General features: G+C 64.0%; 51 protein-coding genes and 2 pseudogenes (1 of these 53 cut by a window edge). 22 read left to right on the top strand and 31 right to left on the bottom strand.

Features of this window, described 5'->3' with window-relative positions:
- Positions 1-39, top strand: partial view of a siderophore-interacting protein gene (locus ACQKQA_RS12595; protein ID WP_427557491.1) — the 3' portion only. It extends 744 nt beyond the left edge of the window; only the last 39 of its 783 coding nucleotides appear in the window; the start codon falls outside the window, past its left edge; the stop codon is at positions 37-39.
- A gap of 101 nt (positions 40-140) precedes the next feature.
- Here ACQKQA_RS12595 and ACQKQA_RS12590 read toward each other — a convergent pair whose 3' ends face one another.
- Both ACQKQA_RS12590 and ACQKQA_RS12585 read right to left on the bottom strand, forming a co-directional pair.
- A complete protein-coding gene (locus ACQKQA_RS12590; protein ID WP_427557488.1) occupies positions 141-815 on the bottom strand; it encodes a Pr6Pr family membrane protein in 675 nt (224 codons plus the stop codon).
- Positions 816-824: 9 nt separating this feature from the next.
- The gene (locus ACQKQA_RS12585) at positions 825-1,055 is read right to left on the bottom strand and encodes a VF530 family DNA-binding protein (protein WP_053280713.1); all 231 of its coding nucleotides are present in this window, start codon (positions 1,053-1,055) and stop codon (positions 825-827) included.
- A gap of 368 nt (positions 1,056-1,423) precedes the next feature.
- On the opposite strand from ACQKQA_RS12585, the gene ACQKQA_RS12580 reads away from it, so the two are divergent.
- The 5 genes from ACQKQA_RS12580 to ACQKQA_RS12560 all read left to right on the top strand — a co-directional run bounded on the left by ACQKQA_RS12580 (position 1,424) and on the right by ACQKQA_RS12560 (position 9,160).
- A complete protein-coding gene (locus tag ACQKQA_RS12580) occupies positions 1,424-3,463 on the top strand; it encodes a TonB-dependent receptor (RefSeq protein WP_427557484.1) in 2,040 nt (679 codons plus the stop codon).
- A gap of 284 nt (positions 3,464-3,747) precedes the next feature.
- Positions 3,748-5,121, top strand: coding sequence for a carbohydrate porin (locus ACQKQA_RS12575; protein ID WP_427557481.1), 1,374 nt, complete (start codon positions 3,748-3,750; stop codon positions 5,119-5,121).
- Positions 5,122-5,249: 128 nt separating this feature from the next.
- Complete coding sequence (locus ACQKQA_RS12570; protein WP_427557478.1) at positions 5,250-7,670, top strand: glucose/quinate/shikimate family membrane-bound PQQ-dependent dehydrogenase; 2,421 nt, start codon at positions 5,250-5,252, stop codon at positions 7,668-7,670.
- 687 nt (positions 7,671-8,357) lie between these two features.
- Positions 8,358-8,654 carry a hypothetical protein gene (locus ACQKQA_RS12565; protein WP_427557475.1) on the top strand — a complete coding sequence of 99 codons (297 nt, stop codon included), beginning with the start codon at positions 8,358-8,360 and terminating at the stop codon, positions 8,652-8,654.
- Between the two features lie 212 nt (positions 8,655-8,866).
- On the top strand, positions 8,867-9,160 hold the full coding sequence (locus ACQKQA_RS12560) for a hypothetical protein (RefSeq protein WP_427557468.1): 294 nt from the start codon (positions 8,867-8,869) through the stop codon (positions 9,158-9,160).
- A gap of 105 nt (positions 9,161-9,265) precedes the next feature.
- On the opposite strand, the gene ACQKQA_RS12555 is transcribed toward ACQKQA_RS12560, so the two are convergent.
- Positions 9,266-11,608, bottom strand: coding sequence for a putative bifunctional diguanylate cyclase/phosphodiesterase (locus ACQKQA_RS12555; RefSeq protein WP_427557466.1), 2,343 nt, complete (start codon positions 11,606-11,608; stop codon positions 9,266-9,268).
- 404 nt (positions 11,609-12,012) lie between these two features.
- Here ACQKQA_RS12555 and ACQKQA_RS12550 point away from each other — a divergent pair.
- Positions 12,013-12,516, top strand: a pseudogene (locus tag ACQKQA_RS12550) (LON peptidase substrate-binding domain-containing protein); the annotation flags it as partial.
- A gap of 21 nt (positions 12,517-12,537) precedes the next feature.
- Here ACQKQA_RS12550 and ACQKQA_RS12545 read toward each other — a convergent pair.
- Positions 12,538-13,572 (bottom strand): annotated as a pseudogene (locus ACQKQA_RS12545) (glutamate synthase-related protein); the annotation flags it as partial.
- Between the two features lie 383 nt (positions 13,573-13,955).
- Between ACQKQA_RS12545 and ACQKQA_RS12540 the strand changes: the two are divergent.
- Genes ACQKQA_RS12540 through ACQKQA_RS12525 form a run of 4 tightly spaced genes read left to right on the top strand, consistent with a single transcriptional unit; the run spans position 13,956 to position 15,948 of the window.
- Complete coding sequence (locus ACQKQA_RS12540; protein WP_427557463.1) at positions 13,956-14,390, top strand: NUDIX hydrolase; 435 nt, start codon at positions 13,956-13,958, stop codon at positions 14,388-14,390.
- Positions 14,391-14,417: 27 nt separating this feature from the next.
- A complete protein-coding gene (locus ACQKQA_RS12535; RefSeq protein ID WP_427557460.1) occupies positions 14,418-15,056 on the top strand; it encodes a LysE family translocator in 639 nt (212 codons plus the stop codon).
- 14 nt (positions 15,057-15,070) lie between these two features.
- Positions 15,071-15,436, top strand: a complete 366-nt coding sequence (locus tag ACQKQA_RS12530) for a nuclear transport factor 2 family protein (protein ID WP_075121453.1) — start codon at positions 15,071-15,073, stop codon at positions 15,434-15,436.
- A gap of 2 nt (positions 15,437-15,438) precedes the next feature.
- Positions 15,439-15,948, top strand: coding sequence for an N-acetyltransferase family protein (locus ACQKQA_RS12525; protein ID WP_427557524.1), 510 nt, complete (start codon positions 15,439-15,441; stop codon positions 15,946-15,948).
- Positions 15,949-15,969: 21 nt separating this feature from the next.
- On the opposite strand, the gene metR is transcribed toward ACQKQA_RS12525, so the two are convergent.
- Positions 15,970-16,887: a transcriptional regulator MetR gene (gene metR / locus ACQKQA_RS12520; RefSeq protein WP_427557456.1), complete on the bottom strand. Its 918-nt coding sequence runs from the start codon at positions 16,885-16,887 to the stop codon at positions 15,970-15,972.
- A gap of 108 nt (positions 16,888-16,995) precedes the next feature.
- On the opposite strand from metR, the gene metE reads away from it, so the two are divergent.
- Both metE and ACQKQA_RS12510 read left to right on the top strand, forming a co-directional pair.
- Complete coding sequence (gene metE / locus ACQKQA_RS12515; protein WP_427557453.1) at positions 16,996-19,308, top strand: 5-methyltetrahydropteroyltriglutamate--homocysteine S-methyltransferase; 2,313 nt, start codon at positions 16,996-16,998, stop codon at positions 19,306-19,308.
- Positions 19,309-19,558: 250 nt separating this feature from the next.
- A complete protein-coding gene (locus tag ACQKQA_RS12510) occupies positions 19,559-20,593 on the top strand; it encodes an alpha/beta fold hydrolase (protein WP_427557450.1) in 1,035 nt (344 codons plus the stop codon).
- A 163-nt stretch (positions 20,594-20,756) separates the two neighbouring features.
- Here ACQKQA_RS12510 and ACQKQA_RS12505 read toward each other — a convergent pair whose 3' ends face one another.
- From ACQKQA_RS12505 to ACQKQA_RS12480, 6 genes are read right to left on the bottom strand one after another with little or no spacing between them, the layout of a single operon-like run.
- Positions 20,757-22,154: a sigma-54-dependent transcriptional regulator gene (locus ACQKQA_RS12505; RefSeq protein WP_427557447.1), complete on the bottom strand. Its 1,398-nt coding sequence runs from the start codon at positions 22,152-22,154 to the stop codon at positions 20,757-20,759.
- Positions 22,151-23,950 carry an ATP-binding protein gene (locus ACQKQA_RS12500; RefSeq protein WP_427557444.1) on the bottom strand — a complete coding sequence of 600 codons (1,800 nt, stop codon included), beginning with the start codon at positions 23,948-23,950 and terminating at the stop codon, positions 22,151-22,153. The genes ACQKQA_RS12505 and ACQKQA_RS12500 overlap by 4 nt, the downstream gene beginning before the upstream one ends.
- Positions 23,947-25,074: a GNAT family N-acetyltransferase gene (locus tag ACQKQA_RS12495; RefSeq protein WP_427557441.1), complete on the bottom strand. Its 1,128-nt coding sequence runs from the start codon at positions 25,072-25,074 to the stop codon at positions 23,947-23,949. Before ACQKQA_RS12495 ends, ACQKQA_RS12500 begins: the two co-directional genes overlap by 4 nt.
- A 14-nt stretch (positions 25,075-25,088) precedes the next feature.
- Positions 25,089-25,973: an alpha/beta hydrolase gene (locus ACQKQA_RS12490; RefSeq protein ID WP_427557438.1), complete on the bottom strand. Its 885-nt coding sequence runs from the start codon at positions 25,971-25,973 to the stop codon at positions 25,089-25,091.
- Complete coding sequence (locus ACQKQA_RS12485; protein WP_427557435.1) at positions 25,970-27,364, bottom strand: aspartate aminotransferase family protein; 1,395 nt, start codon at positions 27,362-27,364, stop codon at positions 25,970-25,972. The genes ACQKQA_RS12490 and ACQKQA_RS12485 overlap by 4 nt, the downstream gene beginning before the upstream one ends.
- On the bottom strand, positions 27,357-28,073 hold the full coding sequence (locus ACQKQA_RS12480) for an MtnX-like HAD-IB family phosphatase (RefSeq protein WP_427557432.1): 717 nt from the start codon (positions 28,071-28,073) through the stop codon (positions 27,357-27,359). Before ACQKQA_RS12480 ends, ACQKQA_RS12485 begins: the two co-directional genes overlap by 8 nt.
- A gap of 230 nt (positions 28,074-28,303) precedes the next feature.
- Between ACQKQA_RS12480 and ACQKQA_RS12475 the strand changes: the two genes are divergently transcribed.
- Both ACQKQA_RS12475 and ACQKQA_RS12470 read left to right on the top strand, forming a co-directional pair.
- Positions 28,304-29,098: a MipA/OmpV family protein gene (locus ACQKQA_RS12475; protein WP_427557429.1), complete on the top strand. Its 795-nt coding sequence runs from the start codon at positions 28,304-28,306 to the stop codon at positions 29,096-29,098.
- A gap of 133 nt (positions 29,099-29,231) precedes the next feature.
- On the top strand, positions 29,232-30,101 hold the full coding sequence (locus ACQKQA_RS12470; RefSeq protein WP_427557426.1) for a fatty acid desaturase family protein: 870 nt from the start codon (positions 29,232-29,234) through the stop codon (positions 30,099-30,101).
- A 98-nt stretch (positions 30,102-30,199) separates the two neighbouring features.
- Here the strand turns inward: ACQKQA_RS12470 and ACQKQA_RS12465 are convergent, their stop codons facing one another.
- From ACQKQA_RS12465 to ACQKQA_RS12400, 14 genes are all read right to left on the bottom strand, one after another.
- Complete coding sequence (locus tag ACQKQA_RS12465) at positions 30,200-30,598, bottom strand: EamA family transporter (protein ID WP_009050573.1); 399 nt, start codon at positions 30,596-30,598, stop codon at positions 30,200-30,202.
- A 31-nt stretch (positions 30,599-30,629) separates the two neighbouring features.
- On the bottom strand, positions 30,630-31,004 hold the full coding sequence (locus tag ACQKQA_RS12460) for an EamA family transporter (RefSeq protein ID WP_427557423.1): 375 nt from the start codon (positions 31,002-31,004) through the stop codon (positions 30,630-30,632).
- Complete coding sequence (locus ACQKQA_RS12455; protein WP_427557420.1) at positions 31,001-31,921, bottom strand: arginase; 921 nt, start codon at positions 31,919-31,921, stop codon at positions 31,001-31,003. Before ACQKQA_RS12455 ends, ACQKQA_RS12460 begins: the two co-directional genes overlap by 4 nt.
- Positions 31,922-32,172: 251 nt before the next feature.
- On the bottom strand, positions 32,173-32,502 hold the full coding sequence (locus tag ACQKQA_RS12450) for a GlpM family protein (protein WP_427557521.1): 330 nt from the start codon (positions 32,500-32,502) through the stop codon (positions 32,173-32,175).
- Between the two features lie 31 nt (positions 32,503-32,533).
- On the bottom strand, positions 32,534-33,859 hold the full coding sequence (locus ACQKQA_RS12445) for a sigma-54-dependent transcriptional regulator (RefSeq protein ID WP_427557417.1): 1,326 nt from the start codon (positions 33,857-33,859) through the stop codon (positions 32,534-32,536).
- Entirely contained in the window at positions 33,856-35,757 is a 1,902-nt protein-coding gene (locus ACQKQA_RS12440; protein ID WP_427557414.1) for a sensor histidine kinase, read from the bottom strand. Before ACQKQA_RS12440 ends, ACQKQA_RS12445 begins: the two co-directional genes overlap by 4 nt.
- Positions 35,758-35,902: 145 nt before the next feature.
- A complete protein-coding gene (locus ACQKQA_RS12435; protein WP_427557412.1) occupies positions 35,903-36,637 on the bottom strand; it encodes an amino acid ABC transporter ATP-binding protein in 735 nt (244 codons plus the stop codon).
- Positions 36,634-37,305, bottom strand: a complete 672-nt coding sequence (locus ACQKQA_RS12430; protein ID WP_427557409.1) for an amino acid ABC transporter permease — start codon at positions 37,303-37,305, stop codon at positions 36,634-36,636. The genes ACQKQA_RS12435 and ACQKQA_RS12430 overlap by 4 nt, the downstream gene beginning before the upstream one ends.
- Complete coding sequence (locus tag ACQKQA_RS12425; RefSeq protein WP_427557406.1) at positions 37,305-38,051, bottom strand: amino acid ABC transporter permease; 747 nt, start codon at positions 38,049-38,051, stop codon at positions 37,305-37,307. Before ACQKQA_RS12425 ends, ACQKQA_RS12430 begins: the two co-directional genes overlap by 1 nt.
- Positions 38,052-38,242: 191 nt before the next feature.
- Positions 38,243-39,157, bottom strand: a complete 915-nt coding sequence (locus ACQKQA_RS12420; protein WP_427557403.1) for a glutamate/aspartate ABC transporter substrate-binding protein — start codon at positions 39,155-39,157, stop codon at positions 38,243-38,245.
- A 451-nt stretch (positions 39,158-39,608) separates the two neighbouring features.
- Positions 39,609-41,147 (bottom strand): glycerol-3-phosphate dehydrogenase, encoded by a 1,539-nt coding sequence (gene glpD / locus ACQKQA_RS12415; RefSeq protein WP_427557401.1) that lies wholly within the window; start codon positions 41,145-41,147, stop codon positions 39,609-39,611.
- A gap of 337 nt (positions 41,148-41,484) precedes the next feature.
- On the bottom strand, positions 41,485-42,240 hold the full coding sequence (locus tag ACQKQA_RS12410; RefSeq protein ID WP_007922413.1) for a DeoR/GlpR family transcriptional regulator: 756 nt from the start codon (positions 42,238-42,240) through the stop codon (positions 41,485-41,487).
- A 95-nt stretch (positions 42,241-42,335) separates the two neighbouring features.
- A complete protein-coding gene (gene glpK, locus ACQKQA_RS12405) occupies positions 42,336-43,841 on the bottom strand; it encodes a glycerol kinase GlpK (RefSeq protein ID WP_427557398.1) in 1,506 nt (501 codons plus the stop codon).
- Between the two features lie 79 nt (positions 43,842-43,920).
- The gene (locus ACQKQA_RS12400) at positions 43,921-44,772 is read right to left on the bottom strand and encodes an MIP/aquaporin family protein (protein WP_427557395.1); all 852 of its coding nucleotides are present in this window, start codon (positions 44,770-44,772) and stop codon (positions 43,921-43,923) included.
- A gap of 383 nt (positions 44,773-45,155) precedes the next feature.
- Between ACQKQA_RS12400 and ybaK the strand changes: the two genes are divergently transcribed.
- Positions 45,156-45,626, top strand: coding sequence for a Cys-tRNA(Pro) deacylase (ybaK, locus tag ACQKQA_RS12395; protein ID WP_427557392.1), 471 nt, complete (start codon positions 45,156-45,158; stop codon positions 45,624-45,626).
- A gap of 108 nt (positions 45,627-45,734) precedes the next feature.
- Here the strand turns inward: ybaK and ACQKQA_RS12390 are convergent, their stop codons facing one another.
- Entirely contained in the window at positions 45,735-46,844 is a 1,110-nt protein-coding gene (locus ACQKQA_RS12390) for an ABC transporter ATP-binding protein (protein ID WP_427557390.1), read from the bottom strand.
- On the bottom strand, positions 46,841-47,761 hold the full coding sequence (gene argF, locus ACQKQA_RS12385; protein WP_427557387.1) for an ornithine carbamoyltransferase: 921 nt from the start codon (positions 47,759-47,761) through the stop codon (positions 46,841-46,843). The genes ACQKQA_RS12390 and argF overlap by 4 nt, the downstream gene beginning before the upstream one ends.
- 439 nt (positions 47,762-48,200) lie before the next feature.
- Here argF and ACQKQA_RS12380 point away from each other — a divergent pair, with 439 nt between their 5' ends.
- From ACQKQA_RS12380 to grxD, 3 genes are all read left to right on the top strand, one after another.
- Positions 48,201-48,494, top strand: coding sequence for a hypothetical protein (locus ACQKQA_RS12380; RefSeq protein WP_427557385.1), 294 nt, complete (start codon positions 48,201-48,203; stop codon positions 48,492-48,494).
- Positions 48,495-48,620: 126 nt separating this feature from the next.
- Positions 48,621-50,729: a molybdopterin oxidoreductase family protein gene (locus tag ACQKQA_RS12375; protein ID WP_427557382.1), complete on the top strand. Its 2,109-nt coding sequence runs from the start codon at positions 48,621-48,623 to the stop codon at positions 50,727-50,729.
- A 96-nt stretch (positions 50,730-50,825) separates the two neighbouring features.
- Positions 50,826-51,164, top strand: coding sequence for a Grx4 family monothiol glutaredoxin (gene grxD, locus ACQKQA_RS12370; RefSeq protein ID WP_007922425.1), 339 nt, complete (start codon positions 50,826-50,828; stop codon positions 51,162-51,164).
- Between the two features lie 120 nt (positions 51,165-51,284).
- Here the strand turns inward: grxD and bfr are convergent, their stop codons facing one another.
- Positions 51,285-51,758 (bottom strand): bacterioferritin, encoded by a 474-nt coding sequence (gene bfr / locus ACQKQA_RS12365; protein WP_009050554.1) that lies wholly within the window; start codon positions 51,756-51,758, stop codon positions 51,285-51,287.
- 201 nt (positions 51,759-51,959) lie between these two features.
- Positions 51,960-52,178, bottom strand: a complete 219-nt coding sequence (locus ACQKQA_RS12360; protein WP_007922430.1) for a bacterioferritin-associated ferredoxin — start codon at positions 52,176-52,178, stop codon at positions 51,960-51,962.
- 322 nt (positions 52,179-52,500) lie between these two features.
- Here ACQKQA_RS12360 and ACQKQA_RS12355 point away from each other — a divergent pair, with 322 nt between their 5' ends.
- Positions 52,501-53,103, top strand: a complete 603-nt coding sequence (locus tag ACQKQA_RS12355; RefSeq protein WP_007922432.1) for a peroxiredoxin — start codon at positions 52,501-52,503, stop codon at positions 53,101-53,103.
- Positions 53,104-53,174: 71 nt separating this feature from the next.
- Here the strand turns inward: ACQKQA_RS12355 and rnt are convergent, their stop codons facing one another.
- Positions 53,175-53,849: a ribonuclease T gene (rnt, locus tag ACQKQA_RS12350; protein WP_427557376.1), complete on the bottom strand. Its 675-nt coding sequence runs from the start codon at positions 53,847-53,849 to the stop codon at positions 53,175-53,177.
- Positions 53,846-54,892: a dihydroorotase gene (gene pyrC, locus ACQKQA_RS12345; protein WP_427557373.1), complete on the bottom strand. Its 1,047-nt coding sequence runs from the start codon at positions 54,890-54,892 to the stop codon at positions 53,846-53,848. Before pyrC ends, rnt begins: the two co-directional genes overlap by 4 nt.
- 157 nt (positions 54,893-55,049) lie before the next feature.
- On the opposite strand from pyrC, the gene ACQKQA_RS12340 reads away from it, so the two are divergent.
- The gene (locus tag ACQKQA_RS12340; protein ID WP_427557370.1) at positions 55,050-55,958 is read left to right on the top strand and encodes a flagellar protein MotY; all 909 of its coding nucleotides are present in this window, start codon (positions 55,050-55,052) and stop codon (positions 55,956-55,958) included.
- 129 nt (positions 55,959-56,087) lie between these two features.
- Positions 56,088-56,683: argininosuccinate synthase domain-containing protein (locus ACQKQA_RS12335; RefSeq protein WP_427557367.1), on the top strand; the 596-nt coding region annotated here is incomplete at its 3' end.

Raw genomic sequence — 56,683 nt, 5'->3', positions numbered from 1 at the left:
GTCGGTTACTGGCGCCTGGACAACAGCGAGGAAGAATAAGAGCGGCGGCTCTGCCGCCTATCGCGGGCAATCGAGCGTCGACCGGCCGCTCCTACAGGATTGCGTTTGTCTGTAGGAGCAAGGCTTGCCCGCGATGACGCTCAACCAGACGCCATCGAACCGGCAGCCCTCCCCCGCCACCGATCAACGCCCACCAGTACCAACGCCACCAGCACGAACCCCGCCAGAATCTCCAGCGCATTGATGAACGCCTGCCCATACCCCAGCTTGCCCACATCGATAAAGGGATAGGGGTACAGCCCCAGCCCATGCCCGCGCAGCAGGACATAGACGAAGTACAGCAGCGGGTAGAGCATCCACCCGGCCACATGCCGCAGCCCCAGGCGACCCTTGGGAACGCAGCACCACCAGTAGACGAGAAACAGCAGCGGCATCACGTCGTGCAGCAACTCGTCGGCGACGAACTGCCAGCCCTGGGGATGCCACAGATGACGCAGCAACAGGTTGTACGCCAGCCCCACCACCAGGATGCTGACGGCGACCCCGCTGCTGACCCAGGGTTGCAGGAAGAACCGCTGCCCGCGCGAGCTGCGCAGGTTCAGGGCACAGGTCAGCACCACCGCCACCAGGGTGTTGCTGAGCACGGTGAAAAAACTGAAGAAGTTGATCAGCCCGCCCAGCAGGCTGGCTTCCACCGTCCAGCGCAGATAAAGGATCAGGTACAGCTGGATCGTCAGCCCCGTCCAACCGAGCAACGCCGCCAGCGCGGTGAACAGCCGTTTGCCGCCTGTGGGAAAAACTGGCTCGACCGCCATCGACAGTCCTTAGAGCGGGCGTTTGGTGCGCTGCAGTTTCACATACAGCTGCTCGACCTTCTCCCGCGCCCAGGGCGTCTTGCGCAGGAAGGTCAGGCTCGACTTGATGCTCGGGTCGCTCTTGAAGCAACGGATATCGATGCGCTCGGCCAGGCCCCGCCATTCGTAGTGCTCCACCAGCGCCTTGAGGATCTGTTCCAGGGTGACGCCGTGCAGCGGGTCGTTGTTCGTTGCAGTCATGCCGGGCCTTCGAGCAAGAGGAAAAGGAAAGTCGCGCACCTTAGCCGAGGGTTCGGTCCGGTGGAAGGGCCGGTGCGGATCCTGAGTAACTGTAGGCGAGATCCCGGACGCCGGTGATTCCGTAGGAGCGCGGCTTGCCCGCGATGAGGGCAACGCGTAGTACCTGATGCACCGCGTCATCGTTCATCGCGGGCAAGCCTTGCTCCTACAGAAGAAGGGTGTCTGAAAAAGTTCCTTTCTTTTTGCACAAAAAGAGATGTTATATTGTATCAATACAAAACAAACCCCTGATCCAGACACCTCGCCGTGTCACGCCTGATCTCTTTTGACCCAAAGCGCGCCGCGCTACGCTCGCCAAGGAATGACCGATGTCCCGCTCCGTCCCCCGCCCTTCTCGCTCTTTACGCTGGCGCCTGACGCCACTGTCCGCCGCCTTGCTGTTCGCTTCCCAGGCCCACGCCCTGGAGCTGCAACCCCAGGTCATCACCGCCAACCCGCTGGGCAGCCAACAGACCGCCGCGCCGAGCACAGTCCTGGAAGGCGACGACCTGACCCTGCAACAGCAGGGCAGCCTCGGTGAAACCCTGAACAAACAGCCGGGCGTGTCGTCGTCCTACTTCGGCCCGGGCGCCAGCCGGCCGATCATTCGCGGCCTGGACGGCGATCGCATCCGCCTGCTGCGCAATGGCGTCGGCGCCCTGGATGCCTCGTCGCTGTCCTACGACCACGCCGTGCCGCTGGACCCGGTCAATGTCGAGCGCATCGAGATCGTCCGCGGCCCGGCCGCCCTGCTGTACGGCGGCAGCGCCATCGGCGGGGTGGTCAATACCTTCGACAACCGCATCCCCACCGCCGCCATCGAAGGCATCCACGGCGCCGGCGAACTGCGCTACGGCGGCGCCGACACCACCCGCAGCAGCGCCGGTAAACTGGAAGCCGGCAACGGCACCTTCGCCCTGCACCTGGACGCCAACTCGCGGCAGTTCAACGACCTGAAAATCCCCGGCTACGCCCGCAGCCGCCACGCCCCGGCCAGCGACGACGGCGACGGCAAGAAAGGCCGCCTGGGCAACAGCGACGGCCGTCAGGACGGCGGCGCCGTCGGCGGTTCCTACACCTGGGACGACGGTTACGCCGGGCTGTCCTACAGCAACTACGACTCCAATTACGGCTCGCCGGCTGAAGACGACGTGCGCATCCGCATGAAGCAGGATCACTACGCCTTCGCCTCGGAACTGCGCAACCTCGACGGCCCCTTCAGCTCGCTGAAATTCGACGCTGGCTACACCGATTACGAGCACCGGGAAATCGAAGGCGGCGAGACCGGCACTATCTTCAAGAACAAGGGTTACGAAGCCCGGGTCGAAGCCCGCCACCAGCCTCTGGGCCCACTCAATGGCGTGGTCGGCGCCCAAGTCACCCGCAGCGAATTTTCCGCCCTCGGCGAAGAAGCCTTCGTACCGCAGACCGACACCGACAGCGCCGCGCTGTTCGTCCTCGAAGAACTGCAGGCCAGCGAACGCCTGAAACTCAGCCTCGGCGGGCGCCTGGAACACACCCGCGTCGACCCGGACGGCAAAGGCAACGAACGCTTCAGCCGGGCCGATAGCTCCAGCAGTTTCACCGCCGGCAGCCTGTCGTCCGGCGCGGTCTACACCCTGACCCCGATCTGGTCCCTGGCCGCCACCCTGGGCTACACCGAACGCGCCCCGACCTTCTACGAGCTGTACGCCAACGGCGCCCACGTGGCCACCGGCACCTATGAAGTCGGCGACGCCAACCTGTCGAAGGAAAAGGCCGTATCCAGCGACCTGGCCCTGCGCTTCGACAACGGCACCCACAAAGGCAGCGTCGGGGTGTTCTATAGCCACTTCTCCAACTACATCGGGCTGCTCGGCAGCGGCCGTACCCTGAACGACGAAGGCGAGGAAGACGCCGGCGGCATGCCGGAATACCGCTACTCCGGAGTGCGCGCGCGCTTCGCCGGGATCGAGGCCCAGGACCGCTGGCAACTCGGCGAAGGCGCCTACGGCAAGTTCGCCCTGGAACTGTCCGGCGACTACACCCGCGCCAAGAACCTGGACAACGGCCAGGCCCTGCCGCGCATCGCCCCGCTGCGCCTGAACAGCGGCCTGCTATGGGAACTGGACCGCTGGCAGGCGCGCATCGATGTGGAACACGCTGCCAGCCAAGGTCGCGTGCCGGACAACGAAAGCGGCACCGACGGCTACACCACCCTGGGCGCCAGCGCCGGTTACCACTTCGATATCGGCAGCAGCCAGTGGCTGGCCTTCGTCAAGGGCGAGAACCTGACCAACCAGACCGTGCGTTACGCCAGCTCGATCCTGCGCGACATCGCCCCGGCCCAGGGACGCAGCATCGAGGTCGGCTTGCGCACCACCTTCTAAAGGCCACTCGCGCGGCGGCCTGCAAGGGGCCGTCGCGCGCCAAGGTTTTCCCGGTGCGCAACGTAGCGGGAGAGCGCACTGTTACCGAATCCGAAATGATCCATGTCAACAAAAGCCCTTTCTCTGGCCTAGCGGGCTGTTTTATCCTTCGCGCGGCTCAAGCTGAAACCTTTAATCCTGCCTTTTGCCTCAGCTGTATCAGCGTGCTCGCGCCATGGCGAACCGAGCCACGCGAGCCTTCGCTTGCCTGCCCATTTCCTTGAACAAGACCAAGATTTCACTGTATGCCTGACGTTAAAACCTATAAAGACAGCGCTGTCTCTTACCCTGCCATCCTGCCCAGGACCCTGACCCTGCTCGGCGCCCTGGGCCTGGCCACCTGCGCCCAGGCCGCTCCGGCCTTCGACAGCGAGTCGCCGTGGATGCTCGGCGACTGGAACGGCGCCCGCACCGAGCTGGCGAAAAAAGGCTACGACTTCAAGATCGACTTTGTCGGCGAAATGGGCTCCAACCTGCATGGCGGCTACGACCATGACCGCACCGCACGCTTCAGCGACCAGTTCGCCTTCGGCAGTCACCTGGACCTGGACAAGATCCTCGGCTGGAACGATGCCGAATTCCAACTGACGGTGACCAAGCGCGACGGCGACAACATCAGCAACGACCGCATCAACGACCCGCGGGTCGGCGGCTTCACCTCGGCCCAGGAAGTCTGGGGCCGCGGCCAGACCTGGCGCCTGACGCAGATGTGGTACCAGCAGAAATTCCTCGACCGGAAACTGGACATCAAGGTCGGCCGTTTCGGCGAGGGCGAAGACTTCAACAGCTTCCCCTGCGACTTCCAGAACCTGGCGTTCTGCGGCTCCCAGGTCGGCAACTGGGTCGGCGGCATCTGGTACAACTGGCCGGTCAGCCAGTGGGCGCTGCGGGTCAAGTATCACCTGACCCCGGAGCTCTACGCGCAGATCGGCGCCTTCGAGCAGAACCCGTCCAACCTCGAACGCGGCAACGGCTTCAAGCTGAGCGGCAGCGGCACCCAGGGCACCCTGTTGCCGGTGGAACTGGTGTGGACACCGAAACTTAACGACCTCCCAGGCGAATACCGCGCCGGCTACTACTACAGCAGCGCCAAGGCCACCGACGTCTACAAGGACAGCAACGGCCAGCCGGCCGCCCTGAGCGGCGAAGCCTATCGCAGCAGCTCGAGCAAGCACGGCCTGTGGCTGGGGGCGCAACAGCAGATCACCAGCCTGGCCAGCGACCACTCCCGGGGCTTGAGCCTGTTCGCCAACGCGACGATGCACGACAAGAAGACCAACGCCATCGACAACTACGTCCAGGCCGGCCTGGTCTACAAGGGCCTGTTCGACGCCCGCGCCAAGGACGACATCGGTTTCGCCATGGCCCGGGTCCACGTCAACCCGGCCTACCGCAAGAATGCCGAGGCGACCAACCAGGCCAACCTCATCCAGGACTACGACAACCCGGCCTACCTGCCGCCCCAGGACACCGAATACAGCGCCGAGCTGTACTACGGCGTGCACGTCACCAACTGGCTGACCGTGCGCCCGAACCTGCAATACATCCGCCACCCGGGTGGCGTGGACCGGGTCGACGACGCGCTGATCGGCGGGCTCAAGATCCAGAGCTCGTTCTGATCGCCCGGGGGCTGGCCCAATCTGAACAAAACTGTTTTCCCCCTATACCGCTGAACCATGCCCGCGCCTGATCGTCATCTACAGTGAACAAGCGCGGGACTACCTTAACCGTCACGGAGAACCACACTATGAGCACTCAAGGTGCTTCAAGTCCGAGCCGCCTGCTACCGAGCCTGCTCGGTATCCTGCTGCTGCTAATGGGCCTGGCCTTGCTGGCCGGGGGGATCAAGCTGAGCATGCTCGGCGGCTCGCTGTACTACCTGCTGGCCGGTATCGGCCTGGTCATCAGCGGCGTCCTGCTGCTGGCAGGCCGTAGCGCGGCCCTGCTGGTGTACGGCGTGGTGCTGTTCGCCAGTTCCGTCTGGGCATTGTGGGAAGTCGGCCTGGACTGGTGGCAACTGGTGCCGCGCCTGTCGCTGTTCTTCGCCCTGGGCGTGGTCCTGCTGCTGCCCTGGTTCCGTCGTCCGCTGCTGCGTAACGGCCCGGCGCCGCTGGGTACCGCGGTACTGGGCGTGGCCGTGGTCCTGGCCGGTGGCGCCGCGATCGGCAGCCAGTTCACCCACCCGGGCGAGATCTCGGGCGAACTGGGCCGTGAAACCGCCGACACCACCAGCGCTGCGCCAGCCATGCCCGAGGGCGACTGGCAGGCCTATGGCCGTACCGAGTTCGGCGACCGCTACTCGCCGCTGAAGCAGATCACCCCGGCCAACATCGGCAAGCTGCAGGAAGCCTGGCGCATCCGCACCGGCGACATGCCGACCGCCAAGGACCCGGTGGAAATCACCAACCAGAACACCCCGCTGAAGGTCAACGGCAAGCTCTATGCTTGCACCGCCCACAGCCAGGTGCTGGCGCTGGACCCGGACACCGGCAAGGAAATCTGGCGTTTCGACCCGAAAATCCAGGGCCCGAACGGCGATGACTTCCGTGGCTGGGCGCACATGACCTGCCGTGGCGTGTCGTACTACGACGAAGCCAACTTCACCAAGAGCGACGCCATCAGCACCCCGGCCAGCCTCTCGGCCGCCGGCCAGGCCATCGCCGCCAGCTGCCCGCGTCGCCTGTTCCTGCCGACCGCCGATGCCCGTCTGATCGCGATCAACGCCGACACCGGCAAGGTCTGCGAAGACTTCGGCAATAAAGGAGCAGTGGACCTCAAGGCCGGTATCGGCCCGTTCACGCCGGGCGGCTACTACTCGACGTCGCCGGCGGCCATCACCCGCAACCTGGTGATCATCGGCGGCCACGTGACCGACAACGAGTCGACCAACGAGCCGTCCGGCGTGATCCGCGCCTTCGACGTGCACGACGGGCACCTGGTGTGGAACTGGGACGCCGGCAACCCCGACGAAACCGCTCCGCTGGCGGAAGGCAAGACCTACACCCGCAACTCGCCGAACATGTGGTCCCTGGCCAGCGTCGACGAGAAACTGGGCCTGATCTACCTGCCGCTCGGCAACCAGATGCCTGACCAGTGGGGCGGCAACCGCACCGCGGGCGCCGAGAAATTCAGCGCCGGCACCGTGGCCCTAGACATCGATACCGGCAAGCTGCGCTGGAACTACCAGTTCACTCACCATGACCTGTGGGACATGGACGTGGGCAGCCAGCCGACCCTGCTGGACATGAAGACCGCGGACGGCATCAAGCCGGCGCTGATCCAGCCGACCAAGCAAGGCAGCCTGTATGTGCTGGACCGTCGCGACGGCACCCCGATCGTGCCGATCCGTGAAGTGCCGGCGCCGACCGGTGCGGTCGAAGGCGACCACACCGCGCCGACCCAGGCCCGTTCGGACCTGAACCTGCTGGCTCCGCCGCTGGAAGAAAAAGGCATGTGGGGCGCCACGCCGTTCGACCAGATGCTGTGCCGCATCCAGTTCAAGGAACTGCGCTACGAAGGCCAGTACACCCCGCCGTCGACCCAGGGCAGCCTGATCTACCCGGGTAACGTTGGTGTGTTCAACTGGGGCAGCGTATCGCTCGACCCGGTTCGCCACCTGCTGTTCACCAGCCCGAACTACATGGCCTTCGTGTCCAAGCTGGTGCCGCGCGCCGAAGTCGCCGCCGGCAGCAAGCGCGAAAGCGAAACCTCCGGCGTGCAGCCGAACACCGGCGCGCCTTACGCGGTGATCATGCATCCGTTCATGTCGCCGTTCGGCGTACCTTGCCAGGCACCGGCCTGGGGCTACGTGGCTGGTATCGACCTGACCACCAGCAAGGTGGTGTGGAAGCACAAGAACGGCACCAGCCGCGACAGCTCGCCGATCCCGATCGGCCTGCCCATCGGCGTGCCGAGCATGGGCGGCTCGATGGTCACCGCCGGCGGCGTGGGCTTTCTCAGCGGCACCCTGGACCAGTACATCCGCGGTTATGACGTGAACAACGGCAAGGAACTGTGGAAATCCCGCCTGCCAGCGGGCGGCCAGGCCACGCCAATGAGCTACACCGGCAAGGACGGCGAGCAGTACGTGCTGGTGGTCGTGGGCGGCCACGGCTCGCTGGGCACCAAGATGGGCGACTACATCATTGCCTATAAACTGTCGGAATAAGCGTTACCGGCGGTGAATGAAAAGGCGGCTACCCACAGGTAGCCGCCTTTTTTGTTGCCTGTGCCGACGCCATCGCGAGCAAGCTTCGCTCCTACCAAAGCCAACCGACTGCGCTCCCCTGTAGGAGCGAGGCTTGCCCGCGATAAGGCCCGCCCAACCACCACAAAGCCCGCAGGCGATAGAGAGCCATGTAGCCGCTGCCGAGCCCTGGCGAGGCTGCGAACGACCGGCACGGTCGCGGCGATCTGAAGAACGCCAGAGGTTCGGCGGGAGATCGGGAACCAAGGTCCTGCGGACCTTATCGCAGCCTCGCTAAAGCTCGGCAGCGGCTACAGTCCAATATTGATCCGGGAGCGGTGGTGGCGCGGGGGATAGCAGCGAAAATTCTTACAACACGCGTCGAATCCCATCACCTTGTCCCGCCGGGCCACGGACTCTATGGTTTGGCCTGTCACTGCCAATTCAGTGACAGGGCGTAGGAACCCTTTTGATAACCCTTGGCGCGTACGCGTCCCGACTGATTGCGGCACTTTTTAGGTGCCCGTAAGATCAGCCGCGGCGGCTGTGCGCGGGCACGTCTCGACGTGGCCGAGTCCCTGGGTATTCGGTTCCTACCCCGCGCACGGCTGCCACCCAAGCCCGTAGGAAGGCCGTTGGCGGCTCAGATCCCTACCCGGAGCCAGTTCAATGAAAAATATCGTGCCTGATCCACCCCGCCGCTACATGGCCCTCACCAGCAACGACTGCAGCATCCCCACCTTGCTGATCGACACCGAGGCGCCGCTGGATGTGCTGCACGAGGCCGCCGCCCACCGCATCCGCGCCGTGGCCCAGTTGCTGGAAAATATCGCCAGCGACGACAACCTGCTCGGCAACCCGGCGCTGCTCCAGGATTTCGCCCAACTCTGCGTCATCCCCCTGCGCGACGGCTGCGACCTGCTGGACGTCCTGGGCCGGCGCCTGCAGGCCCCCCTGCTGGGCTGAACCTCGAATCCGGACCGGCTGCGTTCAGCCGGTCCTGTCAGCGCAACAGCCCGTCATCGCAAAGGGACATTAGCCCATTTGTGCTAATCGACCCGCCCTCCACGGCGCCGCTATAGTGCCAACCGACCACCCGTTCCTCCCAACGCTGCCCTTGCGCGGTGTCGGGAGCGGCTGCGCCGTGGAAAACACAACAACGCCAAGGAAGAGTCATCATGAAGCTCCATTCCAGCCTCCGCCCCCTCACCCTGCTCAGCCTCCTGGCCCTCGCCCTGGGTGGTTGCGCCATCGCCAAACCCAGCAACGACGACCTCAAGAACCGCGCCCAGACCACCCTCGGCAAGCCCGTGAACACGGTCTCCAATGTGCGTAGCGACGCGTCCCAGACCTACTTCACCGCCAGCACCAGCAACGGCGAATACAATTGCATCTTGCCCAGTGGCGGCATGGTCGCCTTCGCCTCCATGGGCGGAGTCGTAGCGCTCCCCGCCGAGTGCACCAAGCAGTAAGCCAGCCCCTCCTGAACGAGGTTTACCGCGACAGGTGGCCTACCGTGAACAGCAGCGCCCGCGGATGGCCGGCCCGTAGTCCCCGGGCCGCCCCTCCCGCGCGGCTCAGCTCGATACCCGCGACTTGATCACCCACGCCTCGAACGCCGCGGCGCTCAGCGGGCGGCTGATCAGGTAACCCTGGGCCGTGTCGCAATGCCAGCGCTCCAGCAAACGCAGGCTACGCTCCTGCTCCACCCCTTCGGCCACCACCTTGAGCCCCAGGTTGTGGCTCATCTCGATGGTGGAGCGCACGATCACCGCGTCGCCGCTGGTTTCGTCGAGGTTGCGGATGAACGACTGGTCGATCTTCAGCTCCTGCACCGGCAGCCGCTGCAATTGCGCCAGCGACGAATAACCGGTGCCGAAGTCGTCCACCGACAGGCTGATGCCGCAGTCGCGCAGGCTCTGCAACACCTCCAGCGCCTGTTCCGGGTGACGCATGATGGCGCTTTCGGTGATCTCGAAAATCAGTTGCTCGGCCGACAGCCGATAACGCTGCAGCAGCACGCTGACCCGGGCCGCCAGGTCCTGGCCGTGCAAGTCATCCACCGAGATGTTCAGCGACAATTGCAGGCGCAGCCCGCGCATGTTCCATTCGGCCAGTTGTCGCATGCCCTCCTCGATCACCCACAGGGTCAGGCTGTTCATGCTGCCGGTGCGCTCGGCCAGGGGGATGAACTCTGCGGGAGAGACCATGCCGAACTCCGGGTGCTGCCAGCGCAACAAGGCTTCGGCCTGGTGCACATGGCCGTGGCGCAGGTCCAGCTTGGGCTGGTACAGCAAGAACAGCTCGCCTTCCGCCGCGGCCCGGCGCAGATCGCGGATCAGCCCGACCTGGCGCTGATGGGCCAGGTCGCGGTCCTGCTGGTAGATCTGCAGGTAGCCGGGCTGGGCCGCCGCGTCGTGGCGGGCGATGGCGGCGCGGCTGATCAACTCTTCCGCCGATTGGCCGTCGGTGGGGTAGACCGCCACGCCGATGCACACCTGGCGCTGCACTTCATCGCCATGGACAGCCTGCGGCCGGCTCAACAAGGTATGCAGCCGATCAGCCATGGCCACCGCGCCATCGATCTCGGTGTTCTCCAGCAGCAACAGGAACTCGTTGGCGGTGATGCGTGCCGCGGTGTCCCCGCTGGACACCGTCTCCGACAGCCGGCGGCTGACCTCCAGCATCATCTGCTCCACCCCTTCCGGGCCCAGGCCTTCATTGACCGCCCGGTAGTCCTCGATCCCCAGGTACAGCAGCACCACGTTGCGCCCGGCACCGATGGCATTGCTCAGGCGCTCCATGGCCAGGGCGCGGTTGGGCAGGCCGGTCAGGGGGTCATGCAGGGCGTTGTGGGCCAGTTGCTGCTCGCGGCTGGCGATGCCGCTCTGCATGGCGTTGAACGCCTCGGCCAGCAAGCCGAACTCGTCGCTGCGCTTGAGCACCACCGGCGTCTGGTAGTTACCCGCGCCGATGCGCTGGGCCGCCTCGGCCAGCACCCGCAGCGGCCGCGACACCCGGCGCGCCATGAACAAGGCGCCGACCAGGGAGATCGCCAACGCCGCCATGGCAATCGCCAGGAACTCCCGGTCCAGCGGTGCGAAAGCCTGCAACGCGTGATCCAGCGGGCTTTGCAGCAGCGCCAGGACCTTGGGGTCATGGGGGTCGCCGGTATTGGCCAACTGCAGGGCCTGGTTGAGGAAGCGCTTGCCGTGGGCATCGCTCAACTGCGGTCGCGAGCGCCATGACGCCTCGCGCAGGGTGCTGATGATGGTGGCCCAGAAAATGTCCGGCTGGGTGCTGAACAGCTCCCCGGCGCGCCGCTCCTGCAGGGTCAGGAACGACACCTCCAGGTTGCTCATGGAACGCAGCTCGCTGGCGAACAGATCGTCCATGCGAAATGCCATGACCACCCGGCGCATATGCTGCGGCGTCAGCACCTGGCCCTGGACCAGCAGGTAAGGCTGGCCCTTGAGCGCGACGATCAGCATGCTCTTGTTCTGCCGCAGGGCCGTGCGCAGCGCCTGGTCGTAGGGGAACTGCTCGCCCTCGGCAATCGCCGCCAGGGTGCTGGCGATCACCCTGCCTTCGCCGCCGAGCACGAACAGCTCGCTGCCGCGGGTACCGGTGCCATGCTGGCGCAGCGCCTCGAGAATCGCCACCGAATCACCGTCAATCACCGCCTGGCGAAACTCCGCGTCCACCACCAGCCAGTCCACGCCATAACGCAAGCGCCGGCCGCGCAGTTCGAGCAGGCGCTCGAACACCCGGGTGCCGGTCTGCAACTGCACCTGGGCCTGGTTCTCCACCGCATGGTTGGTCGCGGCCTTGACGGCGAAATACACCACCCCGATCACGATCAACAGCAACAGCGCCAGTACTCCGGTGATCCTTACCTGGAACGTATGGCGCCACTTCATGAGTCGGCTCTCGCCGCCACTCCCCCGTTGTCGTCGCCCCGGTCCCCCCACGGCGACACCCGCCGCTCTCCGCTGAAAAGTCCCTTGATCATTACGCGTCCCTCTGGGCAGCTAAAGATGCGTCAAATAAATGCCACTTCCCCAACGACATTTAATCGGTCCAGATTAGACCGCTCAGACAAGAAGATCACGCAATAAAATCAGGGGGTTTACAATGTCATTTTTCTGTCGCTGCCAATTTACCAGCATTCCAGCGCAGAAATGACAGCCTCGAAAACGCCATTTTGGAAACGGCACCGCGTGCCGCTGACAAGGACTGAAATAATTGATCCGCCCCGGGCGCCATTGAAACCGCTCGTCCGCTGCCCCATCTAACCCTGCATACCCCATTGCGCAGGTGCCCCATGAGCGACCAGCAAGAACTTCCCGACACCGTGAGTGAATACGCCGACCCGGAACACGCCGAACTTCATCCGTCTTCCGGCACGGGCCTGGCCCTGCCCGGGCAGAACCTGCCGGACAAGGTCTACATCATCCCGATCCACAATCGGCCGTTCTTCCCGGCGCAAGTGCTGCCAGTGATCGTCAACGAAGAGCCCTGGGCCGAAACCCTGGAACTGGTGAGCAAGTCCGAACACCATTCGCTGGCGCTGTTCTTCATGGACAACCCACCGGAAGATCCACGGCATTTCGACACCTCGTCCCTGCCGCAGTACGGCACCCTGGTCAAGGTGCACCACGCCAGCCGCGAGAACGGCAAGCTGCAGTTCGTGGCCCAGGGCCTGAGCCGCGTGCGCATCCGCACCTGGCTCAAGCACCATCGCCCGCCGTACCTGGTGGAAGTCGAATACCCGCACCAGCCGAGCGAGCCGACCGACGAGGTCAAGGCCTACGGCATAGAACTGCTCCGAATCAATCGATCAGCGGCTTCCTTCCTTGCCGTCGACCACGATGAAATCGGGGAGGATGCCGGTTTCCAGCATGGCCTTGGCGATGCCCATGAATTCCCACGGGTGACCGAGGCAGAGCTTGAAGCCGATGGGCTTGCCGCCGGACAGCTCACGCAGTTGCTGGATGAAGTGCATCATTTCCAGCGGTGTGGAAAAGGCGCTGTGGCTCGAGGGCGAAATGCAGTCCTCGCCCATGCGCACGCCACGGGTGTCGGCGATTTCCTGGGTCACCTTGTGCTTGGGCAGGATGCCGCCGTGGCCGGGCTTGGCGCCCTGGCTCATCTTGATCTCGATCATCCGCACCTGGGGATTCTGCGCCTGGGCCGCGAAACGCTCCGGGTCGAAGCGGCCGTCGGCGGTCCGGCAGCCGAAATAACCGCTGCCCAGTTCCCAGGTCAGGTCGCCGCCGTGTTCCCGGTGATAGGGGCTGATGCTGCCTTCGCCGGTGTCATGGGCGAAGTTGCCGAGCTTGGCGCCCTGGTTGAGGGCGCGGATGGCGTTGGCGCTGAGGGAACCGAAGCTCATGGCCGAGATGTTGAACACCGAGGCCGAGTAGGGTTGGGCGCACTGCGGGCCGCCGACCGTGACCCGGAAGCCGCTCGGGTCGCTCAAAGGCGCCGGGCGCATAGAGTGGCCGATGAACTCGAAACCCGACTGGTAGACGTCGATCAGGGTGCCGAACGGCTTGTCGGCGGTTTCGTTCTTGGCCCGGGAATAGACCAGCGAGCGCTGGGCCCGGGAGAAGGGCAGGGCGTCGCTATCGGACTCCAGCAGGTACTGGCGGATTTCCGGGCGAATGCCCTCCACCAGGTAGCGGATATTGCCCAGGATCGGGTAGTTGCGGCGCACCGCGTGGGGGCTCTGCAGCAGGTCGAAAATACCCAGCAGGCTCAGCAGGGCGGTGACCAGGGTGATTGGCCAGAGCCAGTCGTATTCGAGGAAGGGCAGGCTGGCGAGGGTGAAAATCACGCAGGCAGCAAAGAAGGCGTAGCGGCTCAGGAGGGACAGGCTCATACGGTTTCCTTGGTTCGGACTCTATAGATTTCGTTGTTTGCGACTCATTCTTCCAGGTTGGCCAACGATCTTGTTGTTATAGAGCTCGGCCCCGGCGCGTCAGCATTGGCATAAGGCATGGGCCAGGAGACAGGTCGCAGGCGACTGCCCCGGGACTCGATACCCAGCCTGCCGTCGGTAGTTGTCATGGGCTTCAGGGGGCCGGCAGAGGTTGGAGCTTACGAGCGATCCCCTGGCCGGGGCAACCGCTGGGTATCGAGGGCCCGGCAACGGCAGGTCCGGCGGGCCGGGTGTATGGAAAAAACAGGCGACGACTGTGTCGTGACGTCGACTGGCCAGTCATGGGATCCTTGCCGCCCCGCATCCCCCGCTCCAGGTTTTTCATGACGCTTTCAAGCGCTACACCCCCCCTTATCCGTATTGCCGCGGCCCTGTTGGTCGGCCCGGACGGCCGCACCTTGCTGGTGCGCAAGCGCGGCACCCAGGCCTTCATGCAACCGGGCGGCAAGATCGAACCCAGCGAGTTGCCGAGCCACGCCCTGGCCCGCGAACTGGAAGAGGAACTCGGGCTGCGCATCGACCCGGCCGACGCCCGCTACCTGGGACGCTTCTGCGCCCCGGCGGCCAACGAGCCGGGTTTCGTGGTCGAAGCCGAGCTGTTCCGCCTCGACCTGGACAGCGCCCAGGTCGCGCCCGCCGCGGAAATCGAGGAGGTGTGCTGGGTCGATACGGAGGGTGCCGGTGAACTCACTTTGGCACCATTGACACGGGACCTGATCTTGCCGTTTTATCGCGCCTCGCAACTGGCCTCGGCCTGATTTTTTTAGGACAAAGGATTGCCCATCATGATTCCCATCCACGACATGTTGATCTTCATCGCCGCCGCGCTGCTGATGGTGCTGACCCCCGGCCCCAACATGATCTACCTGATTTCCCGTTCGATCTGCCAGGGGCGCCGCGCGGGTGTGATCTCGCTGGTCGGCGTGGTGGCGGGTTTCTTCGTCCACCTGTTCGCTGCGGCGATCGGCCTGACCGCGGTCTTCATGGCGGTGCCGCTGGCGTATGAAGTGCTCAAGTGGGTCGGCGCCCTGTACCTGATGTGGCTGGCCTGGCAGGCCCTGAAGCCGGGCGCGCGTTCGCCGTTCGAGGCCCAGCAGCTGCCGCCGGACTCGTCGCGCAAGCTGATCCTGATGGGCTTTCTCACCAGCGCCCTGAACCCGAAGATTGCGGTGTTCTACCTCTCGGTCTTTCCCCAGTTCATCAACCCGGAACACGGCTCGGTGTTCACCCAGAGCATCATCCTCGGCCTGACCCAGATCAGCGTGAGCTTCAGCGTCAACCTGCTGATCGCGCTGTTCGCCTCGGGCATCGCCGCCTGGTTCGTGCACAACCCGCTGTGGCTGGTCACTCAACGCTATTTCATGGGCTTCGTGCTGGCCGGCCTGGCGGTGCGTTTGCTGCTGGATCAACGCCAGACGGTCTGATAGGAGATTGCCCGATGAATGATGATTTTTCCGCACAGGCGGTGGTCCAGCGCCAACTCGACGCCTACAACCGCCGGGACCTGGACGCCTGGCTCGCGACCTATGCCGAAGACGCCTGCCAGTACGCCCATCCGGCGACCCTGCTGGCCAGCGGTCACGCCCAGATCCGCGCCCGGGCGGCCTTGCGTTTCCAGGAGCCGAACCTGCATGCGCGGCTGCTCTCGCGTGCGGTGATGGGCAATGTGGTGATCGATCATGAAATCGTCACCCGGACCTTTGCCGAAGGCACAGGAACCCTGGAGACCGTGGCGATCTATGAAGTCGAGGCGGGCCGGATCAAGAGTGCCTCGTTCACCAGCGGGCCACAGACCCTCGACTGATGATGTCGATCCAACGCCTCGATGTCGCTCACGCCAGCGCCTACCGCGCGCTGATGCTCGAGGCGTACGAGCGCCATCCCCAGGCATTCACCTCCAGCATCGCCGAACGGGCGGTGTTGCCCCTGAGCTGGTGGAAGTCGCGCCTGAGCAGCCCGCTGGACCTGCTGCTGGGCGCCTTCAAAGAGGGCGAGCTGGTGGGCATTGGCGGGCTGGCGTTCGAGGTCCGGGAAAAAGCCCGGCACAAAGCCACGCTGTTCGGTCTGTATGTGTCGCAGTCCTATCGCCATAGCGGCCTGGGTTACCGGCTGATCCAGGCGTTGCTGCAGGAGGCGCGCCAGCGCCCCGGGTTGCGCCTGATGCAACTGACCGTCACCGCCGGCAACGACGCCGCCCTGGCCCTGTACCGGCGCTGCGGTTTCGTCCAGTTCGGCCTGGAGCCGCTGGCGGTGCGGGTCGGCGTCGAGTATTTCGACAAGCTGCACCTGTGGCGCGAGGTCGGCGCCGCGCCCTGAGCCCAGGCTCGCTCTTGGCTTTCAACGTACCGCGCTGACTCCGTCCAGGGTCGAGAACGAGGTGTCCTTGGCGGTCAGCAGGAAGTCGCGCATATAGGGCGCATCCAGCATGTCGGCGCGGATCGCCGCGTACAGTGTGGCGAACAGGCCTTTTTCCCCCAGGCGCTTGGCCTTCACATAACCCCGTGAGCTGTATTCATGCAGGGCCCAATGGGGCATGCCGCACACGCCGCGGCCGCTGGCCACCAGCTGCATCATCATCACTGTCAGCTCCGAGGTGCGGACCTGGGCCGGCTCGATGTCGGCGGGTTCCAGGAAGCGGGTGAAGATATCCAGGCGGTCGTGCTCCACCGGGTAGGTGATCAGGGTTTCGCTGAGCAGGTCTTCCGGGACGATGTAAGGCTTGCTCGCCAGACGATGCTGGTTGGCCACCGCGAGCATGGCTTCGTAGGTGAACAGCGGCACGTAGGTGATGCCCGCCAGCTCCAGCGGGTCGGAGGTCACCACCAGGTCCAGGTCGCCCCGGGCCAGGGCCGGCAGCGGGGCGAAGGAGAAGCCCGAGGCCAGGTCCAGCTCGACTTCCGGCCAGGCGTCGCGGAACTGGTCGATGGTCGGCATCAGCCATTGGAAGCAGCTGTGGCATTCGATGGCCATGTGCAGGCGGCCCGCGGTGCCGCCCGCCAGACGGGAAATGTCGCGCTCGGCGGCGCGCAGCAACGGCAGGGTGGCGTCCGCCAGTTGCAGCAGGCGCAGGCCGGCGCTGGTGAAGCGCACGGGCTTGGTCTTGCGCACGAACAGCGGCATGCCCATCCGCTCCTCGAGTTCCTTGAACTGGTGGGACAGGGCCGACTGGGTCAGGTGCAGGCGTTCGGCGGCTTCGACCAGGCTGTCGGCTTCGCGCAGGGCGTGCAGGGTCTTCAGGTGGCGGATTTCGAGCACCAGGGCCTCCATGAGAGAATTTTGTGATCAACACGAAAAGGTTGAGTTTGTCTCATGTTGGGTGGGCTGTCGACAATGGCGCCATCTTTTACAAGGAGGAACATTCTCATGGCTTTGGCCCACACCCTTGGTTTCCCGCGCATCGGCGCCGACCGCGAACTGAAAAAAGCCCTCGAAGCCTACTGGAAGGGCGACCTCGATCGGCCGGCCCTGGAGCAGGTCGGGCGCCAGCTGCGGGCCCGGCACTGGCAATTGCAGAAGGACGCCGGCATCGACCTGCTGCCGGTGGGCGACTTCGCCTGGTACGACCAGGTGCTGACCCACTCGCTGACGTTCGGTGTGATCCCCGAGCGTTTCGCCGGCAGCCAGGACGCCCAGGGCCGGCCGACCCTCGACACCCTGTTCGCCATGGCCCGTGGCGCCTCGGCCTCCTGCTGCGGCGGCGACCACGGCAAGACCCAGTACGCCCAGGAACTGACCAAGTGGTTCGACACCAACTACCACTACCTGGTCCCGGAATTCAGCGCCGACCAGTCGTTCAAGCTGAACTGGGAGCAACTGTTCGACGAGGTCGATGAGGCCCACGCCCTGGGCCACCGGGTCAAGCCGGTGCTCATCGGTCCGTTGACCTATCTGTGGCTGGGCAAGGCCAAGGGCCAGGATTTCGACAAGCTCGAGCTGCTGGAGCGCCTGCTACCGGTCTACGGTGAAATCCTCAACCGGCTCAAGGCCCAGGGAGTGGAGTGGGTGCAGATCGACGAACCGATCCTGACCCTCGACCTGCCGCAGGCCTGGAAGAGTGCTTTCGAGCGGGCCTACCACATCCTCCAGTACTCGCCACTGAAAAAGCTGGTGGCCACCTACTTCAGCGGCCTGCAGGACAACCTCGGGCTGGCCGTCGGCCTGCCAGTGGACGGCCTGCACATCGACGCGGTGCGGGCACCGGAACAACTGACCCAGGTGCTCGACCGCCTGCCGACCTACAAGATCCTTTCCGTGGGCCTGGTCAACGGCCGCAACGTCTGGCGCTGCGAGCTGGAGCAGGCGCTGCAGCAACTGCAAGCGGCCCAGGAGCGCTTCGGCGACAACCTGTGGATCAGCAGTTCCTGCTCCTTGCTGCACAGCCCGGTGGACCTGTCCCGGGAAGACCAGCTGGACCCCGAGCTGAAAAGCTGGCTGGCCTTTGCCGTGCAGAAGTGCGGTGAGATCTCGGTGCTGCGCGATGCCCTGAACGATCCCCAGGCCCCGGCGGTGCAGGCGGCCCTGGCCACAAGTCGCCAGGTCCGGGCCAGCCGCGAGCGGTCGCCGCGGATCCACAAGGCCGAGGTCCAGGCGCGGCTCAAGGCGGTCGGCGCGGCGGACAGCCAGCGTCATGCGCCGTTCGCCAAGCGCATCGCGCTGCAACACGCGCGGTTGAAGCTGCCGGCCTTCCCGACCACTACCATCGGCTCGTTCCCGCAGACCGCGTCGATCCGTCTGGCCCGCCAGGCGTTCAAGCAGGGCAAGCTGTCGAACAACGACTACAACGACGCCATGCGCTGCGAAATCCGCCATACGGTAGAGGTCCAGGAGCGCCTGGGGCTGGATGTGCTGGTGCACGGCGAGGCCGAGCGTAACGACATGGTCGAGTACTTCGCCGAGCAACTGGACGGTTACCTGTTCACCCGCTTCGGCTGGGTGCAGAGCTATGGTTCGCGCTGTGTGAAGCCGGCGGTGATCTACGGCGACCTGAGCCGCCCGCGGGCCATGACCGTGGACTGGATCAGCTATGCCCAGAGCCTGACCGACAAGGTGATGAAGGGCATGCTCACGGGGCCGGTGACCATGCTGATGTGGTCCTTCCCCCGCGAGGACGTGCCGCGGGAAGAGCAGGCGCGGCAGCTGGCCCTGGCCCTGCGCGACGAGGTGCTGGACCTGGAGGCCGCCGGGATCAAGATCGTGCAGATCGACGAAGCGGCGTTCCGCGAAGGCCTGCCGCTGCGCCGGGCCGAGTGGCCGCAGTACCTGGACTGGGCGGTGGAAGCGTTCCGCCTGACCGCCAGTGGGGTGCGCGACGACACCCAGATCCATACCCACATGTGCTACAGCGAGTTCAACGATGTGATCGAGGCCATCGCGGCGATGGATGCCGACGTGATCACCATCGAGACCTCGCGTTCGGACATGGAGCTGCTGCAGGCCTTCGAAGCCTTCGATTACCCGAACGACATCGGCCCGGGGGTGTATGACATCCACTCGCCGCGGGTGCCGGACACCGCCGAGATGGTCCAGCTGATGAGCAAGGCGGTCCAGCGCATCCCGGCCGAGCGGCTGTGGGTCAACCCGGACTGCGGCCTGAAAACCCGCGCCTGGCCGGAAACCGAAGCGGCCCTGGTCAACCTGGTCGCCGCCGCCCGCCAGCTGCGCAGCCAGCTGGCCTGAGCCCCACCCTGTAGCCGCTGCCGAGCCTGCGAGGCTGCGATAAGGACCGAAGGGCCTTCAGCGGTCTGAAGAGCAGCGCCCGCTTCGCGGTCGATCGCAGCCTCGCTGCGCTCGGCAGCGGCTACGGGGCTACGGGGTTTTATGACCGCTGGGCAATCTTCATCAAACTGTCACGTAACTGTGGCAGCGCGCTCGCTCAAAGTTCATCAGACTCGCGCTCTACTGGGGTTCTGCGTTTTGGTGTTTTTTCATGTGGGCACGTTTGCTTTCCATCAGCGTTTTCCTGGCCGCACTCTTGTGCGGCCAGCTGTCTCTGGCGGCGTCTCGCTGCGATGTCAATGTCCCGACCCAACGGGTCGAACTGGAGCAGGTGAGCCTGGCCTACCAGAGCATCGGCCGTGCCTCCGATCCGGCCCTGTTGCTGGTGATGGGCCTGGGCGGACAGTTGATCCACTGGCCGGACGAAGTGGTGGTCGCCCTGTGCCAGCAGGGGTTCCGGGTGATCCGCTACGACAACCGCGACGTCGGCCTGTCCACCTGGCGCCAGACGCCGGCCAGCGCCAACCTGACGTTCGAGGTGCTGCGCTACAAGCTCGGCCTGCCGGTGGACGCGCCCTACAGCCTGACCGACATGGCCGACGACGCCCTGGGTCTGATGAATGCCCTGCAGGTCGAGCAGTTCCACGTGCTCGGCGCGAGCATGGGCGGAATGATCGCCCAGCACCTGGCGGCCATGGCGCCGCAACGGGTCGAGAGCCTGACACTGATCATGACCAGTTCCGGCGCCGAAGGCCTGCCGGCGCCCAATGCGGCCCTGGTGCAACTGTTGTCGCGGCGCAGCGCGCCGAGCCGTGAGGTGGCGCTGGAGCAGCAGGCCGATCTGCTGGCGGCCCTGGGCAGCCCGCAGGTCACCGACGATCGCCAGGCGCTGTTGCACCAGGCGGCGGTGGCCTACGACCGCGCCTTCAATCCGGAAGGGGTGAAACGCCAGATCATGGCGATCCTCGCCGAACCGAGCCGGGTGGCGATGCTCAACCAGCTGCGGGTGCCGACCCTGGTGGTGCACGGCACCGCCGATCCGCTGCTGCCGGTGATGCACGGCGTGCACCTGGCCGCGCATATCCAGGGCAGCCAGCTGAAGCTGATCCCGGGCCTGGCCCATCGTTTCCAGGAAGCCTTCAAGGCGCCGTTGCTGGCGGCGGTGCTGCCCTACCTGCAAAGCCACCGCGAAGACACCTCGCACTGGGCGCAGATCGACCCGCAGCGGGCGCCGAACCTGCTTTAACCCTCATCACCGCGCGGTGTGTCTGACGCACCGCTATCGCGAGCAAGCTTCGCTCCTACAGGTGGGTGACGGGCTTGGCTTCTGTAGGAGCCAGGCTTGCCGGCGATGAAGGCAACGCGCTGTGTCTGACATGCCGCCATCGCGAGCAACAGGCCTTGGCGGATCAGCGCACGATCTTGTCGACCTGGATCCCCAGTTTTTTCAGGCGATACCAGAAGCTGCGCTCGGAGATGCCGATCAGTTGCGCGGCGGCGGCCTGCACGCCGTTGCTCTGTTGCAGGGCGGCGAGGATGTAGGCTTTTTCCACTTCGGCCAGGGCTGCGTCCAGGTCGCTGGGCACGTTGAGGCCGTCGCCGGGCAGGGGGCTGGCGTTGGCGTCCGTGGGCTGTGGGGTGAACAGGTATCCCGGCAGGTCGCTTTCCTCGATCACCGCCCCCGCAGCGACTATGGTCGCGCGCTCCACGCAGTTCTGCAGTTCGCGGATATTGCCCGGCCAGGAATAATTGGCCATCGCCTGCAAGGCCTGGGGGCTGAAGCCGGTGATGCGCTTGCCGGCTTCAGCCCCCAGGGTGTGGGCGAAATGCCGGGCCAGGGGCGCGATGTCCTCGACCCGCTCGCGCAGGGCGGGCAGGGGGATCGGAAAGACGTTGAGGCGGTAATACAGGTCCTCGCGAAACTCCTTGTTGGCCACCGCCTCCAGCAGGTTCTTGTTGGTGGCGGCGATCACCCGCACATCGACCTTGCGCACGCGCGGGTCGCCCACTGGCTCGATCACCCGCTCCTGCAGGGCGCGCAGGATCTTGGCCTGCAGGGCCAGGGGCATGTCGCCGACCTCGTCGAGAAACAGCGTGCCCTTGTCCGCCTGCTGGAAGCGCCCGATCCGGTCCGCCACGGCGCCGGTGAAGGCGCCCTTGCGATGGCCGAACATCTCGCTTTCCAGCAGGCCTTCGGGGATCGCCGCGCAGTTGACCGCGACAAAGGGTTTGTTGGCGCGGTTGCCGTGCAGGTGGATGGCCCGGGCGACCATTTCCTTGCCGGTGCCGCTTTCGCCGGTCAGCAGGATGGTGGCGTTGCTTTCGCGCACCGAGTCCACCGCTTGCAGGACCTCGCGGAAGGTCGGGCTGTCGCCCACCAGGCTGTCGATCTGCCGCTGCTCGTCGAGCTCGGCGCGCATGCGCTGGTTGTCCTTGAGGATGTCGCGAAACTGCAGGGCCTTGCTGACGGTGATGTCCAGTTCGTCGATGTCGAAGGGCTTGGCGATGTAGTCGTAGGCGCCGTTGCGCATCGACTGCACGGCATTTTTCACCGTGCTGTAGGCGGTCATCACGATCACCGGGACCTGCGGGTAGCGCTGCTTGATCTCGGCCAGCAGCTGCGGGCCGTCCATGCCGGGCATGCGCCAGTCGCTGATCACCAGGTCGATCTCTTCCTGCTCCAGGACCTTGAGCGCGTGCAGGCCGTTGCCGGCGGTGAACACCTGGATACCGTCCTGGCTCAGCGCCGAGGCCAGCAGGTCGCAGAGTTTGGCCTCGTCGTCGACCACCAGCAGGTTATGCGTCATGGCAGTGCCTTTTGCTCGTCTTGGTCTTCGTCATCTTCATCACCTTCGTCGTCCTCGCCCTTGGCCGGAATGTACAGGCTGAAGGTGGCGCCGGCATCTATTTCGCTGCTGCACTCGATGTGCCCGTCATGGTTTTCCATGATCGAGAACACCTTGGCCAGGCCCAGCCCGGTGCCCGAGGCCTTGGTGGTGACGAAGGGGGTGAAGATGCGCTCGAGCATGTCCGGCTCGATGCCCTGGCCGGTGTCGCTGACGCGCAGGATGGTGTGCTCGGCGTCCCGGGCGATGCCCAGGGTCAGACGTCCGCCCGTGGGCATGGCGTCGATGGCGTTGAGGATCAGGTTCAGGCAGGCCTGCTTGAGCTGGCGCGCGTCGGCGTAGAGGGTCGCCCCTGGCGCCTGGTCGTCGATCCGCGCGTCGATCTTGTGGCTGGCCAGTTCCGGTTCGCAGAAGCCGAGCAGTTCCTCCACCAGCGGTCGCGCCGGCAGGGTCGAGCGGATCGGCGCGCTGGGCTTGGCGAAGTCGAGGAAGTCGGTGATCAGGTCGTTGATCCGGCTGACCTCGTTGATCACGTATTCCAGGTGGCGCTTGTCGCCTTCGGGCAGGTCCGCCCGACGGTGCAGCAGCTGGGTGGCGGTCTTGATGATGCCCAGCGGGTTGCGGATTTCGTGGGCCAGGCCCATGGCCACTTCGCCCAGGGCGTGCAGGCGGTCGCGGCGGCGCAGTTGGGCTTCCAGGTGCTGCAGTTCGCCCAGGCGTTCGCTCATGTGGTTGAAGGTGCTGCTCAGCTCCGCCAGTTCGTCGCCGCCGATCACCGGCACACGCTGTCGGTAGTCACCGGCGGTCACTGCCCGGACCCCCTTGGACAGGCCGCGCAGCGGCATGGTCAGGCGTTGCGAGACCAGCCAGCCGACGGCCAGCGACGCCGCCGAGCTGAGCAGGAAGATCAGGATGAACAGGTTGCTCTGGTTGACCAGCCCCACCAGGCTGCTGTGGCGCAGCAGGCCGCTGAAAATCACCCCCACCAGGTCGCCGTTGTCGTTGAAGATCGGCCGGTACAGCCCGCTGTAGCGGTTGGTGAACTGCTCCGTGGGCTGGCGGGTGTCGCGCAGGATGGTTTCGATCTGCTCCGGCACTTGGCTGGGGTGGTCCTCGAAGCGCTGGGTGGCGAAGATCTCGGCGAAGTCGTCGGCCTTGGCCAGGTACAGGCGCAGGTCGAGGGAATGCACATCGGCCACGCTGGTGAGGAAGCTGGCGTCCAGGTAAGTGGCGATCAGCAGTTGATAGTCAATGCCGTCGAGGGTGGTCTGGAAGGTCGAGACCACGGCGCCGGTGGCCACGCCACCGACCTGCAGGGTCTGCAACACGGCGTTGTGGGCCAGGTTGATCTGCCCGACGATATCGTCGGCGGCGGTGCTGAACACCACCTTGCGGTCGCTCGTGCGGATCAGCGCCACCACATCGATGCCCATGGAGTCGGCGATATCGGTGGCGAGCTTGTCGTGCCGGGCCGCGTTGCGGTCGTTGGGCGGCCGGGTGTAGCGCAGGAACAGCTGGGCGATGCGCGCGTTGTCCCGCAGGATCTCGGTGATTTCGTCCTCGACGATCTTGGTCGATTCCTGCAGCCAGATGCGCACGTTGCTGTCGAAGATCTGTGACAGGGTGGTGGCCGCCAGTTCCGCGGCGATCATGGTGGGGATCACGCTGACCATCCAGAACGCCAGGACCAGCTTGCGCTGCAGGCTCCAACGGGAGATGGCGAAGGGACGAGGGGGGCGGCGGTCTTTTCTGGTCATGAACTTTCGCTTAGTGCGGCTGCCATGGCAGGGTCGGAGCGATCCGGCCGCAGCACATGCCTGAGCCCTTTGAGCAGGGTGTCGAGCAGCGGGTTGCGATGCTGGAAGAACAGGCTGTTGCCACTGAAGCTGCACCCCAGGCGCAGCTTGCTGGCATAACCGGCCTGGCCACATTCGTACAGCGCGATCCGGTGCTGGATACAGTAGTCGACATTGGCCATCCAGCTGCGGAAATACAGGTTGTGCTCACGACTGATGTCCAGGTCGTGGGCGAAGAATTTGTCGATCAGGCGGTGCTCGTCAAGCAGCACCAGGTTGAACGCTACCAGCTGTTCGTCGACCCAGTACAGCACGCAGGCGGCACGTTCCCCCAACTGCTGGAGGATACCGGTGAAATAGGGCGCGGGTAAGCGCTCGAATTGCAGGTCGGCGCGCCGCAGGGTGGCTTCGTACAGGCGCATGATCTGCGGCAGGACGTCGTCGATGTTGCGCCGCCATTCGATTCGCGGCCCGGGACCGCGCAACTTGCGGCGCAGGTCCTTGCGTGTGGATTTGCCCAGCGTGCCCAGGTAGGCGTCGAGCGAGCCGAAGGGGATCGGTAGCAGGGCGCTGGGCAGGCTGGGCATGGATTGCAGGCCGAACGCCTGGCAACTGGCGGCCCATTGCCGGTCCTGGCTAGCGGCGTCCTTGACCGCCAGCAGGCCGATGCCCTGGGCGTCGGCGTCGCGTCGGGCCAGGTGCAGCAACTGCTCCAGCAGGGCCTGGCGGCGAACCGCGGGGATATGGCTGGCGGTGCCGGCGTGGCACTGTTCGGCCACCGGCGAGCCGATGGCGTACAGGCGCAGTTGCAGCAGGCCCGGCCACCAGCGTCGCAGGCGTTGGCTCAGGTGCTTGAGCGGGCCCGAGACGGTGGTGTCCAGGCGATAGCAGGTGGTGAAGGCCGGGGCCACGGCCACCAGCCGGGCGTCCTCGAATACCGCCAGGTAGCGCCAGCTGAAATCCTCGATGCCGGCGTTCTCGGCCGCCAGGTAATAGTCCCAATCTTCCAGCGCACCGGGAAAACAGTCGTTCCAGGCGCGGCGGTCGATGGCCTGGATGCTCGAAAAGGCTTGGCTGGTGATCACGTCCGGTCCTTGCGTCAGGCGAGTTGGCGTTGCTCTTCGTACCGCACAGGCTGCAGGCCAGCCTGGCGTTCGATGAAGTCCACGCTTAGTTCCACCACCCGGCGGTACTGCAGGTCGACCGTGATCATGTGGTAGCAGTTGTCGAGCAGCACCTTGACCACCGGGCCGCCGAGCTTGCGCTCGACATAATCGGCGTTCCAGCGGCTGGTGATGTCGTCCTCGATGGAGTGCAGCACCAGGGCCGGGGTGGTGATCGACGGCATGCGTCTTTTCACCACCGCGTTCATCCGGTGCAGCTCGCGCACGGTCACCCCTTCCATGGTCAGCAGCCCGGCGCTGCTGCTTTCCCCGGCCTTCATCTGCCGCTCGACCACCGCCCGCAGGCGCTCGTTCTTGATGCCGTAGGGCGGCTTCTCCTCGAAGCTGCAGATGTGCACGCCGAACGGAATCCTCATCAGCAGCGGGGTGAGGAACGCCAGCTTGTTGATGCTCCAGCCGTCGTACTTGAGGGTGGTCGAATACATCAGCAGGCCGCTGACCTGCCCCGGGTGCTCCGAGGCCAGGTACATGGACATCACCGCGCCCATGGACAGGCCGCCGACGAACACCTGGCGGTGCTGGCGGCGGATGCCGACGAAGGTCCGGCGCACGCCTTCGTACCAGTCCTGCCAACCGGTGGCCTGCAGGTCGGCGTTGTTGCCACAGTGCCCGGCCAGGGTCGGCACGTACACCGTGCAACCGGCCTTGGCCAGGCCGACGGCCACCCGCCGCAGTTCCGTCGGGGTGCCGGTGAGGCCGTGGATCAGCAGCACTGCGACCTCGCCGTGGCCGAGCACGAAGCCGGCATCGCCTTCGCCCAGGTCGATGCCTTCGCCTGGATTAACCGCCTGCACAGTCATCGCTTCATCGCCCGGTCCAGCAGGCGGTCGAGCAGGGCGATGCCGAGGTCGATCTCCGCGTAGCTGATTTCCAGCGACGGGGCCAGGGTGATGACGTTCTTGTAGTAGCCGCCCACATCGAGGATCAGCCCCAGGCGCTGGCCGTTGATCTCGATGTCGCCCTTCATGCCTTCCTCGACCATGTAGTCCAGGGTCGCCTTGTCCGGAGTGAAACCGTCGGTGGTGCAGATTTCGCAACGCAGGGCCAGGCCCAGGCCGTCGACGTCGCCGATGATCGGGTAGCGCTTTTGCAGGTCCTGCAAGCCGGACAGGAAGTACTTGCCCTTTTCCATGACCATCGCGCCGTAGTCGATCTCGCTGGTCATCTTGAACATTTCCAGGCCCACCGCGGTGCCCAGCGGGTTGGAGGCGAAGGTGGAGTGGGTCGAGCCCGGCGGGAACACGCCCGGGTTGATCAGTTCTTCCCGGGCCCAGATGCCGCCCAGGGGGTTGAGGCCGTTGGTCAGGGCCTTGCCGAACACGATCACATCGGGTTTGACGTCGAAGTGCTCGATCGACCACAGCTTGCCGGTGCGGTAGAAGCCCATCTGGATTTCGTCGACCACCAGCAGGATGCCGTGCTGGTCCAGCACATGCTTGAGCTCGCTGTAGAAGTTCATCGGCGGGATCACGTAGCCGCCGGTGCCCTGGATCGGCTCGACGTAGAAGGCGGCGTATTCGCTCTGGCCGACCTTGGGGTCCCAGACGCCGTTGTATTCGGTCTCGAACAGCCGGGCGAACTGCTGCACGCAATGGCTGCCGTACTCTTCCTTGGTCATGCCCTTGGGGCCGCGGAAGTGGTAGGGGAACGGGATGAACTGCGCGCGCTCGCCGAAGTGTCCGTAGCGGCGGCGGTAGCGGTAGCTGGAGGTGATCGACGAAGCGCCCAGGGTGCGGCCGTGGTAGCCGCCCTCGAAGGCGAACATCAGGCTCTTGCCGTTGCTGGCGTTGCGCACCACTTTCAGCGAGTCCTCGACGGACTGCGAGCCGCCGACGTTGAAGTGCACGCGACCGTCGAGGCCGAACTTCTTCTTGGCGTCGACCGCGATCCTTTCCGAGAGCTCGATCTTGCCCTGGTGCAGGTACTGGCTGGCGATCTGCGGCAGGGTGTCGATCTGTTGCTTGAGGGCATTGTTCAGGCGCGGGTTGGCATAGCCGAAGTTCACCGCCGAGTACCACATCTGCAGGTCGAGGTAGGCCTGGTCGCTGGTGTCCCAGACATAGGAGCCTTCGCAGCGGCTGAAGATCCGTGGTGGTTCGATGTAGTGCACGGTGTCGCCGTAGGAGCAGTACTTGGCTTCTTTTTCCAGAAGCACCTGGTCTTCCGGGGTTGCGATACGAATGTCAGACATGGTGGAAGAGTTCCTGAGTGGGTACGGAGTGTTCGGTGGCGTCGGTGGCGAAGGTGCTGGCGTTGGCCGCGTCGTTGGGCAGCAGGGCCAGCAGCGCCGGCAGCTCGGCGAAGGAGTCGAAGGTGGCGTGGGCGATGCCGTTGCGCTGGCAGTACTCGGCCAGGCGGCCCTTGGCGAAGACGAAGTCGGCGCTGGCGGCCACGCACATGTCGGACTGGCCGTCGCCGATCACCAGCACCCGCTTGCCGCGGGGGGTGGACTTGCATTTGCAGTTGCCGGAGGCGGCGCGGCAGGCATCGCTGGCGTGCGGGAAGTCGATGCGCCAGCTGCGCTGGTCGACCTGGCGCAGGCGGTTGGCGAGGATCGGCAGCAGGCTCACGTAGTGGCGCGCGAGAATCCGCGCGATGCCTTGCTCGATGCCGTCGCTGACCACTTCCAGGGTCGCGCCCAGGCCGATCACGTGGTCGACGAAGTCAGGGAAGTCGGGATCGATCTCGACGCTGTCGAAGTGGGCGAGCAGTTCGGCGGGCGTGGCCTCGATCAGCGCCAGCTGGCGGCTGAGGCATTCCCGGGAGCCGATATGGCCATCCAGCCATTGCTGTTCGATGTCTTCCCAGCTCGGGTCGGCGAAGCGTTGGAGGACGCTGTCGATCACGTCGGTACGGGTGATGGTCCCGTCGAAGTCACACACGATATGCCAGTGCATCATCTGCTGTTACCTGTTGGATGAGGAGGGCGCGGTGCGCATGGCAGGCACTGGAGCAGGGACTGTGCCAAGTGCCCCGGGCCCAGGCGGGCCGGGCCTTGCGGGGAAAAAGGCGTTAGGGCGGGGTGGTTGGAGCTACAAATTTTGTAGCTTGCTACAAACAACATCAGTGCTTGCAGGGAAGGGGTGGTGTGGTGATTGATGCGCGCATGTTCACGCCAGGAAAGATCACCATGTTCAGCTGCACACGCTCCGTCTTGCTCGCCGCCCTGCTGTCGTTGGGGGGCGTCTGCGGGGTTGTCTCAGAGGTTTTGGCTGCGGACGATCCCGCGACAGGGCTGGGGGGCGAGGTGGGCCTGGGCTTCGGCTACCAGCCCCACGACCCCAGCGGCAGCCGCTATGACACAGTGCCCTTGCCCTATGTCGACCTGGACTGGGGCGACGTCAGCCTCGGCACCGACGACGGCCTGACCTGGGATGCCTTCAAGGCCGCAGGTTTCAGCGCCGGGCCCTATATCAACTACCTGCCGGGGCGTAACGCCAATGGCTCGCTGCGCGGCCTGCGGGACGTGCCGAACATGGCCGATGTCGGTGGCTACATCCAGTACGCGCCGGACGATTTCTGGCGCCTGTTCGCCTCCCTCGGCAGCGCGGTGGCCGCGGGCGATGGCCAGGGCGGCCTGCTGGGCAAGGTCGGCGGTGAAATCGGTTATCCCCTGGGCAGGGGGATCATCGGCAGCAACAGCCTCACCGCGCATTTCGCCGATGCCCGGCAGACCCGGACCTTTTTCGGCGTCAGCGATGAGGAGGCCCAGGCCACGGGCATCGCCCCCTACCGCGCTGGCGGCGGTTTGCAGAACCTCACCCTGACCCAGAGCCTGCAGGTGCCCCTGGGCGGCAACTGGTCGTGGATGACCAGCGCCAGCTGGATCCGCCTGACCGGCTCGGCGGCCGACAGCACCCTGGTGCGCGAGCGCGGCGAGGTCAACCAGGGTCAGGTGCAGACGGCCCTCAGCTACCACTTCTGAGGCCTTCAGGCCGCCATCCAGACGCCGCGGAGTACCTGAAATACCGCGCCAGCGTTTATCGCGAGCAGGCTTCGGTTGAATTGGTCCACCCTTTGCACTGGCAGCCATGAACCCACTTTCCAGGAAGTTCTTCATGGCTCGTCCCGCTTATCGCCTGCTCGCCCATTCGCTATGGGACCTTGTCCCGATCGTACTGGCCCTGGCGCATTTCTCCTGTGTCCTGTGGCTGGTGCTGGCCTTCCACAGCCTGTCCTGGTGGGTGATCCTGCCCGCGGCGGCGCTGTATGCGGTCAGCCTGTCGTGGAGCATCAACAGCATCTCCCACAACCAGATCCACAACGCCTATTTCAGCCTGCCGTGGCTGAACCGCGGCTTCGACCTGCTGCTGTCGGTGACCATCGGCTTTTCCCAGACCCTGTACCGTGACATCCATAACCGCCATCACCGCGGCAACTCGGACCGGCCCGCGCCGGACGGCACCACGGTCGACCCGCTGTCGATCTACCTGCATGGCCGCGACGGCCAGCCGGACAACGTCTGGGCGTACACCTTCCTGAGTTTCTTCCGCGACGACCCCAAGGCCATCTACCAGGACATGCAGCGCAAGCGCCCGGCGGACGCGCGCTGGGTCAAGGTGGAAATCGGCGTGACGCTGCTGGTCTATGGAGCACTGGCGCTCTACGACTGGCACGCGCTGCTGGTGCTGCTGCCGTTCTGGTACCTGGGGCAGTCGCTGTCGTCGCTCAACGGTTACTACGAGCACCTGGGGGGCAACCCGGACCTGCCGATCGCCTGGGGCGTGAGCAGCTACAGCCCGCTCTACAACCTGATCTGGATGAACAACGGCTATCACGCCGAACACCACTACCGGCCGAAGATGCACTGGACCCGGGTCAAGGCTTTCCACCGCGAGATCCGCGAACAGCAGCGGGCGGCGGGGGTCAAGGTGATTCCTGTATCCCACGGCCTAGGCTTTCTGCTGGCCTCACGCAAGACCTTGTAGGAGCGAGCTTGCTCGCGATGGCGGTGCATCAGGTACACCGCATCGTCTTCATCGCGAGCAAGCTTCGCTCCTACAGGGGGTTGGGCATATCGCTGGCCCTAGGCTTCTTCGCCCTCGGCCAGCAGGGCGATGCCGCCGATGATCACCAGCACCCCGACCCAGTGCAGCAGGCTGATCTGCTCGCCCAGGCCCAGCCAGGAGCCGAGCAGCACCACCACGAACACCAGCGAGCTCAGGGGGAAGGCCAGGGACAGGCTGCTGCGCCGCAGGATCAGCATCCACACGAAGAACGCGCCGATGTAGCAGGCGATCGCCAGCAGCACCCCGGGGTTGACCGCCACCGCGGCCAGCCATTGCAGGTTGAAGTCCATCTGGCCCAGTTGGTCGCCGCCGACCTTGGTGGCGATCTGGCCGGCGCTTTCGAAGCCGATCAGCAGGGCCCAGAGCACCAGCGTGCCGAGGCGTCCGTGAAGCCAGCCATGAGTCTGTGCAGTCATGCAGTAATTCCTTGTAAAGCGTTGAGGGGGCTCAGGTGCTGGCGATGCACACCAGCATCACGCCAAGGGTGATCACCAGGGTGCCCAGCCAGCGCCGCAGGCTGACGCTCTCGCCGAGGATCACCTTGCCGGCCAGCACCACGCCGCAATAGGCCAGGGCCGCCGCCGGGAACAGCAGGCTCAGCGGCGCCCGGGACAGGGCTTCGAGCCAGACGAAAAACTCGATCACATAGGCGCCGATGCCGCACCACAGCAGCGGTGCGTTGAACACCTGGCCCCAGAAGGCATTGAGGCGGAAACCGCCTTCCAGCTCCGGCAGGCGGTCCAGGCCGAGCTTGAAACAGAGTTGGCCGATCACGTCCAGGACGATGGAAAAGGCCACCAGCAAGACAACGGTCAGGGTCACGGGAACAGCTCCTCGAACAGTGCCATCAGGGCCTCGTTGGTGGTGGCGTTGCGCAGCAGGTCGGCCTCGCTCCAGCGTTCGGCCGGCGGCTGGTCGGAGCGGGCTTCCCAGCGCTTGAAGGCGTTGCTGAAGGCCGGCGCGGCGAATTCGCCGCAGACGTCGATGCCGAGGATGCGCTTGCCCGCCGCCAGGCTGCGCAGGGCCTGCAGCAGGTGGCTCAGGCGCATGCCGCCCTGGTCCCAGTTGGTGGCGGCGTCGGCGCTGGCCAGCACGTCCTTGTCGATGGTGATCCAGATGGCCTGGGTGGGCAGGCTGGCGATCAGCTGGTCGAGGAACGCCGGCCAGTCGAGCCCGGCCAGGTTGCGCCAGTACAGCTGGTTCTCCTGTTGCCGGTGCCCGGCGCCGTCGCCGACCCGGCCCCAGACCTTGGACGGCTCGTGCTGCCAGGGGAACAGCTGCAGCTTGCCGTGCCTCAGTGCGCCGAGGTTGCCGCCGCGCAGTTGCGGGTTGTGCAGGTCGTCGCTGCAGGGGCCGAGGGTGACGATGCGCTGGATCTGCGGCAGCCGCAGCGCCCGGTTGACCCAGGAACCGCAGTGACGGCGCGGGGCGAAGCGCACCCAGTCGGGGTGATTGTCGAAATGGATCAGGCTGACCGGCTCTTGCAGGCCGGCGAGAAAGGCCGGGGTCAGGTGGTGATAGTCACCGGAGCCGACAAAGAAGATTTCCGGTTGCGGGCCGCTGTGGGCGGGGCGTTGGCCCAGGCGCTCGGTGAAGCGGCGGTAGGTGCGTTCGGTGGACCAGAGCCGCAGTCGCGGGCCCAGGTCCAGCAGGTCCAGGCGCCGGGCCTGGCCGCTGCGCAGGCGGCGCTGGACAGGTTCCTGGGCGGTCAGGCTGTGGTCGAGATCGAGAATGTTCAAAGCAGGCTTTACCCATGGCAGCGCCCCTCGAAAAAGCCTGGGTCTGCGGTCGCAAACCCAGGCAGAGCGGGCTTTGCAGAGTAAATGCAAGGGACGGGCCAGCACCTGAACAGATCCTGTAGCCGCTGCCGAGCCCGCGAGGCTGCGATCGACCCCGCAGGGGGCGCAGGGACCTTGAGATCGCTGAAGGCCTTCGGCCTTATCGTCCGAACGCGGCCCGAGCCTGCGGTAGCGGCTACAGGGGGGCGATGTCAGGCATGTACGCGCACCCAGACGCTGACCAGCACGCTCGCCGCCATCAGCCAGGCCAGGGCGGCCACCGCCAGGGAGGCTTCCAGGCGCAGGCGGTCGACCAGCACGTAGAGGGTCGCCAGGTACACGAAGTAGGGAATGATCGACCACATGCCGAAGACGATGGTGGTCTTCAGGTCGTCGAGGGAGCGGCCCTTGCCGACGATGTAGTGGGCGATCAGGGCGAAGGTCGGGAACAGCGGCACCAGGCCGGCGATGTAATAGTTCCTGGTCTTGGCCAGGGCGGCGAGGATCACCACCACGGCGGCCCCCAGTGTGGCTTTGAGCAATAGATCCACGGTACTTCTCGCAAACGTCGGGTTAGTGGCTCAGGCCGTATTTCTTGACCTTGTCGAACAGCGTGGTCTTGGCCATGCCCAGTTCCTGGCTGGCCTGGGTCAGGTTGCCGCCGCTGCGCTGCAGGGCGTCGCTGAGCAGGGTGCGCTCGAAGGCCTCCACCGCTTCGGCGAACCCCAGGCCCTGGGCGGCGTTGCCGGCGGACTTCTTGAACGCCGGCAGCCCCAGGGCAAAACGTTCGGCGACGTTGCGCAGCTCGCGCACGTTGCCGGGCCAGTCGTGGCTCATCAGGTTCGACAGGGTCTGGTTGTCCAACTCCGGCGCGGCGCGGTCGAAGCGCAGGGAGGATTGCTGCAGGAAATGCTCGAACAGCTGCAGGATGTCCTCGCGCCGTTCGCGCAGCGGCGGCAGTTCCAGGGTCACCACGTTCAGGCGGTAGTACAGGTCGCTGCGGAACTGATTGGCCCGCCCCAACTCGTCGAGGTCGGACTTGGTCGCCGCGATCACCCGGCAATCCACCGCCACGCTCTGGTTCGAGCCCAGGCGCTCCAGGGTGCGCTCCTGCAAGACCCGCAGCAGCTTGATCTGCAGGTTCATCGGCATGCTTTCCACTTCGTCGAGGAACAGCGTGCCTTCGTGGGCGTGCTCGATCTTGCCGATGCGGCGCTTGCCGGCGCCGGTGAAGGCATTGGCCTCGTGGCCGAAGATCTCGCTTTCGAACAGGTTCTCCGGCAGGCCGCCGCAGTTCAGGGCGACGAACTGGTGGGTGTGGCGGCGGCTGAAGTCATGCAGGCAGCGGGCGACCAGTTCCTTGCCGGTGCCGGTCTCGCCTTCGATCAGCACGTTGGCCGAGGTGTCGGCGACGTTGGCGATCAACTCCCGCAGGTGCTGCATGGCCGGCGAGCGCCCGATGATCCGCCCCTCGAGGGAGTCGCGCTCGGCCAGTTGGCGGCGCAGCGACGACACTTCCCGGGCCAGCCCGCGCTGCTCCAGGGCGCGCCGGGCAACCTCCACCAGGCGCTCGGGGGAGAAGGGCTTCTCCACGAAGTCGTAGGCGCCTTTCTGCATCGCGCCGACGGCCATCGAGATATCGCCGTGACCGGTGATCAGCACCACCGGCAGGCTGCGGTCGCGGGCCTTGAGGCGGCTCAGCAGTTCCAGGCCGTCGATGCCCGGCAGGCGGATATCGCTGATGACGATGCCGGCGAAGTTGTCGCCGACCCGCTCCAGGGCCTCCTCGGCGCTGCCCACACCGAGGCAGGGAATGTCTTCCAGGGCCAGGGCCTGCTGGCAGCCGAGCAGGACATGGGGATCGTCTTCGACGATCAGGACGGTAAGGTCGTGGTTCATAGCGGCTCGGCTTGTGTAGGGCTGACCAGGGGCAGGCTGAGGACGAAGACGGTACCGCCGTCGGCCGGGTCCTCGACGCCCAGGTTGCCACCCGTGGCGGCGGCCAGGCTGGCGGACAGGGTCAGGCCGAGGCCCAGGCCCTGTTCGCCGGGTTTGGTGGTGAAGAAGGGTTCGAACAGATGCTTGCGCGTCTCGGCGTCGATGCCATGGCCGTTGTCGCGCACCCGCAGGCGGTATTTGCCTTCGACGCTCGCGCCCTCCAGCCACAGCTCCGGCCGCGGCTGCGCCTGCATGGCGTCCAGGGCGTTGCCGATCAGGTTGACCAGGATCTGCTCCAGGCGGGTCTGGTCGATCTGCAACTGGACGTCGTCGAAGTCGCGGTGCAGCTGCAGCGGCAGGTTTTCCAGGCGCGCGCTGAGCACCTGCTGGGCCGCGTCCACCGCCTTGCCGAGGCTGGCCTGGCCCTGGTCCTCGCCGCGCCGGGCGAAGGAGCGCAGGCTGGCGGTGATGCGGCCCATGCGGTCGATCAGTTCGTTGATGGTCTTGAGGTTGGTGCTGGCGGTGTCCAGGGCGCCGCGCTCGAGAAAACGCACGGTGTTGCCGGACAGGGTGCGCAGGGCGGCCAGCGGCTGGTTCAGTTCATGGGCGATGCTGGTGGACATCTGGCCAATGGCAGCGAGCTTGCCGGCCTGGACCAGTTCGTCCTGGGCACGGCGCAGGGTTTCCTCGGCCTGACGGCGTTCGCGGATCTGGCTCTTGAGCCGTTCGTTGCTGGCGCGCAGGTCGCTGGTGCGTTCGGCGATCCGTCGCTCCAACTGGTTGTTGGCTTCCTGCAGGGCTTCGCGGGCGGCGAGGCGGGTGGCGATGACCTTGCGCCGCTCGTTCCAGGCAATCAGCAGGAAGGCCACCAGGGCAAAGGCCACGGCCACCAGGATGCCCTGGTTGATGGCTTCGCGGCGCAGGTCCTTGAGCGGGGTCAGCAGGGTGAAGTTCCAGGGCGTGTCGCTCAGAGGCCGGGTCTGGGACAGGTAGCTGATTTCCTTGTCGTCGGACACCAGCTCGGTATTGGCCGGGAAAGTGAGTTTTTCCACGCCCTCGGCCAGGTGTTCGCGGGCCAGGGGTTCCAGTTCGTTGAGGGTGAACCAGTAGTACTGCAGGCTGCGGGCCAGGCGTTCTTTGGTGTCGTCGCTCAGTGGGCGCACCGACCTCAGGCGCCGGGCCGGGTCGCTGGAGAGGATGATGATGCCGTTCTCGTCGCTGACGAAGGCTTCCAGGCGGGCGCGTTGCCAGCGCTCTTCCATGGCCTCCAGGCGCACCTTGACCACCGCCACGCCGATGATCTTGCCCTGTTCTTCCAGGCCATGGGCCAGGTAGTAGCCGGGTTCGCCATTGGTGCTACCGATGCCGTAGAAGCGTCCGGGCTGGCCGCGCACGGCATTCTGGAAATAGGCACGGAACGACAGGTCCTCGCCCAGGTAGCTGTCGACGTCGCGCCAGTTGCTGGTGGCCAGGACGCGGCCGGTGGTGTCCATCACATAAATGGCCCGACTGCGGCTGCGCCGGTTCAGGCCTTCGAGGTAATCGTTGACGGTCTGCCGGTGTTCCGGCGTCGGGTCGTTGAGCAGCAGCGAAACGCTGGATTCCAGCTCCAGCAGGCTGGGCAGGTAGGTGTATTTGCTGATCTCGCTTTCGACGGCGCGGGCGTGCAGTTCCAGCTGGCGTTCGCCATTCTCGCTGAGGCTGCGGATGCCGTAGTGTTCACTGACCCAGAAGCCGACGTAACCCAGGCCGATCATCAGCAGGATGATCAGGGGCGGCAGGAACAGATGACGGATCAGACGGGGTTTCACGGCGAGTGATGGCGGCGCGGCGCGATAGAGATTGGGGTCGCATTTCATCACAGTGGTCCCGGGTGTACCAGTTGTCCGTCCATGGTGACGTCCCCGTGGTATTGCGCGCTGTAGCCGCTGCCGGGGCTGCGACTGCTGAAGGCTTCCGGCTTTGTCGCAGCCCGCGGCAGCGGTTACAGGGATTGCGTGGTTTTTAGTGCTGCAGGATCTTCTCGAGGAAATGCTGCGCACGCTCCGAGCGGGCGTTGATGTCGCCGAAGAACTCCTCTTTCGGGCAGTCTTCGATGATCTGGCCCTTGTCCATGAAGATCACCCGGTTGGCCACTTTGCGGGCGAAGCCCATTTCGTGGGTCACGCACATCATGGTCATGCCTTCCTGAGCCAGCTGCACCATCACGTCCAGTACCTCGTTGACCATTTCCGGGTCGAGGGCGGAGGTCGGTTCGTCGAACAGCATGACGATCGGGTCCATCGCCAGCGCACGGGCAATCGCCACGCGCTGCTGCTGGCCGCCGGACAGTTGACCCGGGTGTTTGTGGGCGTGGGCGGCGAGGCCTACGCGCTCCAGCAGTTGCAGGCCTTTCTTGGTGGCTTCTTCCTTGCTGCGGCCCAGCACCTTGATCTGCGCGATGGTCAGGTTCTCGGTGATGCTCAGGTGCGGGAACAGCTCGAAATGCTGGAACACCATGCCCACGCGGGAACGCAGTTTCGGCAGGTTGGTCTTCGGGTCGGCGATGGAAGTGCCGTCGACCACGATGTCACCTTTCTGGAACGGCTCCAGGGCGTTGACGCATTTGATCAGGGTGGACTTGCCGGAGCCGGACGGCCCGCAGACCACCACCACTTCGCCTTTCTTGACCTCGGTGCTGCAGTCGGTCAGCACCTGGAAGTCCCCATACCACTTGTTGATGTTCTTGATAGAGATCATATGGCAAACCTTTTTTGCAGACGCTTGACCAGCTGCGAGGCGGCAAAGCTGATTGTGAAATACACCAGACCGGCAACGATCAGGAACTCATTGGAGCGGCCGATGATGTCGCCACCGGAGCGCGAGGCATTGAGGAAGTCCACCAGGCCCACGGTGTAGACCAGGGAGGTGTCCTGGAACAGGATGATGCTCTGCTGCAGCAGCAGCGGGGTCATCTTGCGGAACGCCTGGGGCAGGATGATCAGGCGCATCATCTGGCCGTAGCTCATGCCCAGTGCCTGGGCGGCGCCCATCTGGCCCTTGGGAATCGACTGCACGCCGGCGCGGACGATTTCGCAGAAGTACGCCGCTTCGAACATCATGAAGGCCACGATGCACGAGCCGAACGCACCGATCGGCGTGTCTTCGCCGGTGATCCAGCGCAGCACGAACGGCACCGCCAGGTAGAACCAGGTGATCACCAGCAGCAGCGGGATGGAGCGGAAGTAGTTGACGTAGACGCCGGCGATATTCGACAGCAGTTTGTTATGGGACAGGCGCATCAGCGCCAGGATGGTGCCGAGGATGATCCCGCCGACGACGCCCAGGGCCATCAGCTTGAGGGTCATCAGCATGCCGTTCCACAGGCCGGGAATGGCCGGGACGACGCCAGAGAAATCGAATTCCATTATTTGCCCCCCACGGAGATCAGGCCGGGTACCGCGACTTTCTTCTCGACCAGGCGCATCAGCAGCATCAGGCTCATGTTCAGGGTGAAGTAGATCAGGGTGGCCAGGGTGAAGGCTTCAAACAGGTTGGCCGAGAACTCGGCGGTCTGCTTGGTCTGCGCCAGCAACTCCATCAGGCCGATCAGCGAGGCCACCGAGGAGTTCTTGAAGACGTTGAGGAATTCCGAGGTGAGCGGCGGAATGATGATCCGGTAGGCCTGGGGCAGCAGCACGTTCCAGTAGATCTGCGGCAGCGAGAAGCCCATGGCGCGGGCAGCGGATTCCTGGCCGCGTGGCAGCGCCTGGATACCGGTACGCACTTGTTCGCAGACCCGGGCGGCGGTGAACAGGCCCAGGCACACGACAACGCTCAGGTAGGCCGAGGTGGTCGGGTTGAGGTCCTGCTTGAACCACTCCTGCAGGTTGGCCGGCAGCAGGTCGGGTACCAGGAAGTACCAGATGAACAGCTGAACCAGCAGCGGCACGTTACGGAAGATCTCCACGTAGACCGTGGCGATGCCCGACACCATGCGGTTCGGCACGGTACGCATGACGCCCAGTATCGAGCCCAGCATCAGCGCGACGATCCAGGCCACCACGGCGATGGCGATGGTCCAGCCCAGGCCCGCGATGAACCAGTCGAGATAGGTCTCGCTGCCCACGCCGGTGGACTTGAAGAACACGCCCCAGTCCCAGTTGTAATTCATTAGGGTCTCCCCCTGATCGATCGATGTACAAGCACCCGCTCGGGGAAATCCGTTCCCGACTGCTCATGACGAACAGGCACACGCGATCGGCTCGACAACCACCGGTTCGAGTGTTTCCAAAAAGTGCCAGCAGGTAGTGACAGGCTCCTGAAGGGGCGGGGGCCCCCTCAGGAGACAAGGTTAGTCAGGAATCAGGACTTCTTATCGTCAGCCGCTTTGTCGGTCGGGTTGGCGATCAGCGCCTTGAGCTCGTCGCTCATCGGGAACATCAGGTTCAGGCCTTTTGGCGGAATCGGCGACTGGAACCATTTGTCGTAGATCTTGTTGATCTCGCCCGACTTGTAGGTGGCGACGATGGCGTCGTCCACGGCTTTCTTGAACGGGGCGTCGCCCTTGCGCAGCATGCAGCCGTAGATTTCGTAGGACTGCGCGGTACCGGTCACGGCCCAGTCGGTCGGTTTGCGGGCCTTGGCCATTTCACCGGCCAGCAGCGCGTCGTCCATCATGAAGGCCACGGCGCGGCCGCCTTCGAGCATCTGGAAGGACTCGCCGTGGTCCTTGGCCGAGATCACGTTCATGCCCATCTGCTTGTCGGCGTTCATCGCCTTGAGGATGCGCTCGGACGTGGTGCCAGCGGTGGTCACGACGTTTTTGCCCTTCAGGTCGGCGAAGTCCTTGTAAGGCGAATCTTTCTTGGACAGCAGGCGGGTGCCGATCTCGAAAATGCCGACGGAGAAGTCGACTTGCTGCTGACGCTCGACGTTGTTGGTGGTGGAACCGCACTCGACGTCCACGGTGCCGTTCTGCACCAGCGGGATACGGGTCTGGGAGGTGACCAGGTTGTATTTGACCTTGAGATCCGGCATGTCGAGGTCCTTTTTCAGGGCTTCGACGATTTTCAGCTGGATGTCGTGGGAGTAGCCGACTGGAACGCCGGAGGCATCCGCGATGTAGGAGAACGGAATGGATGCGTCGCGATGTCCGAGGGTGATGGTGCCGGAGTCTTTGATTTTCTTCAGCGTGCCGGTGAGTTCGGCGGAGATTGCTGGAGTGCTAATCAGAGCAGCAGCAATGGCTGCGCCCAACAGATGGGGAACGATGCGCATCAATATTTCCTCGACATTTGTTTTTTTTATGAAGCCAGTTCGACGGCTCTTTTATACAGCGAATGCCTTGACGGCTCCTGATGTGTGTTGGCCCATCAGGCATTCGTCGCAGAGTGTAGAGCATGAGTCGTGCCAGGCCAGCTGATCCGTATCAACACCTTGATTTGCAAGGCTATTAAATATTTGTTGCGGATTTTTCCGCTGATCTTTATCCGGTTATCCGAATCGACCCGAAAGTCGCGTTCGGAAAACCGAATGCCCAGCGGGGCCGGGCTCATCCCCCTGTAGGAGCGAGGCTTGCCCGCGATGGCATCAGCGCGCCGAGCCTGCTGCACCGCGTGGCGAGGATCGCGGGCAAGTCGGATCGCCGCCCACTCGCTCCTACATCAACGGCGGGCATGAAAAAAGCCCCCGGGCCGTAAGGCGCGGGGGCTTTTTATAGAGGCGGCGATCAGGCGGCTTCGATCTTCGTCCGGTTCTGCTCGACCTTCTGCAGGTAGCGCTGCAGGTTTTCCTGTTCGGCCGCAGTGGTGAACAGCCCCAGCTTGCTGCGGCGCCACAGGATGTCCTGGGTGTTGACTGCCCACTCTTCGCGGCACAGGTAGTCGACTTCACGGCTGTAGAGGCCACCGCCCAGGTGCTCGCCCATGTCGCTCAGGCTTTGCACGCCTTCCAGCAGGCGCCAGGTACGGCTGCCGTAGCTGGTGGCCCAGCGGCGGGCGATTTCGCTCGGCACCCAGTCGAACTTCTGGCGAATCGCTTCGGCCAGCGCCTGTGGCGTGGTCATGTCTTCGCCGCCAGGCAGGGTCGAATGGGCGGTCCAGCTTGGCTTGATGTCCTTGAAGAACGGTGCCAGCTGGGCCATGGCCGATTCGGCCAGCTTGCGGTAGGTGGTCAGCTTGCCGCCGAACACCGACAGCAACGGTGCTTCGTCGGCGTTGCCGGACAGCGCCAGGGTGTAGTCCCGGGTCACGGCCGACGGATTGTCGGACTCGTCGTTGCACAGCGGACGCACGCCGGAGTAGGTGTGGACGATGTCCTGGCGGTTCAGTTGTTTCTTGAAGTGGGCGTTGACCACCTTGATGAGGTAGTCGGTTTCGCCCTCGGTGATCGCCACTTGCGCCGGGTCGCCGGTGTACTCGCGGTCGGTGGTGCCGATCAGGGTGAAATGGTTCAGGTACGGAATGGTGAAAACGATGCGCTGGTCTTCGTTCTGCAGGATGTGCGCATGCTCGCCTTCGTACAGCTTCGGCACGATCAGGTGGCTGCCCTGGATCAGGCGGATGCCGTAGGGCGAGTCCAGCTTCAGGTCGTCCTTGATGAACTTGGCGACCCACGGGCCGGCGGCATTCACCAAGGCCTTGGCGCGGATCGAGAACAGGCTGCCGTCGGCGCGCTCCAGGTGCAGGTGCCACATGCCTTTGCTGCGGCGGGCGTTGATGCAGCGGGTCTGGGTGTGCACGTGGGCGCCTTTTTCCCGGGCGGCCATGGCGTTCAGGACCACCAGGCGCGCGTCGTCGACCCAGCAGTCGGAGTATTCGAAGCCTTTGCCGATTTCGGCTTTCAACGGGCTGTCGGCGCCGAACTTCAGGCTCTTGGAACCCGCGAGTTTTTCCCGCTTGCCCAGGTGGTCATAAAGGAACAGGCCGGCGCGGATCATCCATGCCGGGCGCAGGTGCGGACGGTGCGGCAGGACGAAACGCATGGGCTTGACGATGTGCGGGGCCTTGGCCAGCAGCACTTCGCGTTCGGCCAGGGCTTCGCGGACCAGGCGGAATTCGTAATGTTCGAGGTAGCGCAGGCCGCCGTGGATCAGCTTGCTGCTGGCTGAGGAGGTGTGGCTGGCCAGGTCGTCTTTTTCGCAAAGGAACACGGACAGGCCACGCCCGGCGGCATCGGCGGCGATGCCGACGCCATTGATGCCACCGCCGATCACGGCAATGTCGTAAATCTCGGCAAGAGGGGGCGCGGGCAAGGTGGAAGTGGGCATCGGCTGGCCTCGTGTTCTTTTGATATTTGAAATCGAACATGAATGTTCATTTGCGAAAATGTTAGCGCAGAAAACCGCCGACAGCCAGTCACCTTCGATTGAAAAAACTCATCGAAAGGCTGGCAAAGGAAAATTTACGAACATTGTCGGACGGAAGGCAGGTGAGGATGGGCATGCGCCCTGTAGTCGCTGCCGAGCCCTGGCGAGGCTGCGATCGAGGTGGGCGGCATTCCGACGCAGCCCCGCAAACCTGGCGACGCGCCAGGTCTGAATGTTGGCGTCGCCTGGCTTGGCGACCGCTATGTCGGAATGCCGCCCAAGCAGCGGCTACAGGGGGTCAGACGACTTCCAGGCGGATCTTGTGCTGCTGCAGCAACTGGGTCAGGGCTGGAACCGGCTGCTGGTCGGTGACCAGGCAATCGATCAGGCTGATGGGACCGAGGCGGATCATGGCATTGCGCCCGAACTTGCTGGAGTCGGCAGCCAGGATCACCTGCCGGGCATTGGCGATGATCGCCTGGGAAACCCGTACTTCCTGGTAGTCGAAGTCCAGCAGGCTGCCGTCCTCGTCGATGCCGCTGATGCCGACGAGGGCGAAGTCGACCTTGAACTGGTTGATGAAGTCGACGCTGGCCTGGCCGACCACGCCGCCATCGCGGCGCACGTTGCCGCCGGTCAGCAGCACGTCGAAGTCGTCCTTGGCGCTGAGCATGGACGCCACATGCAGGTTGTTGGTGATGATCTTCAGGTGGCTGTGATTGAGCAGCGCCCGGGCAATGGATTCGGTGGTGGTGCCGATATTGATGAACAGCGAGGCGTGATCGGGAATCTGCGCGGCGATGGCTTCGCCGATGCGTTGTTTCTCGTCGCGCATCTGGTCGGCGCGCATGGCGTAGGCGGTGTTTTCGACACTGGAGTCGTAGGCTGCGCCGCCGTGGTAGCGACGCAACAGGTTCACTTCCGCCAGCTGATTGATATCGCGGCGGATGGTTTGCGGGGTGACGACGAACAGCTGCGCCATCTCCTCGATGCTGACGTAGCCGCGTTCGCGGACCAGCTCGAGGATTTGCTGCTGACGGGGAGGCAGATTCATGGGGCGTCCTTTGGGCTGCCATGCAAAATTTGCCCATGATGCCGCAGGAATCTGCTCCCTGCCAGTTACAACCCGATACGAATCCGCGACTTGGCTTATTCGGCGCCTTCGTGCGGAGCCCAGTCGCGGGTGCGGCTGACGGCTTTTTTCCAGCCGGCGTAGAGTTTTTCCTTCTCGGCTTCGACCAGTTGCGGTTCGAACTCGCGTTCGATCAGGGCCTTGCCGCGCAACTCGTCCAGGCTGCCCCAGAAACCGCAGGCCAGGCCAGCCAGGTAAGCCGCGCCCAGGGCCGTGGTTTCACGCATTTGCGGGCGTTCGACCTGGGTGCCGAGGATGTCGGCCTGGAACTGCATGAGGAAGTTGTTGGCCACCGCGCCGCCGTCTACGCGCAGGGCCTTGAGGCGTTCGCCCGAGTCCTGTTGCATGGCGTCCAGGACATCGCGGGTCTGGTAGGCGATCGATTCCAGGGCGGCACGGATGATGTGGTCCACGCGTACGCCGCGGGTCAGGCCGAACAGCGCGCCACGGGCGTAGGGGTCCCAGTACGGGGCGCCCAGGCCGGTGAAGGCCGGGACCAGGTACACGCCGTTGCTGTCCTTGACCTTGCCGGCGAAGTATTCGGTGTCGTGGGCGTCGTTGATGACCTTCAGTTCGTCACGCAGCCATTGCACGGTGGAACCACCGTTGAACACCGCGCCTTCTAGGGCGTAAGCCACTTCGCCACGAGGACCGCAGGCGATGGTGGTGAGCATGCCGTGCTTGGACTTGACCGCCTTGCCGCCGGTATTCATCAGCAGGAAGCAGCCGGTGCCATAGGTGTTTTTCGCCTGGCCTGGCTCTACGCACATCTGGCCGAACAGCGCGGCCTGCTGGTCGCCGGCGATGCCGCCGATGGCGATGCCGCTCTTGGTGCGGCCGTAGATTTCCGAGGACGACTTCACTTCCGGCAGCATTTCCCGAGGGATATCCAGCACTTCCAGCATCTTCGCATCCCACTCCAGGGTGTGGATGTTGAAGAGCATGGTGCGCGAGGCGTTGGTGTAGTCGGTGACGTGGGTCTTGCCGCCGGTGAATTTCCAGATCAGCCAGCTGTCGACGGTGCCGAACAGCAGCTCGCCGTTACGGGCGCGCTCGCGGCTGCCTTCTACGTTGTCGAGGATCCACTTCAGCTTGGTGCCGGAGAAGTACGGGTCGGTGACCAGGCCGGTGGTGTCGCGGATGTAGTCTTCCAGGCCGTCGCGCTTGAGCTGCTCGCAGATCTCGGTGCTGCGGCGGCACTGCCAGACGATGGCGTTGTAGATCGGCCGGCCGGTGGTCTTGTCCCAGACCACGGTGGTTTCGCGCTGGTTGGTGATGCCGATGGCGGCGACCTGATCATGGTGCAGGCCGGCCTGGGCCAGGGCCTCGACCATCACCGCGCTCTGGGTGGCGAAGATTTCCATCGGGTCGTGTTCGACCCAGCCGGCTTGCGGGTAATGCTGGGCGAATTCGCGCTGGGCGGTGCACACGACGTTGGCGTCGCGGTCGAAAATGATCGCGCGGGAGCTGGTCGTACCCTGATCGAGGGCAATGATGTAGTTCTTATTCTGCATGTCGGTCATGTCGATTGCCTTGGACGAAAATAAGGAAGTGGGCAGGGGGCGCGGGATCGGGAGTGGGCAGGACCCCGCGCCGCCGGTTTCAAGAAGTTCTGGCTTTGCCGTCAATGGCTTGTTTTGCGTCCGTTGGAGCAGGGGCGGCGGCGGGCAGGTGACGGGCAATCAGCCCGCGGTAGGCCACGGCGCCGAGGCAGGCACCGATAATCGGTGCGAAAACCGGAACCAGGAAGTACGGGATATCGCGTCCGCCGGTAAAGGAAACCTCGCCCCAGCCCATGAAGAATGTCATCAGTTTAGGGCCAAAATCCCGCGCCGGGTTCATCGCGAAGCCGGTCAGCGGGCCCATGGCACTGCCGATCACGGCAATCAGCAGGCCGATCAGCAGCGGCGCCATCGGGCCACGGGGCAAGCCGTTGTTATCGTCGGTCAGGGACATGATCACGCCCATCAGGATCGCGGTAATCACCACTTCGACCAGGAACGCCTGGGCGGTGGACAGCGCCGGGTTGGCATAGGTGGAGAACACCGACGCCAGTTCCAGGCTGGCCTGGGAGCCGCGGACCATCTGGTGGGCCTGTTCGTAATCGAAGAACAGGTTGCTGTACAGCGTGTAGACCAGCAGCGCCGCGCAGAAGGCGCCGGCGATCTGGGAGAAAATGTAGAACGGCAGTTTGCGCTTCTCGAAATCGGCAAAGATACACAGCGCGATACTGACCGCGGGGTTGAGGTGCGCGCCGGAAACGCCGGCGGTGAGGTAGATCGCCATGCTCACGCCGATCCCCCAGATGATGCTGATTTCCCACAGGCCAAAGCTGGCACCCGCGACCTTGAGCGCGGCAACGCAACCGGTCCCGAAGAAGATCAACAAGGCTGTACCCAGGAACTCGGCCATGCACTGGCCGGAAAGCGACGGTTGTTGTAACGCAGTTGTCATGGAAAACCTCGGTTCTTGTTGTTGTCTGGCGCAGGCGCAAGGGGCGCCGGGCGCGATTTTCACCGTCGGCAGGATCCCCATCCTGGGCGCGGCTTACTGCTGGGTACGGCGGTGGATCGGGCACATGATATTCGCAAACGAAAAAATATAGACAAGAAACATTACTGTCAAAGGTCGAAAGTGAACCATTGGTCATTTTGTAACTATCAGTACTGTGAATGATTTTGCGCGAAAGGCGCCGGCTTGGCGCAAAGGCCGCAGCCGGCCTGGTTTCGGTGGCTGTTCAGGCCGGGCGGATAGCCCTTGAAATAGAGCCTTTTGCTGGCGGATATCCTAGAATTCCCGGCACTGTCTTTATTCGTTTTCCTGCCGACGGAGTTGCCATGACCCCTGCACTGGATCTGCTGAAAAAAGTTCGCGCCGAACATCGGGTGCACAGTTACGAACACGACCCGAAAGCCGCCTCCTATGGCCTGGAAGCAGCGGAAAAGCTGGGCCTCGACCCGGCACAGGTGTTCAAGACGCTGTTGGCCAGCAGTGAAAAGGGCGAGTTGCTGGTGGCGGTGGTGCCGGTCGTCGGAAGTCTCGATCTCAAGGCCCTGGCCCATGCGGCGGGGGTGAAAAAGGCCGAAATGGCCGACCCGGCCGCCGCGCAGCGGGCAACCGGCTACCTGTTGGGCGGGATCAGCCCGCTGGGGCAGAAAAAACGCCTGCGCACCTTTATCGACGACAGTGCGCAACCCTTTGCCAGCATCTTCGTCAGCGCCGGTCGGCGCGGGCTCGAGGTCGAGCTCTCCGCCAGCGTGCTGGCCGAGCACACCCAGGCGAAATTTGCCGCTATCGGTCGCGACTGATTCGGCGGGTGGCAGAAGGCCTCGTCCGAGGTTTCAGCATCTGAGTGGAAGAGGGTGCGAGGCGGGAGGCGTAGCGACAGCGGAGCCGGCGAACCGGCTCCGCTGCGATCATTGGGCGCTGCTGTAGCGGCGAACGCCCGATTCCATCTGTGGCAGCTGTGCGGCGGTGCTGCCGGAGGCCTGGAACAGCACCAGGTGTTCGGCGGCGACGCGGATTCCCACGTCGGCACCGACCTGATGATCGGCGTGGCTGGGGAAGATCGACTCCAGCTGGCTGCCGGTCGGCAGCTGCAGGCGGTACAGGGTCGAGGCACCCTGGAAGCTCTTGCCGACGATCCGCGCCTTGAGGGCGCTGTCCGGGGCGTAAACGATGTCGTCCGGGCGTAGCAGCACATCCACTGCGCCACCGGCTGGCCAGGTATAGGCCCGGTTGCCGCGCAGCACTCCCAGTTCGGTTTGCACCGACTCCGGGCTGTCCAGCTGGCCGCGAATGAAATAGCCCTGGCCGATAAAGCTCGCCACGAACGGCGTCAGCGGTTCGTGATAGAGGTTGTACGGCGTATCCCATTGCTCCAGGCGGCCTTCCTTGAACACCCCAACGTGATCGCTGACGGCAAAGGCTTCTTCCTGGTCGTGGGTAACCAGGATCGCACTGGTGCCCCGCGTCTTGAGGATGTCGCGCACCTCGTGGCTGAGCTTGCGCCGCAGTTCGCCGTCGAGGTTGGAGAACGGTTCGTCGAGCAGCAGCAACTGCGGTTCCGGTGCCAGTGCCCGGGCCAGGGCGACCCGCTGTTGCTGGCCGCCGGACAGTTCGTGGGGGAAGCGCTTGCCGAGGTTCTTCAGGTTGACCAGCTCCAGCAGCTCTTCGACGATCCGGTCCTTGCGCGGATGCTTGCGGATGCCGAAGGCGATGTTGTCCGCCACGCTCAGGTGCGGGAACAGCGCGTAGTCCTGGAACACCATGCCGATCCGCCGACGCTCCGGCGCCAGGGTGAAACCGGCGCTGGAGATGGTTTCGCCGGCCAGCTGGATCTCCCCTTCGTGCACCGGTTCGAAACCGGCAATCGCCCGCAGGGTCGTGGTCTTGCCGCAACCGGAGGAGCCGAGCAGGCAGCCGATATCGCCGGCGTTGAGGTGCAGGTTGAGGTTCTGCACGACCCGCTGGTCCTGATAGCCGCAGGCGAGATTACGCAGATTGAGCAGTAATGGCTGGCTCATGCGTGGTGGTACGCCGGCTCGACCAGGAACTCGAGCAGGGCCTTTTGTGCGTGGAGGCGGTTTTCAGCCTGGTCCCAGGCCACGGAGCGTGGGTCGTCCAACAGATCGAGGCTGATTTCCTCGCCACGGTGGGCGGGCAGGCAGTGCATGAACAGCACGTCCTCGGCGGCCAGGTCGAGTAGCGCGCGATTGACCTGGAACGGCGCGAACAGCTTGAGGCGCTCGGCGGTTTCGTCTTCCTGGCCCATGGAGGTCCAGACGTCGGTGCTCACCAGGTGGGCGCCGATCACCGCGTCTTTCGGATCGCGCACGATGCTCACCCGGTCGCCGGCCCGGGCGACGAATTCAGGGTTGGGCTCGTAGCCCGCGGGGCAGGCGATGCGCAGTTGGAAGTCGAACTGGATCGCCGCTTCTATATAACTGTTGCACATATTGTTGCCGTCGCCGATCCAGGCCACGGTCTTGCCCTGGATCGAGCCGCGGTGTTCCAGGAAGGTTTGCATATCGGCCAGCAACTGGCAGGGGTGCAGGTCGTCGGACAGGCCGTTGATCACCGGTACCCGGGAATTGGCCGCGAACTCGGTCAGGGTGCGGTGGGCAAAGGTACGGATCATCACCGCGTCGAGCATGCGCGACATGACGATGGCGCAATCGCTGATCGGCTCGCCGCGACCCAGCTGGGTGTCGCGTGGCGACAGGAAGATTGCCTGGCCGCCGAGCTGGATCATGCCGGCTTCGAAAGACAGGCGGGTGCGGGTAGAGGACTTCTCGAAAATCATCCCGAGAACGCGGTTTTTCAGAGGCTCGAAGAGTACGCCGCGATTACGCAGGTCCTTCAGCTCGATGCCTCGACGAATCACGCTGACCAGCTCTTCGGGCGTGCAATCCATCAGGGAGAGAAAGTGCCTTGCGCTCATCATTAACTACCTTTTTGCAACGGACCGCAGATACTCAAAGCCTTGTTTTATCGAGAAACGGGCGAGACCTGCGGCGAAAGCCGCACGGGGGCGACGAAATAGGGGAAGGCGCGATCTTATAATTAAATGTCGCGTCTTACCAATAGTAGGCTTGGTATCTGGGTTTTCACCCGGTTTCAAGCGGAGGGCTGAACCCGATCGAGCGGTGCCGCGGCGCATGGAACCCGCTCTATCCACACTGGAAACGTTCCGTCGGAAGCGACCGGACAGTCCATTTGTACACTGTGCCTCGGCCGCTTTGCAACGAACCCCGCGGCGCATGCCGCTATCAGATATATAGCCGGCGCGAGCCTGCATTCGAGAGATCTCGGCCTGAAACATTTCCTAAGACAAAGTGCCGAGGTTATAAAGGCGCACCGGCAACAGGGAAGTGCTTGGCATGGAATCGAAAGAACAGCAATTGAAGACACTGTTGGGGTTGACCACACGCACCCTGACCGACCTGACTGCATCCATTACCTCGATGTCCTTCGAGTTGCTGCGCAGCGAGGACAGCGTGACGCGCAACGCCGCGCGGCAGATGATCGATCGGATGATGACCATCAGCGGCAATCTGGACGAACACTGGCGGCTGCTCGCCGAGTTCAGCGGCGCGCAGGACGGCGAAGCCCCGCTGGATGGCATGACGCCCATCACCCGTCAGGACGATTCCCCCAGGCTTCCTTCCAACTGAGCCATCGGCGGGCCTGATGCCCGGCGATTCACAAGACGAACGTCCCTAGCGCCGCCCCCGGTCTGGCACCATAGTTTTGTTCCCGCGGCCTGACGCTGGCCGCCCCGAACAAAACAGAGACTGGCCATGACCAAGACTCTCCATCACCGTGCCTGCCACCTGTGTGAAGCCATCTGTGGCTTGACCATAGAAACCACTGAAGTCGACGGCGGCGCCCCGCAGATCACCTCGATCAAGGGCGATGCGCAGGACAGCTTCAGTCGCGGCCATATCTGCCCCAAGGCCGTGGCGCTGCAAGACATCCAGAACGACCCGGACCGGCTGCGCCAGCCCATGCGCAGGGTCGGCGGCGAATGGCAGGCCATCGAGTGGGACGAGGCTTTCAGCCTGGTGGCCGAGCGCCTGGCGGCGATCCAGGAGCGGCATGGCCAGAATGCGGTGGCGGTCTATCAGGGCAACCCCAGCGTGCACAACTATGGGTTGATGACCCACAGCAATTATTTTCTCGGCCTGCTGAAAACCCGTAACCGGTTTTCCGCTACCTCGGTGGACCAACTGCCGCAGCACCTGAGCAGCTACCTGATGTACGGCCACGGGTTGCTATTGCCGATCCCGGATATCGACCACACCGATTTCATGCTGATCCTGGGGGGCAATCCGCTGGCGTCCAACGGCAGCATCATGACCGTGCCCGACGTGGAGAAACGCCTGAAGGCGATCCAGGCGCGAGGCGGCAAAGTGGTGGTGGTCGATCCCCGGCGCAGCGAGACGGCGGCAATGGCCGACCAGCATGTGTTCGTCCGCCCGGGGGGCGATGTCGCGCTGCTGTTCGGCATGCTGCAGACGATCTTCGAGGAAGGACTGACCCGCGACAGCCATCTGCCGGTGGATGGCCTGGCCGAGGTGCGCCAAGCCATTTCCGGTTTCAGCGCCGAAGCCATGAGCCCGTTGTGTTCGGTGCCGGCGCTGCAGATCCGTCAACTGGCGCGAGACTTCGCCGCGGCGGATAAGGCGGTGTGTTACGGCCGCATGGGGGTTTCCACCCAGGCGTTCGGCACCCTCTGCCATTGGCTGGTGCAACTGCTCAACCTGGTGACCGGCAACCTGGACCGGATCGGCGGTGCCCTGTGCACCGAGCCGGCGGTGGATCTGGTGGCGGCGACCGCGGGCGGGCATTTCAATGCCTGGCAAAGCCGGGTATCCGGACGTCCCGAATACGGCGGCGAGCTACCGGTCTCCGCCCTGGCCGAAGAGATGCTGACCGAAGGGGAGGGGCAGGTGCGGGCGCTGATCACAGTGGCCGGCAATCCGGTGTTGTCCACCCCCAATGGGCGGCAGCTGGAGCAGGCGCTGGATGGCCTGGAGTTCATGGTCAGCGTCGACCTGTACATCAACGAAACCACGCGTTACGCGGACCTGATCCTGCCCTCGACCTCGGCCCTGGAGAACGATCATTACGACACCACCTTCAATATGTTCGCGGTGCGTAATGTCAGTCGCTTCAACCGGGCGATCCTGCCCAAGCCGGAGGGGGCGCTGCATGACTGGGAAATCTTCGTCGGCCTGGCCAGGGCCTTCGCCGCGCGGACCGGCAAGGAGCTCAAGCCGACCGTGGCCCCGGCGCAGATGATTGACAGGGGGCTGCACGCGGGGTCGTATGGCGAGGCGTCCGGGTTCAACCTGTCCGTGGCGACGCTGGCCGACCATCCTCACGGGATCGACCTGGGGCCGCTCAAACCCAACCTGGCGGCGCGCCTGAAAACCGAGAACCGACGGGTGCAGGCGGCTCCCGCGGCGATCATGGCGGACCTCAAGCGCTTTGCCGCGTTGCAGGCTCCTGCGGCCGATGAACTGGTGATGATCGGGCGGCGTCATGTGCGCAGCAACAATTCGTGGATGCACAACTACCATCGGCTGGTGAAGGGCAAGCCGCGGCACCAGTTGCTGATGCACCCCGATGACCTGAGCCGGCGTGGGCTGGCTGACGGGCAGCGGGTGCGGGTCAGCTCGCGGGTCGGGGCGATCGAGGTGGAAGTCCTGGCCAGCAGCGAGATGATGCCTGGCGTGGTCAGTCTGCCCCATGGCTGGGGGCATGGGCGGCCGGGCGTGCAAATGAGCATCGCCATGGCGCAGCCCGGGTCGAGTGCCAATGACCTGACCGACGAGCGTCAGCTGGATGAGCTATCGGGTAATGCCGCGCTCAATGGGGTGCCGGTGAAGGTGGAGGCGGCCTGAGAAGTCTGTCGGAGAGGCCGAGCATGGCGCTTGGCTTTCCGTTACAATGCGCCACCGTGCCGACAACTGCGTCGGAAAGTTCAGCCGAGGTGCTCCATGGATATCATCGAAACTATTAAAGAGCAGATTGCCAACAACACCATTCTGCTTTACATGAAAGGCTCGCCGAATGCCCCGCAGTGCGGCTTCTCCGCGAAAGCCGCTCAGGCCGTGATGGGTTGTGGCGAGAAGTTCGCTTACGTGGACATCCTGCAGAACCCGGAAATCCGCGCCAACCTGCCTAAATACGCCAACTGGCCGACTTTCCCGCAACTGTGGGTGGCTGGTGAACTGGTCGGCGGCAGCGACATCATGGCTGAGATGTTCGCCAATGGTGAGTTGCAGACCCTGATCAAGGCCGCTGCCGAAAAAGCCGCTGCCAAGACCGAAGCCTGATTCGCCTTGCAGGAGCGAGCTGCTCGCTCCTGCAACTTGTGTGGATTCATCCACACAATAAAAAAGCCCCGCCCTCGTAAGAGAGGCGGGGCTTTTTCATGGGGTGAAAACCTGGGGAAGTTACTCGTCGCCCATCTGCGATTGCAGGTAGTTTTCCAGGCCGACTTTATCGATCAGGCCCAGTTGGGTTTCCAGCCAGTCGATATGTTCTTCTTCGGATTCCAGGATGTCTTCCAGCAGCTCGCGGCTACCGAAGTCACCGACCGACTCGCAATGGGCGATGGCGGCTTTCAGGTCAGCGTGGCCGGTACGCTCGATGCGCAGGTCGCACTCGAGCATTTCCTTGGTGTGTTCGCCGATGTGCAGTTTGCCCAGGTCCTGGACGTTTGGCAGGCCTTCGAGGAAGAGGATGCGCTTGATCAGCTTGTCCGCATGCTTCATCTCGTCGATGGACTCATGGTATTCGTGCTTACCCAGCTTGTTCAGGCCCCAGTCTTCGTACATGCGGGCATGCAGGAAATACTGATTGATCGCGACCAGTTCATTGGCAAGGATTTTGTTGAGATGCTGGATGACTGTGATGTCGCCTTTCATGGTGGGGTCCTGCCCTGTAATTAGCGGTATATAGGGCAGAGTTTGAGCCGCACAGTGATGAGTGTCAAACCTAAGTTGTTGAATAATATATGAAAATTAATCGGAATAAGAATGTTTGTGTTCTGCGTTTTGACGCTAAGCGCTTGAATTACAGGCATAAAAAAGCCGGACATGAAGTCCGGCTCTTTTAAATGGCGCTAATTACGCAACATTAAATTCTACGGGGTAAGGAATCGCTGGCTGGCTGCTTTGCAGTTCGGTCAGGGTTTCGCGAACCACCTGCTTGGCCAGGCAGGCGCATTTTCCGCATTGGCTGGCAACGCCGGTCGCCTGGCGTACTTCACGATAGCTGCAGCAACCGTCGTAGATTGCATCGCGGATTTGTCCGTCGGTGACGCCAGTGCAGAGGCAGACATACATAAGGTGAGAACCGTCGCTGGTTAGGGCTCAATGCACCGGATCTTAATGTTAACGAGAATGATTGTCAAAGTTGTTTCCCCAGGCTTTTGGCCGGGTTCGTGTCTGGCAGACGAACGGTTTTTTCCAGGGTGATGGCCAGTTGCCTCGCAGCGGCGTTTTTTTGATGCCGGCCCCAGGGGGCGGAAAAACCACTAAGGACAGCTCAAAAACGCAGTGTATGATGTGCGGTCCTTACGAAGCGGGATCGAGTCACAGGGCTGTCGCTTAGCGGCGTCAGACTGGCTGGGTCTCATCTTCATCCGATCACACCAGGAGATATCCAATGAGCGTACTCGTAGGCAAACAAGCCCCTGACTTCACCGTTCCAGCCGTTCTCGGCAATGGCGAAATCGTCGACAGCTTCACCCTGTCCTCGGCCATCAAAGGCAAATACGGCCTGGTGTTCTTCTACCCACTGGACTTCACCTTCGTCTGCCCGTCCGAGCTGATCGCCCTGGACCACCGCATGGCTGACTTCAAGGCGCGCAACGTTGAAGTGATCGCTGTTTCGATCGACTCGCACTTCACTCACAACGCCTGGCGCAACACTCCGATCAATGCCGGCGGCATCGGTCAGGTCCAGTACATCATGGCTGCCGACATGAAGCACGACATCGCCAAGGCTTACGACGTTGAGTCCGAAGGCGGCGTGGCTTTCCGCGGCGCATTCCTGATCGACGACAAAGGCGTGGTTCGTTCGCAGATCGTCAACGACCTGCCGCTGGGCCGTAACATGGAAGAGCTGATCCGTCTGGTCGACGCTCTGCAGTTCCACGAAGAGCACGGCGAAGTTTGCCCAGCCAACTGGAAGAAGGGTGACAAGGGCATGACCGCTTCGCCAGAAGGCGTTGCTGCTTACCTGAGCGAGAACGCCGGCAAGCTGTAAGCCGCGCTTCACGCATAAAAAAACCGGCCCAAGGGCCGGTTTTTTTATGCGCGGATGGCTCAGTGACGGTATCAGTCGTTGAAGTCTTCCCAGCCGCCCATTTCCTTCCAGCGATTGACGATGCCGCAGAACAGGTCGGCGGTTTTCTCGGTGTCATAGCGTGCGGAATGCGCCTCACGGCCATCGAAGTCGATGTCGGCGGCCTGGCACGCCTTGGCCAGCACGGTTTGACCGTAAGCCAGGCCGGCGAGCGTCGCGGTGTCGAAGCTGGAGAACGGATGGAACGGGTTACGTTTCATGTCCAGCCGCGCGACAGCCGCGTTGAGGAAGCCCAGGTCGAAGCTGCTGTTGTGGCCGACCAGAATCGCGCGCTTGCAACCGTTGGCCTTCAGGGCCTTGCGCACGCTGCGGAAGATATCGTTCAGCGCGGTTTCTTCGCTGACCGCCATGCGCAGCGGGTGGTCGAGCTTGATCCCGGTGAACTCCAGCGCCGCAGGTTCGATGTTGGCGCCTTCGAAAGGCTCAACACGGAAAAACAGGGTGTGCTCGGGGAACACGAAACCCTTTTCATCCATGCCGATGATGGTCGCGGCAATCTCCAGCAGAGCGTCGGTGGCCGAGTTGAAACCACCGGTTTCAACGTCGACGACTACCGGCAGGTAACCACGAAAGCGTGCTGCCATTGGATGACGCGAGCCACCACCGCCTTGACCGTCCTGCTCGTCGTCGTAATGGTCTTCACTCACGCGTATTCCTCCAGCAGGCGCCAGCGCAGTTTTTCACCGGCGCGCAGCGGGATGACGTTCAGCTCGCCGAAAGGCAGGCTGGCAGGGGCGGTCCATTCTTCGCGAACCAGGGTGATGCGATCGGTGTTGGCAGGCAGGCCATAGAAGCGCGGGCCATTGAGGCTGGCGAAGGCTTCCAGCTTGTCCAGCGCGTTGCGCTGTTCGAAGGCCTCGGCGTACAGCTCGATCGCGGCATAGGCGGTGTAGCAGCCGGCGCAGCCACAGGCTGCTTCCTTGGCATGCTGGGCGTGGGGCGCAGAGTCGGTGCCGAGGAAGAACTTCTGGCTGCCGCTGGTGGCGGCCTCGAGCAGCGCCTCCTGGTGCACGTTGCGCTTGAGGATCGGCAGGCAATAGAAGTGCGGACGAATCCCGCCGACCAGCATGTGGTTGCGGTTGTACAGCAGGTGGTGGGCGGTGATGGTCGCGCCGACGTTGGCCGTCGCCTCGTTGACGAATTGCACGGCGTCACGGGTGGTGATGTGTTCGAACACCACCTTGAGCGTCGGGAAACGCTCGACGACACGGCGCATGTGCTCGTCGATGAACTGCTTCTCGCGGTCGAACACATCGACTTCGCTACGGGTGACTTCGCCGTGGACTAGCAGCGGCATGCCGACTTCGGCCATGGCCTCCAGCGCCGGGAAGATCTTGTCGATGCTGGTGACGCCCGAGTCCGAGTTGGTGGTCGCGCCGGCCGGGTAGAGCTTGGCGGCGTGAACGAAACCACTGGCCTTGGCCGCGCGGATTTCTTCGGGCTGGGTGCGATCGGTGAGGTAGAGCACCATCAGCGGTTCGAAGCGGCTGCTGGCCGGCCGCGCAGCGAGGATACGCTGGCGATAGGCGTCGGCTTCAGCGGCGTTGCGCACCGGAGGTACCAGGTTAGGCATGATGATGGCGCGGCCAAAGGTGCGCGCGACATCCGCGACAGTATTGGTCAACACGGCACCATCGCGAAGATGAATATGCCAGTCGTCGGGACGCAGCAGGGTCAGGCGGTCGGACATGGGGGGGTTCCAGGCGGGTCAAACTCCAGGGAATGCTACCGGAAAAGACTCTTGCAGGCACTCGCTATCAAGTTTTGCGTAAAGCTTCCGATATCCCGAAGGTATGCCGTAAACGGGCATTTCGATTTTCGTGATGTACAAGTCAGTGGAGCCTCCCGTGCGCCAGCGTTATCTAGCCTTGCTCAGTGTGTTTGCCAGCCTTCCCGCGATGGCACTGACTTTCCAGACTCGTCTGGAGAGCATTGAGTGGACGGTCGAAGGCGATAAGTTCGAGTGCCGTCTGAGCCAGCCGATCACCGATTTCGGCGCCGGGGAGTTCGTGCGCCGTGCCGGCGAGCAGGCGACGTTCCGCCTCAAGGCGTTCAATCCGATGCTGGCTGGCGGTTCGGCCACGCTGCTCGCAGCCGCCGCGCCGTGGCAACCGGGGCGCGGCGATATCAACCTGGGGTCGGTACGGCTCGGTAGCGGCGATGTACTGCTCAACAGCTCGCAACTGCAGGCCGGGCGACTGATCGGTGGGTTGATGGATGGCCGCAGCCCGGTGGTCCGCCACTATTCCCGTGAGGGTGGGGTGTCCGAAGTACGCCTGCTGCCGGTCAAGTTCAGCAAGGCCTATGGCGATTATCAGCGCTGTGTCGCCAAGCTGCTGCCGATGAACTTCGATCAGGTCAGGCAATCCGAGGTGGGCTTCCCCGGGGGCGGCATCGATCTGGATGCCAAGGCCAAGGCTAAGCTGCAGGTGATGCTCGAGTTCCTCAAGGCCGATCCGACGGTCAATCACATCCAGCTCGACGGCCACTCGGACAACAGCGGCAATCGCCTGGCCAACCGTGATCTGTCACGCCGCCGGGCGCTGGCGGTGATGGAGTTCTTCAAGGCCAACGGCGTTCCCGAGTCGCAGATCGAGATGCGTTTCCACGGCGAACGTTACCCGCTGGCGCCCAATACCAACGCTGCGAACCGGGCGAAGAACCGTCGGGTCAATGTGCAACTGGAGCGGGTGCCGGTCGTGGAAAAAACGGCTCCCCAGGCGGCCGCCTCCGCCAACGCCGCGGCGACTTCCTGAAACGGCTGTCGTCGTCGCCCGCTCGACATAATCTGTCGCTTCGTCGTCATAAGCTGTCGCCCCTCTGTAAATTATCCGCGTTGACCGGTAGAATTGACCGCTTTCCGTAGAACCCCGTGGAGTGATGGCATGGCGGACGTAAACAAGGTCGTTCTGGCGTATTCCGGCGGCCTGGACACTTCGGTGATCCTCAAGTGGCTGCAGGATACTTATAACTGTGAAGTGGTGACGTTCACCGCTGACCTGGGTCAGGGCGAAGAGGTCGAACCGGCACGTGCCAAGGCGCAAGCCATGGGCGTTAAAGAGATCTATATCGACGACCTGCGCGAAGAGTTCGTTCGCGATTTCGTATTCCCGATGTTCCGTGCCAACACCGTCTACGAAGGTGAGTACCTGCTGGGTACCTCCATCGCTCGTCCGTTGATCGCCAAGCGCCTGATCGAAATCGCCAACGAAACCGGCGCCGACGCCATTTCTCACGGCGCCACCGGCAAGGGCAACGACCAGGTGCGTTTCGAACTGGGTGCCTACGCCCTGAAACCAGGCGTGAAAGTGATCGCTCCCTGGCGCGAGTGGGACCTGCTGTCCCGCGAGAAGCTGATGGACTACGCCGAGAAGCACGGGATCCCGATCGAGCGTCACGGCATCACTACTACTCCGCTTCGCCGATCCTGTACCGCGTACTTGTTTTGCTTGCTATTGCTGCTTTGGCTGCCTGGGTCATG

This window comes from Pseudomonas sp. NPDC089530, assembly GCF_050280705.1.
In the GTDB taxonomy this organism is placed as follows: domain Bacteria; phylum Pseudomonadota; class Gammaproteobacteria; order Pseudomonadales; family Pseudomonadaceae; genus Aquipseudomonas.
The sequence above is the reverse complement of the archived record's forward strand: the minus strand, read 5'-3'. Positions and strand labels throughout refer to the sequence as shown.

Bases quoted from the DNA above. Each gene is read 5' to 3' on its own strand.
- ACQKQA_RS12590 (WP_427557488.1), bottom strand. From the start codon at position 815: ATGGCGGTCGAGCCAGTTTTTCCCACAGGCGGCAAACGGCTGTTCACC.
- ACQKQA_RS12585 (WP_053280713.1), bottom strand. From the start codon at position 1,055: ATGACTGCAACGAACAACGACCCGCTGCACGGCGTCACCCTGGAACAG.
- ACQKQA_RS12580 (WP_427557484.1), top strand. From the start codon at position 1,424: ATGTCCCGCTCCGTCCCCCGCCCTTCTCGCTCTTTACGCTGGCGCCTG.
- ACQKQA_RS12575 (WP_427557481.1), top strand. From the start codon at position 3,748: ATGCCTGACGTTAAAACCTATAAAGACAGCGCTGTCTCTTACCCTGCC.
- ACQKQA_RS12570 (WP_427557478.1), top strand. From the start codon at position 5,250: ATGAGCACTCAAGGTGCTTCAAGTCCGAGCCGCCTGCTACCGAGCCTG.
- ACQKQA_RS12565 (WP_427557475.1), top strand. From the start codon at position 8,358: ATGAAAAATATCGTGCCTGATCCACCCCGCCGCTACATGGCCCTCACC.
- ACQKQA_RS12560 (WP_427557468.1), top strand. From the start codon at position 8,867: ATGAAGCTCCATTCCAGCCTCCGCCCCCTCACCCTGCTCAGCCTCCTG.
- ACQKQA_RS12555 (WP_427557466.1), bottom strand. From the start codon at position 11,608: ATGAAGTGGCGCCATACGTTCCAGGTAAGGATCACCGGAGTACTGGCG.
- ACQKQA_RS12540 (WP_427557463.1), top strand. From the start codon at position 13,956: ATGACGCTTTCAAGCGCTACACCCCCCCTTATCCGTATTGCCGCGGCC.
- ACQKQA_RS12535 (WP_427557460.1), top strand. From the start codon at position 14,418: ATGATTCCCATCCACGACATGTTGATCTTCATCGCCGCCGCGCTGCTG.
- ACQKQA_RS12530 (WP_075121453.1), top strand. From the start codon at position 15,071: ATGAATGATGATTTTTCCGCACAGGCGGTGGTCCAGCGCCAACTCGAC.
- ACQKQA_RS12525 (WP_427557524.1), top strand. From the start codon at position 15,439: ATGTCGATCCAACGCCTCGATGTCGCTCACGCCAGCGCCTACCGCGCG.
- metE (WP_427557453.1), top strand. From the start codon at position 16,996: ATGGCTTTGGCCCACACCCTTGGTTTCCCGCGCATCGGCGCCGACCGC.
- ACQKQA_RS12510 (WP_427557450.1), top strand. From the start codon at position 19,559: ATGTGGGCACGTTTGCTTTCCATCAGCGTTTTCCTGGCCGCACTCTTG.
- ACQKQA_RS12505 (WP_427557447.1), bottom strand. From the start codon at position 22,154: ATGACGCATAACCTGCTGGTGGTCGACGACGAGGCCAAACTCTGCGAC.
- ACQKQA_RS12500 (WP_427557444.1), bottom strand. From the start codon at position 23,950: ATGACCAGAAAAGACCGCCGCCCCCCTCGTCCCTTCGCCATCTCCCGT.
- ACQKQA_RS12490 (WP_427557438.1), bottom strand. From the start codon at position 25,973: ATGACTGTGCAGGCGGTTAATCCAGGCGAAGGCATCGACCTGGGCGAA.
- ACQKQA_RS12485 (WP_427557435.1), bottom strand. From the start codon at position 27,364: ATGTCTGACATTCGTATCGCAACCCCGGAAGACCAGGTGCTTCTGGAA.
- ACQKQA_RS12480 (WP_427557432.1), bottom strand. From the start codon at position 28,073: ATGATGCACTGGCATATCGTGTGTGACTTCGACGGGACCATCACCCGT.
- ACQKQA_RS12475 (WP_427557429.1), top strand. From the start codon at position 28,304: ATGTTCAGCTGCACACGCTCCGTCTTGCTCGCCGCCCTGCTGTCGTTG.
- ACQKQA_RS12470 (WP_427557426.1), top strand. From the start codon at position 29,232: ATGGCTCGTCCCGCTTATCGCCTGCTCGCCCATTCGCTATGGGACCTT.
- ACQKQA_RS12465 (WP_009050573.1), bottom strand. From the start codon at position 30,598: ATGACTGCACAGACTCATGGCTGGCTTCACGGACGCCTCGGCACGCTG.
- ACQKQA_RS12445 (WP_427557417.1), bottom strand. From the start codon at position 33,859: ATGAACCACGACCTTACCGTCCTGATCGTCGAAGACGATCCCCATGTC.
- ACQKQA_RS12440 (WP_427557414.1), bottom strand. From the start codon at position 35,757: ATGAAATGCGACCCCAATCTCTATCGCGCCGCGCCGCCATCACTCGCC.
- ACQKQA_RS12435 (WP_427557412.1), bottom strand. From the start codon at position 36,637: ATGATCTCTATCAAGAACATCAACAAGTGGTATGGGGACTTCCAGGTG.
- ACQKQA_RS12430 (WP_427557409.1), bottom strand. From the start codon at position 37,305: ATGGAATTCGATTTCTCTGGCGTCGTCCCGGCCATTCCCGGCCTGTGG.
- ACQKQA_RS12425 (WP_427557406.1), bottom strand. From the start codon at position 38,051: ATGAATTACAACTGGGACTGGGGCGTGTTCTTCAAGTCCACCGGCGTG.
- ACQKQA_RS12420 (WP_427557403.1), bottom strand. From the start codon at position 39,157: ATGCGCATCGTTCCCCATCTGTTGGGCGCAGCCATTGCTGCTGCTCTG.
- glpD (WP_427557401.1), bottom strand. From the start codon at position 41,147: ATGCCCACTTCCACCTTGCCCGCGCCCCCTCTTGCCGAGATTTACGAC.
- ACQKQA_RS12410 (WP_007922413.1), bottom strand. From the start codon at position 42,240: ATGAATCTGCCTCCCCGTCAGCAGCAAATCCTCGAGCTGGTCCGCGAA.
- glpK (WP_427557398.1), bottom strand. From the start codon at position 43,841: ATGACCGACATGCAGAATAAGAACTACATCATTGCCCTCGATCAGGGT.
- ACQKQA_RS12400 (WP_427557395.1), bottom strand. From the start codon at position 44,772: ATGACAACTGCGTTACAACAACCGTCGCTTTCCGGCCAGTGCATGGCC.
- ybaK (WP_427557392.1), top strand. From the start codon at position 45,156: ATGACCCCTGCACTGGATCTGCTGAAAAAAGTTCGCGCCGAACATCGG.
- ACQKQA_RS12390 (WP_427557390.1), bottom strand. From the start codon at position 46,844: ATGAGCCAGCCATTACTGCTCAATCTGCGTAATCTCGCCTGCGGCTAT.
- argF (WP_427557387.1), bottom strand. From the start codon at position 47,761: ATGAGCGCAAGGCACTTTCTCTCCCTGATGGATTGCACGCCCGAAGAG.
- ACQKQA_RS12380 (WP_427557385.1), top strand. From the start codon at position 48,201: ATGGAATCGAAAGAACAGCAATTGAAGACACTGTTGGGGTTGACCACA.
- ACQKQA_RS12375 (WP_427557382.1), top strand. From the start codon at position 48,621: ATGACCAAGACTCTCCATCACCGTGCCTGCCACCTGTGTGAAGCCATC.
- grxD (WP_007922425.1), top strand. From the start codon at position 50,826: ATGGATATCATCGAAACTATTAAAGAGCAGATTGCCAACAACACCATT.
- bfr (WP_009050554.1), bottom strand. From the start codon at position 51,758: ATGAAAGGCGACATCACAGTCATCCAGCATCTCAACAAAATCCTTGCC.
- ACQKQA_RS12360 (WP_007922430.1), bottom strand. From the start codon at position 52,178: ATGTATGTCTGCCTCTGCACTGGCGTCACCGACGGACAAATCCGCGAT.
- ACQKQA_RS12355 (WP_007922432.1), top strand. From the start codon at position 52,501: ATGAGCGTACTCGTAGGCAAACAAGCCCCTGACTTCACCGTTCCAGCC.
- pyrC (WP_427557373.1), bottom strand. From the start codon at position 54,892: ATGTCCGACCGCCTGACCCTGCTGCGTCCCGACGACTGGCATATTCAT.